General features: G+C 64.1%; 54 protein-coding genes and 2 pseudogenes (1 of these 56 only partly in view). 40 read left to right on the top strand and 16 right to left on the bottom strand.

What is annotated here, in order from left to right; translation table 11 throughout:
* From hyi to BRA1253DRAFT_RS09140, 3 genes are all read left to right on the top strand, one after another.
* On the top strand, positions 1 to 315 hold the final stretch of the coding sequence (gene hyi / locus BRA1253DRAFT_RS09150; RefSeq protein ID WP_007593299.1) for a hydroxypyruvate isomerase. 471 nt of this gene lie to the left of the window's left edge; only the last 315 of its 786 coding nucleotides appear in the window; the start codon falls outside the window, past its left edge; the stop codon is at positions 313 to 315.
* A gap of 13 nt (positions 316 to 328) precedes the next feature.
* On the top strand, positions 329 to 1,216 hold the full coding sequence (locus BRA1253DRAFT_RS09145) for a 2-hydroxy-3-oxopropionate reductase (protein ID WP_007593297.1): 888 nt from the start codon (positions 329 to 331) through the stop codon (positions 1,214 to 1,216).
* 115 nt (positions 1,217 to 1,331) lie between these two features.
* Positions 1,332 to 1,715, top strand: a complete 384-nt coding sequence (locus tag BRA1253DRAFT_RS09140) for a DUF1236 domain-containing protein (protein ID WP_007593296.1) — start codon at positions 1,332 to 1,334, stop codon at positions 1,713 to 1,715.
* Positions 1,716 to 1,758: 43 nt separating this feature from the next.
* Here the strand turns inward: BRA1253DRAFT_RS09140 and BRA1253DRAFT_RS09135 are convergent, their stop codons facing one another.
* The 3 genes from BRA1253DRAFT_RS09135 to BRA1253DRAFT_RS09125 all read right to left on the bottom strand — a co-directional run bounded on the left by BRA1253DRAFT_RS09135 (position 1,759) and on the right by BRA1253DRAFT_RS09125 (position 3,392).
* Positions 1,759 to 2,136, bottom strand: coding sequence for an antibiotic resistance protein VanZ (locus BRA1253DRAFT_RS09135; protein WP_007593295.1), 378 nt, complete (start codon positions 2,134 to 2,136; stop codon positions 1,759 to 1,761).
* Positions 2,137 to 2,212: 76 nt separating this feature from the next.
* A complete protein-coding gene (locus tag BRA1253DRAFT_RS09130) occupies positions 2,213 to 2,815 on the bottom strand; it encodes a thiamine pyrophosphate-dependent enzyme (protein WP_007593294.1) in 603 nt (200 codons plus the stop codon).
* A 10-nt stretch (positions 2,816 to 2,825) separates the two neighbouring features.
* A complete protein-coding gene (locus BRA1253DRAFT_RS09125; RefSeq protein WP_007593293.1) occupies positions 2,826 to 3,392 on the bottom strand; it encodes a thiamine pyrophosphate-binding protein in 567 nt (188 codons plus the stop codon).
* Positions 3,393 to 3,659: 267 nt separating this feature from the next.
* Between BRA1253DRAFT_RS09125 and BRA1253DRAFT_RS09120 the strand changes: the two genes are divergently transcribed.
* The 3 genes from BRA1253DRAFT_RS09120 (at position 3,660) to BRA1253DRAFT_RS44380 (ending at position 5,681) form a co-directional block, all read left to right on the top strand.
* Positions 3,660 to 4,709 (top strand): hydroxyacid dehydrogenase, encoded by a 1,050-nt coding sequence (locus BRA1253DRAFT_RS09120; protein ID WP_007593292.1) that lies wholly within the window; start codon positions 3,660 to 3,662, stop codon positions 4,707 to 4,709.
* A 116-nt stretch (positions 4,710 to 4,825) separates the two neighbouring features.
* Positions 4,826 to 5,275, top strand: coding sequence for a flagellar basal body rod protein FlgC (locus BRA1253DRAFT_RS09115; protein WP_007593291.1), 450 nt, complete (start codon positions 4,826 to 4,828; stop codon positions 5,273 to 5,275).
* A gap of 193 nt (positions 5,276 to 5,468) precedes the next feature.
* Positions 5,469 to 5,681 (top strand): hypothetical protein, encoded by a 213-nt coding sequence (locus tag BRA1253DRAFT_RS44380; RefSeq protein ID WP_007593289.1) that lies wholly within the window; start codon positions 5,469 to 5,471, stop codon positions 5,679 to 5,681.
* A 4-nt stretch (positions 5,682 to 5,685) separates the two neighbouring features.
* Here BRA1253DRAFT_RS44380 and BRA1253DRAFT_RS09105 read toward each other — a convergent pair whose 3' ends face one another.
* From BRA1253DRAFT_RS09105 to BRA1253DRAFT_RS09080, 6 genes and pseudogenes are all read right to left on the bottom strand, one after another.
* Positions 5,686 to 6,264, bottom strand: coding sequence for a GNAT family N-acetyltransferase (locus BRA1253DRAFT_RS09105; protein WP_007593282.1), 579 nt, complete (start codon positions 6,262 to 6,264; stop codon positions 5,686 to 5,688).
* Between the two features lie 6 nt (positions 6,265 to 6,270).
* Positions 6,271 to 8,628 carry an Orn/Lys/Arg decarboxylase N-terminal domain-containing protein gene (locus BRA1253DRAFT_RS09100; protein WP_007593280.1) on the bottom strand — a complete coding sequence of 786 codons (2,358 nt, stop codon included), beginning with the start codon at positions 8,626 to 8,628 and terminating at the stop codon, positions 6,271 to 6,273.
* Positions 8,629 to 8,731: 103 nt separating this feature from the next.
* A pseudogene (locus BRA1253DRAFT_RS09095) lies at positions 8,732 to 10,935 on the bottom strand (xanthine dehydrogenase family protein molybdopterin-binding subunit).
* Between the two features lie 7 nt (positions 10,936 to 10,942).
* On the bottom strand, positions 10,943 to 11,959 hold the full coding sequence (locus BRA1253DRAFT_RS09090; protein WP_007593279.1) for a xanthine dehydrogenase family protein subunit M: 1,017 nt from the start codon (positions 11,957 to 11,959) through the stop codon (positions 10,943 to 10,945).
* Positions 11,956 to 12,447: a (2Fe-2S)-binding protein gene (locus BRA1253DRAFT_RS09085; RefSeq protein WP_007593272.1), complete on the bottom strand. Its 492-nt coding sequence runs from the start codon at positions 12,445 to 12,447 to the stop codon at positions 11,956 to 11,958. Before BRA1253DRAFT_RS09085 ends, BRA1253DRAFT_RS09090 begins: the two co-directional genes overlap by 4 nt.
* 150 nt (positions 12,448 to 12,597) lie before the next feature.
* Positions 12,598 to 13,077, bottom strand: coding sequence for an Lrp/AsnC family transcriptional regulator (locus BRA1253DRAFT_RS09080; RefSeq protein ID WP_007593271.1), 480 nt, complete (start codon positions 13,075 to 13,077; stop codon positions 12,598 to 12,600).
* Positions 13,078 to 13,211: 134 nt separating this feature from the next.
* Between BRA1253DRAFT_RS09080 and ald the strand changes: the two genes are divergently transcribed.
* The 3 genes from ald to BRA1253DRAFT_RS09065 all read left to right on the top strand — a co-directional run bounded on the left by ald (position 13,212) and on the right by BRA1253DRAFT_RS09065 (position 15,928).
* On the top strand, positions 13,212 to 14,327 hold the full coding sequence (gene ald, locus BRA1253DRAFT_RS09075; protein WP_007593269.1) for an alanine dehydrogenase: 1,116 nt from the start codon (positions 13,212 to 13,214) through the stop codon (positions 14,325 to 14,327).
* A 175-nt stretch (positions 14,328 to 14,502) separates the two neighbouring features.
* Positions 14,503 to 14,721, top strand: coding sequence for a hypothetical protein (locus tag BRA1253DRAFT_RS09070; protein ID WP_007593267.1), 219 nt, complete (start codon positions 14,503 to 14,505; stop codon positions 14,719 to 14,721).
* Positions 14,722 to 14,869: 148 nt separating this feature from the next.
* Positions 14,870 to 15,928 (top strand): YeiH family protein, encoded by a 1,059-nt coding sequence (locus tag BRA1253DRAFT_RS09065; protein ID WP_007593265.1) that lies wholly within the window; start codon positions 14,870 to 14,872, stop codon positions 15,926 to 15,928.
* A 138-nt stretch (positions 15,929 to 16,066) separates the two neighbouring features.
* Here BRA1253DRAFT_RS09065 and BRA1253DRAFT_RS09060 read toward each other — a convergent pair whose 3' ends face one another.
* The 5 genes from BRA1253DRAFT_RS09060 to BRA1253DRAFT_RS09040 all read right to left on the bottom strand — a co-directional run bounded on the left by BRA1253DRAFT_RS09060 (position 16,067) and on the right by BRA1253DRAFT_RS09040 (position 20,697).
* Positions 16,067 to 16,939, bottom strand: coding sequence for an ABC transporter ATP-binding protein (locus BRA1253DRAFT_RS09060; RefSeq protein ID WP_007593264.1), 873 nt, complete (start codon positions 16,937 to 16,939; stop codon positions 16,067 to 16,069).
* Positions 16,936 to 17,844: an ABC transporter permease gene (locus tag BRA1253DRAFT_RS09055; RefSeq protein WP_088940900.1), complete on the bottom strand. Its 909-nt coding sequence runs from the start codon at positions 17,842 to 17,844 to the stop codon at positions 16,936 to 16,938. The genes BRA1253DRAFT_RS09060 and BRA1253DRAFT_RS09055 overlap by 4 nt, the downstream gene beginning before the upstream one ends.
* On the bottom strand, positions 17,841 to 19,262 hold the full coding sequence (locus tag BRA1253DRAFT_RS09050; protein ID WP_007593262.1) for an ABC transporter substrate-binding protein: 1,422 nt from the start codon (positions 19,260 to 19,262) through the stop codon (positions 17,841 to 17,843). The genes BRA1253DRAFT_RS09055 and BRA1253DRAFT_RS09050 overlap by 4 nt, the downstream gene beginning before the upstream one ends.
* Positions 19,263 to 19,427: 165 nt before the next feature.
* Complete coding sequence (locus tag BRA1253DRAFT_RS09045; protein ID WP_007593261.1) at positions 19,428 to 20,204, bottom strand: Crp/Fnr family transcriptional regulator; 777 nt, start codon at positions 20,202 to 20,204, stop codon at positions 19,428 to 19,430.
* A 196-nt stretch (positions 20,205 to 20,400) separates the two neighbouring features.
* Positions 20,401 to 20,697 (bottom strand): gamma-butyrobetaine hydroxylase-like domain-containing protein, encoded by a 297-nt coding sequence (locus BRA1253DRAFT_RS09040; protein WP_007593255.1) that lies wholly within the window; start codon positions 20,695 to 20,697, stop codon positions 20,401 to 20,403.
* A gap of 208 nt (positions 20,698 to 20,905) precedes the next feature.
* On the opposite strand from BRA1253DRAFT_RS09040, the gene BRA1253DRAFT_RS09035 reads away from it, so the two are divergent.
* From BRA1253DRAFT_RS09035 to BRA1253DRAFT_RS09015, 5 genes are all read left to right on the top strand, one after another.
* Positions 20,906 to 21,679: a ferredoxin--NADP reductase gene (locus tag BRA1253DRAFT_RS09035; RefSeq protein WP_007593254.1), complete on the top strand. Its 774-nt coding sequence runs from the start codon at positions 20,906 to 20,908 to the stop codon at positions 21,677 to 21,679.
* Between the two features lie 104 nt (positions 21,680 to 21,783).
* Entirely contained in the window at positions 21,784 to 23,526 is a 1,743-nt protein-coding gene (locus BRA1253DRAFT_RS09030; protein ID WP_007593253.1) for a fumarate reductase/succinate dehydrogenase flavoprotein subunit, read from the top strand.
* 26 nt (positions 23,527 to 23,552) lie between these two features.
* The gene (locus tag BRA1253DRAFT_RS09025) at positions 23,553 to 23,786 is read left to right on the top strand and encodes a ferredoxin family protein (RefSeq protein WP_007593252.1); all 234 of its coding nucleotides are present in this window, start codon (positions 23,553 to 23,555) and stop codon (positions 23,784 to 23,786) included.
* A 2-nt stretch (positions 23,787 to 23,788) separates the two neighbouring features.
* A complete protein-coding gene (locus tag BRA1253DRAFT_RS09020; protein WP_007593251.1) occupies positions 23,789 to 24,766 on the top strand; it encodes a HEAT repeat domain-containing protein in 978 nt (325 codons plus the stop codon).
* A 111-nt stretch (positions 24,767 to 24,877) separates the two neighbouring features.
* On the top strand, positions 24,878 to 26,050 hold the full coding sequence (locus BRA1253DRAFT_RS09015) for a fumarylacetoacetate hydrolase family protein (protein WP_007593250.1): 1,173 nt from the start codon (positions 24,878 to 24,880) through the stop codon (positions 26,048 to 26,050).
* A 59-nt stretch (positions 26,051 to 26,109) separates the two neighbouring features.
* Here BRA1253DRAFT_RS09015 and BRA1253DRAFT_RS43450 read toward each other — a convergent pair whose 3' ends face one another.
* Entirely contained in the window at positions 26,110 to 26,277 is a 168-nt protein-coding gene (locus BRA1253DRAFT_RS43450) for a hypothetical protein (RefSeq protein ID WP_157158567.1), read from the bottom strand.
* 161 nt (positions 26,278 to 26,438) lie between these two features.
* Here BRA1253DRAFT_RS43450 and ytfQ point away from each other — a divergent pair, with 161 nt between their 5' ends.
* The 11 genes from ytfQ to mmsB all read left to right on the top strand — a co-directional run bounded on the left by ytfQ (position 26,439) and on the right by mmsB (position 38,792).
* Positions 26,439 to 27,404 (top strand): galactofuranose ABC transporter, galactofuranose-binding protein YtfQ, encoded by a 966-nt coding sequence (gene ytfQ, locus BRA1253DRAFT_RS09010; RefSeq protein ID WP_007593249.1) that lies wholly within the window; start codon positions 26,439 to 26,441, stop codon positions 27,402 to 27,404.
* Positions 27,405 to 27,525: 121 nt separating this feature from the next.
* On the top strand, positions 27,526 to 29,070 hold the full coding sequence (locus BRA1253DRAFT_RS09005) for a sugar ABC transporter ATP-binding protein (protein ID WP_007593248.1): 1,545 nt from the start codon (positions 27,526 to 27,528) through the stop codon (positions 29,068 to 29,070).
* A complete protein-coding gene (locus BRA1253DRAFT_RS09000; RefSeq protein ID WP_007593247.1) occupies positions 29,067 to 30,059 on the top strand; it encodes an ABC transporter permease in 993 nt (330 codons plus the stop codon). Before BRA1253DRAFT_RS09005 ends, BRA1253DRAFT_RS09000 begins: the two co-directional genes overlap by 4 nt.
* On the top strand, positions 30,056 to 31,036 hold the full coding sequence (yjfF, locus tag BRA1253DRAFT_RS08995; protein ID WP_007593246.1) for a galactofuranose ABC transporter, permease protein YjfF: 981 nt from the start codon (positions 30,056 to 30,058) through the stop codon (positions 31,034 to 31,036). The genes BRA1253DRAFT_RS09000 and yjfF overlap by 4 nt, the downstream gene beginning before the upstream one ends.
* Positions 31,033 to 31,812: a FadR/GntR family transcriptional regulator gene (locus BRA1253DRAFT_RS08990; protein WP_007593245.1), complete on the top strand. Its 780-nt coding sequence runs from the start codon at positions 31,033 to 31,035 to the stop codon at positions 31,810 to 31,812. Before yjfF ends, BRA1253DRAFT_RS08990 begins: the two co-directional genes overlap by 4 nt.
* A complete protein-coding gene (locus tag BRA1253DRAFT_RS08985; protein WP_007593244.1) occupies positions 31,809 to 32,735 on the top strand; it encodes a Gfo/Idh/MocA family protein in 927 nt (308 codons plus the stop codon). Before BRA1253DRAFT_RS08990 ends, BRA1253DRAFT_RS08985 begins: the two co-directional genes overlap by 4 nt.
* A 2-nt stretch (positions 32,736 to 32,737) precedes the next feature.
* Positions 32,738 to 33,814 (top strand): aldose epimerase family protein, encoded by a 1,077-nt coding sequence (locus BRA1253DRAFT_RS08980; RefSeq protein ID WP_007593243.1) that lies wholly within the window; start codon positions 32,738 to 32,740, stop codon positions 33,812 to 33,814.
* Positions 33,814 to 34,692, top strand: a complete 879-nt coding sequence (locus BRA1253DRAFT_RS08975) for an SMP-30/gluconolactonase/LRE family protein (protein WP_007593239.1) — start codon at positions 33,814 to 33,816, stop codon at positions 34,690 to 34,692. The genes BRA1253DRAFT_RS08980 and BRA1253DRAFT_RS08975 overlap by 1 nt, the downstream gene beginning before the upstream one ends.
* Positions 34,693 to 34,765: 73 nt before the next feature.
* Positions 34,766 to 35,839 carry a multiple monosaccharide ABC transporter substrate-binding protein gene (gene chvE / locus BRA1253DRAFT_RS08970; RefSeq protein ID WP_007593237.1) on the top strand — a complete coding sequence of 358 codons (1,074 nt, stop codon included), beginning with the start codon at positions 34,766 to 34,768 and terminating at the stop codon, positions 35,837 to 35,839.
* A gap of 188 nt (positions 35,840 to 36,027) precedes the next feature.
* The gene (gene mmsA / locus BRA1253DRAFT_RS08965; protein WP_007593235.1) at positions 36,028 to 37,605 is read left to right on the top strand and encodes a multiple monosaccharide ABC transporter ATP-binding protein; all 1,578 of its coding nucleotides are present in this window, start codon (positions 36,028 to 36,030) and stop codon (positions 37,603 to 37,605) included.
* Entirely contained in the window at positions 37,602 to 38,792 is a 1,191-nt protein-coding gene (mmsB, locus tag BRA1253DRAFT_RS08960; RefSeq protein ID WP_007593232.1) for a multiple monosaccharide ABC transporter permease, read from the top strand. Before mmsA ends, mmsB begins: the two co-directional genes overlap by 4 nt.
* Before the next feature lie 84 nt (positions 38,793 to 38,876).
* Here the strand turns inward: mmsB and BRA1253DRAFT_RS44375 are convergent, their stop codons facing one another.
* Positions 38,877 to 39,032: a hypothetical protein gene (locus BRA1253DRAFT_RS44375; protein WP_007593230.1), complete on the bottom strand. Its 156-nt coding sequence runs from the start codon at positions 39,030 to 39,032 to the stop codon at positions 38,877 to 38,879.
* Positions 39,033 to 39,204: 172 nt separating this feature from the next.
* Here BRA1253DRAFT_RS44375 and BRA1253DRAFT_RS08955 point away from each other — a divergent pair, with 172 nt between their 5' ends.
* The 15 genes and pseudogenes from BRA1253DRAFT_RS08955 (at position 39,205) to BRA1253DRAFT_RS08885 (ending at position 54,325) form a co-directional block, all read left to right on the top strand.
* Entirely contained in the window at positions 39,205 to 39,780 is a 576-nt protein-coding gene (locus BRA1253DRAFT_RS08955; protein WP_007593229.1) for a cytochrome c oxidase subunit 3 family protein, read from the top strand.
* A 2-nt stretch (positions 39,781 to 39,782) separates the two neighbouring features.
* Positions 39,783 to 40,043: a cytochrome C oxidase subunit IV family protein gene (locus BRA1253DRAFT_RS08950; protein WP_007593227.1), complete on the top strand. Its 261-nt coding sequence runs from the start codon at positions 39,783 to 39,785 to the stop codon at positions 40,041 to 40,043.
* 96 nt (positions 40,044 to 40,139) lie between these two features.
* Positions 40,140 to 40,592, top strand: coding sequence for a cytochrome c (locus BRA1253DRAFT_RS08945; protein ID WP_007593225.1), 453 nt, complete (start codon positions 40,140 to 40,142; stop codon positions 40,590 to 40,592).
* Positions 40,593 to 40,631: 39 nt separating this feature from the next.
* Positions 40,632 to 41,978: a cbb3-type cytochrome c oxidase subunit I gene (locus BRA1253DRAFT_RS08940; protein ID WP_007593223.1), complete on the top strand. Its 1,347-nt coding sequence runs from the start codon at positions 40,632 to 40,634 to the stop codon at positions 41,976 to 41,978.
* Between the two features lie 59 nt (positions 41,979 to 42,037).
* Positions 42,038 to 42,850 carry a CbbQ/NirQ/NorQ/GpvN family protein gene (locus BRA1253DRAFT_RS08935; RefSeq protein ID WP_007593221.1) on the top strand — a complete coding sequence of 271 codons (813 nt, stop codon included), beginning with the start codon at positions 42,038 to 42,040 and terminating at the stop codon, positions 42,848 to 42,850.
* 10 nt (positions 42,851 to 42,860) lie between these two features.
* The gene (locus BRA1253DRAFT_RS08930) at positions 42,861 to 44,777 is read left to right on the top strand and encodes a nitric oxide reductase activation protein NorD (RefSeq protein ID WP_007593214.1); all 1,917 of its coding nucleotides are present in this window, start codon (positions 42,861 to 42,863) and stop codon (positions 44,775 to 44,777) included.
* Between the two features lie 74 nt (positions 44,778 to 44,851).
* A pseudogene (locus BRA1253DRAFT_RS08925) lies at positions 44,852 to 45,516 on the top strand (HAD family hydrolase).
* An 8-nt stretch (positions 45,517 to 45,524) separates the two neighbouring features.
* Positions 45,525 to 46,475: a sugar-binding transcriptional regulator gene (locus tag BRA1253DRAFT_RS08920; protein WP_007593213.1), complete on the top strand. Its 951-nt coding sequence runs from the start codon at positions 45,525 to 45,527 to the stop codon at positions 46,473 to 46,475.
* 288 nt (positions 46,476 to 46,763) lie between these two features.
* The gene (locus BRA1253DRAFT_RS08915) at positions 46,764 to 48,077 is read left to right on the top strand and encodes a sugar ABC transporter substrate-binding protein (RefSeq protein WP_007593212.1); all 1,314 of its coding nucleotides are present in this window, start codon (positions 46,764 to 46,766) and stop codon (positions 48,075 to 48,077) included.
* A gap of 90 nt (positions 48,078 to 48,167) precedes the next feature.
* Entirely contained in the window at positions 48,168 to 49,040 is an 873-nt protein-coding gene (locus tag BRA1253DRAFT_RS08910; protein ID WP_007593211.1) for a carbohydrate ABC transporter permease, read from the top strand.
* A 3-nt stretch (positions 49,041 to 49,043) separates the two neighbouring features.
* Positions 49,044 to 49,874 carry a carbohydrate ABC transporter permease gene (locus BRA1253DRAFT_RS08905; RefSeq protein WP_007593210.1) on the top strand — a complete coding sequence of 277 codons (831 nt, stop codon included), beginning with the start codon at positions 49,044 to 49,046 and terminating at the stop codon, positions 49,872 to 49,874.
* A 16-nt stretch (positions 49,875 to 49,890) separates the two neighbouring features.
* Positions 49,891 to 50,898 (top strand): ABC transporter ATP-binding protein, encoded by a 1,008-nt coding sequence (locus tag BRA1253DRAFT_RS08900; protein ID WP_007593209.1) that lies wholly within the window; start codon positions 49,891 to 49,893, stop codon positions 50,896 to 50,898.
* Between the two features lie 32 nt (positions 50,899 to 50,930).
* Positions 50,931 to 51,704, top strand: coding sequence for an SDR family NAD(P)-dependent oxidoreductase (locus BRA1253DRAFT_RS08895; protein ID WP_007593208.1), 774 nt, complete (start codon positions 50,931 to 50,933; stop codon positions 51,702 to 51,704).
* Between the two features lie 38 nt (positions 51,705 to 51,742).
* The gene (locus tag BRA1253DRAFT_RS08890; protein ID WP_007593205.1) at positions 51,743 to 53,383 is read left to right on the top strand and encodes an FGGY-family carbohydrate kinase; all 1,641 of its coding nucleotides are present in this window, start codon (positions 51,743 to 51,745) and stop codon (positions 53,381 to 53,383) included.
* Between the two features lie 6 nt (positions 53,384 to 53,389).
* Positions 53,390 to 54,325 carry a carbohydrate kinase gene (locus BRA1253DRAFT_RS08885; RefSeq protein ID WP_007593204.1) on the top strand — a complete coding sequence of 312 codons (936 nt, stop codon included), beginning with the start codon at positions 53,390 to 53,392 and terminating at the stop codon, positions 54,323 to 54,325.
* Positions 54,326 to 54,512: the final 187 nt, after the last annotated feature.

Genomic DNA, 54,512 nt, shown 5'->3' with positions numbered 1-54,512 from the left:
ACCGAGCAGGCCGTGCAGCTGGTCTCCGAGGTGCGCTCAAACAATCTGTTTGTCCAATACGACATCTATCACATGCAGATCATGGAGGGCGATCTCGCCCGTACCATGCAGGAATATCTGCCGCAGATCGCGCACATCCAGCTCGCCGACAATCCAGGTCGTCACGAGCCCGGCACCGGCGAGATCAACTTTCCCTTCCTGTTCCGCCATCTCGACGCGATCGGCTATCGCGGCTGGATCGGTTGCGAATACAAGCCGCGCACTACGACGCTGGAAGGCCTGTCCTGGCACGCCGCGCAGACTTTCGAGACCTGAGGAAACCGTAGACATGATCGACATCGGCTTTATCGGACTTGGCACCATGGGACGGCCGATGGCCGGTCATCTTCTGGCCGCAGGCCATCGCGTTCTCCTGCACGATGTCGGGCCGGTCGCACCCGAGCTGATCGCGGCCGGCGGCGTTGACTGCAAGTCAAGCAAGGAGGTCGCGGAGGAGGCGGATGCGGTCATCATCATGGTGCCGGATACCCCGCATGTGGAGGCCGTGCTGTTCGGCAAGGACGGCGTCGCGGGCGGCGTTTCCAAGGGCAAGATCGTGGTCGACATGAGCTCGATCTCGCCGCTGGCGACCAAGGAATTTGCGAAGAAGATCGAGGCGCTCGGCGCGGATTATCTCGATGCACCGGTGTCAGGCGGGGAGGTCGGTGCCAAGGCGGCAAGCCTCACCATCATGGTCGGTGGCCCCGAGCGCGCCTTCAACACCATGAAGCCGATCTTCGACCGGATGGGAAAGAACGTCACCCGCGTCGGCGCCAATGGCGACGGCCAGACGACGAAGGTCGCCAACCAGATCATCGTCGCGTTGACGATCGAGGCGGTCAGCGAAGCGCTACTGTTCGCGTCGAAAGCCGGTGCGGATCCGGCGCTGGTGCGGCAGGCCCTGATGGGCGGCTTTGCGTCGTCCCGGATTCTCGAAGTGCATGGCGAGCGCATGGTGAAGCGCAATTTCGATCCCGGCTTCCGCATCGAGCTGCACCAGAAGGATCTCAACCTCGCGCTTGAAGGCGCCCGCGCGCTCGGCCTGTCGCTGCCGAGCACGGCAGTGGCGCAGCAACTATTCTCGTCCTGCGCCGCGCATGGCGGCAAGGACTGGGATCACTCGGCGATGGTGCGCGCGCTGGAACTGATGGCGGGCCACGAGATCGCGGCGGCCTGAACTGTTACCGGGTAACAGTCTCCGGTTTTGGTGCCGTCTAGATCGGGCGGGGAACCGGAACAATGATCCGGCCCCGCGGTTGAAGGCGCACAACAATCACTGGAGACATAAGCACATGAAAACCCGTCTTGCGATTTCGTTGGCTGCCGCGTCGCTGCTGGCGTCGAGTGCGGCCTTTGCTCAGTCGACGACCGAAGAGGGCGCCAGGAACGGCGCACGCGCGGGCGGCGACATCGGCGGCCCGGTCGGAGCGATGGTCGGTGGTACCGTCGGGGCGGCGGTCGGCGCTGGTCTGGAAATCCCGAATGCGATCCTCGGCGGAATTCCGCGTGATGATTCGGTCGTGGTCCACGAGCGCGTCGTGGTCGGCGAGCCGCTGCCGCCGACCGTGGTGCTGCGGCCCGTGCCGAACTACACCGAATATCGCTATGCGGTCGTGAACGATCGCCGCGTGATCGTGGAGCCGCGCACGCGCCGCGTCGTCAAGATCATCGACTGATCGATCAGAGCGTGAGCTTTGAAGAGACGGGCCCTGCGGAGCGTCACTCCGCGGGGCCTTGACTCGAGAGGGCCGAATTTGCGCGAAACCGCATCATGGCCCAATCGGCGATGGCCGCCAGCGCGAAGCCGATGCAGGTGGTGCCGGCATCGACCAGAAAGTCCTCCAGCCGCGGATGTCGTCCCGGTGCCCAGAATTGCATCAGTTCGAGCAGGCCGATCAGCACCACGGCGATGGCTGTCGCCGACAGGCGGCGGCGCGGATAGGCGAAGCCGAAGGCTAGTCCCACCAGGACGAAGGCAAGGGCATGCTCGCCGTCCTGGCCAAGGTCGGAATGGGGCCGCAGGCCGGGCGGACCGAGGGTTGCAAAGGCGACGGCGGCGGCAAGCAGCCAGGCAGAGGAGCGAACCAAAATGGACATCCGCACCGCTTAGCACGGATTGCAGCAGCTTGCCGAGGCGCCGGGATCAGATCGCCGTGTAGTTAATGACGAAACGTTAAAGCGGCTCGCGCACGCCCAGGCCGTGCATGAAGCGTTCCCGGATTTGTACGGGATCGCGTCGGGTGGCGCCGACGCCGGGCTTGTCATCGATACGAACGGCGATCAGGCTGGGCTCGCCAGCCGACATGGCTTCCTCAACCAGACGCTCGAAATCCTCCTCGTCCGCGGCCCAGGCGCTGTTGGCAAGCCCGGAGCCGGTCGCGATGGCGACGATGTCAGCTACGTTCGCGGCCGGTGTCGGCTGCGCGCCGGTGATCTGGTAGATGCCGTTGTCCATCACGATCATGACGAGATTCTTCGGCTTCAACGCCGCGATCGTCGAGAGCGCGCCGAGCTGCATCAGGAGCGAACCATCGCCTTCGAGCGCAAAGACGCGCCGGTCCGGTTGCGCCAGCGCCACGCCCAGCGCGATCGGGAAGGCGAGGCCCATGCTGCCGAGCATGTAGAAATTCTGCGGACGGTGGCCGGCGGCCCAGAGGTCGAAATTGGTGTTGCCGATGCCGCCGATCACGGCTTCCTCGTGCTCGAGTTTCGCGATCAGGCGCGAGGTAACGTCGAAGCGGCTCATCACTTTGGTGTTGCGCGCGTCTGTCTTCATTTGGCCGTCCTCACTTGTCGAACACCTTGCCGCCCGTGAGCAGCGGGTTGAGGATCAGCGCGACTGGCGCCTGCGTCGTGATGGCCTGCTTGATCGAACGGTCGGCAATGAATTCGAGCTCGTCGAGCCGGGTGATGGTGTGATGCTCCAGCGCCAGCGAATCCAGCACCGGACGCATGGTGCGGCAGACCAGTGACTGGCCGTAATTGAATTCGCCGAGCGTGCCGCGCTCAGACACGAACATGATCAGCGGAATCTGGTAGGGCACCGCAAGCGAGGCCAGCACGTTGGCGAGCGTCGCAAACCCCGAGGTCTGCATCAACACCGCGCCCCGTCGTCCGCCCATCCAGGCGCCCGAGACGATGCCGACGGCCTCCTCCTCGCGGGCGGTGGCAAAGGTGGTGAAGAACGGATCGGCGTGCAGGTTCTTGATCAGCGGCGTCAGCACGCGGTCGGGCACGTAAGGGACGAGGCTGATCTCGTTCCGCTTCAGCGTTTGCAGGACGATGCCGTGCCAGCTCTTGTCGCTGGAGGTCTGCGCCGCCTCGGACGAGGTCTGTTGCTCCGCAATCGGCATTGCGTTCTCCCTTCGGCCGCACATGCTTCTTGGTTTTTTGCCTTTGTCGTGGCCATCGTCTTGGCCGTCGCGGCGGTCTGCCGAACTTGACGCAGGCAGCGGGATTGTCAACATGTCCGGGCTGCACCGTGATCTGCGCCAGACGGCCTGCCGCGGCCGGTGCCGCCGTGTCATAAGCGGCAATAACAAGAGAACGGAGGAACGTATGAAAGGATCGCGCGCCGCGCTGGCCCTGCGGATCTCCTGGAGAAAGCCGGAAGGGTCCTGATGTCCGTCAACAGCAAGCGCGTCTTCTACGTTAAATATCTGGCCAATCCGATCTATATCGACATTCTGAAGGCGCGGCCCGACGTCCGGCTCGATCGCATCGAGAACGAGAGCCCCGAGGAATATTTCGCGCCGATCATCGAAGCGGCTCATGTCTACCAGATCGGCGCCGCCCGTGACGAACTGGCCCCGCATTTCCATGTCGATGCTGCCTTCCTGAAGCGCGCGCCGAACCTGCTGCTCGTCTCCAGCAACGGCGCTGGATTCGATCCTGTTGACGTCGAGGCCTGCACCGATGCCGGCGTGCTGGTCGTCAACCAGTCCGGCGGCAACGCCCATTCCGTCGCCGAGCATGCGCTGGCGATGATGCTGACGCTGTCCAAGCGCATCATCCAGTCCGACCGCAAGCTCCGCAGGGAGTCCAACGTCAACCGCAACGAACTCGTCGGCAACGAGATCGAGCACAAGACCGTCGGCATCATCGGCCTCGGCAATGTCGGTCGCCGCATCGCCGCGCTTTGCAAGGGCCTGTTCGGCATGAAGGTGCTGGCCTACGATCCGTACCTGACGGCCGAAATGATGGCCGAGCGGGGCGGCGAGAAGGTCGAGCTCGACGAGCTCTTGCGCCGCGCCGACTTCGTCTCGATCTCCTGTCCGCTCGACAAGGGCAGCCGCAATATGATCAGCGTGCGCGAGTTTGGGTTGATGCAGCCGCATGCGTACTTTATCACCACGGCGCGTGGCTTCATCCACGATGAGGATGCGCTGCTCCAGGCGTTGCGTGACAAGCGCATTGCGGGCGCCGGTCTCGACGTCTGGTCGAAGGAGCCGCCGCCGCCGGAGCATCCGCTGCTCCAGCTCGACAACGTGCTGGCGAGCCCGCATACGGCCGGCGTCACGATCGAGGCGCGCCAGAACATGGGCCGCATCGCCGCCGAGCAGGTGCTGCAGACGCTCGACGGTAAGCGCCCGCCGCGCATCATCAATCCCGAGGTCTGGCCGCGCTATGCCGAGCGGTTCAAGCAGGCGTTTGGTGTGATGCCGGCGTAGGGCGCGCGAAGTCTGATCGTGCTCCGATCGCTGGTTACGAGGATGAAAACAGAAAGCGGCGGATTTTACTGATGGCGTGAGTGAACACGTATGACTTGTCCTGTAGATCAGGGTTCATGAGCATATTTTCGATTGCGACATCCGGACTTTCCGCGGCGAGTTTGCGTGTGAACGTGGCCGCGAGCAATATCGCCAACATTCGCACGACAGGCCCGCTACCTGCGTCAGGCGGATCGAGCACATCGGCCAGTGCGGTCAGTTCGAGCATTAGTCCGACGTTTCCCGCGGCGTATGTGCCGTTGCGAGTCGATCAGGTCGACCAATCGAGCGGCTCGACGCCGGGCGGTACGTTCACGACCGTGTCGGCGGTTTCGCCGAGCTTTACCGCACAATCCGACCCAAGCGCCCCCTTCGCAAACCAGGACGGCCTGGTCGCCGCGCCGAATGTCGATCTCGCCAGCGAATTCGTTCAACTGGCGACCGCGAAGTACAGCTTCATTGCCAATGCGAAGGTCATTCAGGCCTATTCAGAAACGACAGAGTCGCTACTCGACATCACGACGTGATGTCGGCGCGGGCGCTCGTGTCGCGCGCGCCTTCCGCAGGCCCCTAGGCAGGGCGAGGGTGGTTGACGGATTGAGCCGACGACTGTCGGCGGGCGGGAACCGCGCCCCGACCTTGATCCGCATCAAAATCTCCCTCCCGCAATCCGGCTAAATGGGATTAGAGTGAGCGCCGCCGGGGCAGGCAGGAGGTCCCATGTCAACTTATGTGGTCAGGTTCATGAAGGACGTGCTCGGCCAGTACGGCCGGCAGATCGAGGTGTGCCAGGGCACGCTCGAGATCGACGCTTCCGACGAGAACGAAGCCAGAGAGCGGGCGAAGGCGAGGTTTTGCGAGGACCAGGCACTGCACCACTGGTCCTTGCATGCCGACCGCATCCAGGTCAGACCGGCTGACTTTCCGTCGTGAGGGCCTAGCGGCCGGGCGCCGTGACGGGCGGCGGCGCGGTGACGCCCGCACCGAGCGAGCGCTGTACCATGACGGTGTCGGACCAGTGACCGTTGCGATAGGCGACACCGCAGAGCAGGCCGGCGCGCGCGAAACCGAACTTCTCGTGCAGCGCCAGCGAGGGGGCATTGTCGGCATCGATATAGCCGATCATCTGGCGGAAGCCGGCCGCCGCACACGCGTCGATCAACTCCTGCAGCAATAGCCGTCCGACTCCGCGGCCGAGATGGTCGTGGTGCACATAGATCGAATGCTTGGCGGCGTAGCGATAAGCTGGACGCTTGCGGAACAGTACCGCATAGGCATATCCCACGACTTCACCACGAAAGGTCGCGACCAGATGCGGCAGGCGGGTCTGCTTCAGGTTCTTGCGCCGATCGCGCAGATCGTCCGGCTCGGGCGCACCGGTTCCCTCGACATCGCGCGGCACGCCGTTGCGGACGTGATGGCGGTAGATCGCCAGCATCGCATCGACGTCGCTCTCGCGTGAGGGCCGGACCACGACTGGCCCGTCATCCGGGCGCGCAATCGCAGTTTCGTTCATCGGCACCTACCCGGCAACGACGTAAGTATAGAGCCCGATGCGCCCCTGCGCATCGATCTCCTTGTAGACGCCCTGGATTTCCACATCGAAGCCCGGGAACGTGTTGAAGCAGGTCTCGAACATCTTGAGATAATCCAGCATGGGCTTGGCCCGTTCCGTCAGCCGCTCGCCGGGCACGATGGTTGCGATGCCGGGCGGATAGACCACGAAGGGCGTGGTGGCGATGCGGCCCGTGATCGCCTCGATCGGCAGATAGTCGACATCGTTGCGGAACAGGTAGCGCGCGGCATCGCGGGGCGACATCGCGATGTCAGGCATGTGCTCGGGCATGAACTGCCGGGCCTGGAGTGCGCTGACGTCGGCGGCACGGAAGAAACGGTGCATATCGCCGCAGAGATCGCGCAGCCGCACGCCGGCATAGCGCGCCTGCCGTCGCTGGCAGAACTCCGGGATGGCGTCGGCCAGCAGCGCATTGTCGTCGTGCAGCCGCTTGAATGCGACGAGACCGGAGATCAGCGTGCCCGCCTTGCTTGCTTCGACGCCCGGAGTGAGCAGGAAGAGCAGGGAGTTGAGGTCGTTCTTCTCGGGGACGATGCGGTTCTCGCGCAAATATTGCGCGACGACCGGCGCGGGGATGCCGTGCTCGACATAGGCGCCGGTGATGCGATCGAAGCCGGGCGTGAGCAGCGTCAGCTTGTTCGGATCGGTCATGGCAAAGCCCTCGCTGAGGCCAGGGAAGCCATGCCAGGCGCTGTCGGGGGAGAGCTGCCACAGCGCAGGGTTGGTGGCGAGTTCGTCGGTGGAGAGTGTTTCCCAGGCGACGTTGTGGGCGGCGCCGGCGCGGCTGACGTCGGGAATTGCGACGCGGTCGGGGACGAAGGGTTCGAAGAACCAGCGGCGGTCCCGAGTCTGCTCCTTCTCCTCGAACTCCCGGCGCATCGCGCGGATTTTCTTGCGCAACTCGATGCCGAGCCGGATCGTGTCGTCCCACAACACTTCGCCGGAGCGGCCCTTCATCATCTGTGCGCCGACGTCGAGCGAGGCGAACAGCGGGTAGAATGGCGACGTGGAAGCGTGCTGCATGAAACTTTCGTTGAAGCGGCGGTGCTCGACGCGCCGTTTCTGGCCGCGGATGTGACGATCCTTGATGTGGATCTGGGATGCCTGCGAGAAGCTCGCGAGCTGCTTGTGGGTCGACTGCGTCGCGATGATGCCGGGAGCCTCGGGGGGAAGGTTGGTCAGCCCCATGGCGAAGCGGCCGGCATAGAGCGGGTGGAATTTCATGAAGCCGGCCCAAGCCTCGTCGAACAGGATGTGCTCGCAGAGATGGCCGATGCGCTTCAAGATCATCTCGGCGCTGTGAATGGTGCCGTCATAGGTGCACTGCTCGACCACGGCGACGCGGAACGGCCGCTCCTTGCGCCAGGCGTCCTTGTCCGTCACCAAGGGATGATTGCGGATCGTCTCGCGCAAGGTTTTCTCGTCGAGCATGTCCCAGCGCATCGGGCCAATCAGGCCCCAGGCGTTGCGGATGGTCGGCACGTAGACCGGAACGCCGCCATTGATCATCAGCGCGCCATGATGAGCGGCTTTGTGATTGTTGCGGTCGAACAGCACGAGATCGCCGTCGGTGACGAGAGCGCCGAGCGCGATCTTGTTCGATGTCGAGGTTCCGTTGAGCACGAAATAGGTCTTTTCCGCGCCAAAAATCTGGGCGGCTTCCTTCTGCGCCCTTAGCGCGGGACCTTCGTGGGTGAGGAGGTCGCCGAGGTCGAGCACGGAATTGTCGAGGTCGTCGCGGAACACGGACTCGCCGAGATGTTCGACGAACACCCGCCCGATCGGGCTGCGGTTGTAGAACACGCCGCCATTGTGGCCTGGACAGGTCCAGAGCTGGTTGCCCTCTTCGGCATAATCGACCAGCGCGCCGAAGAAGGGCGTCTTCAGCGTCTCCGCATATTGCTTCAGACGGCTGATCAGGTTCTTGGCGATGAAGGTCGGTGTCTCCTCGGACAGGAAGACATAACCGTCGATGAAGTCGAGCACCTCGACCGGCAGATCCTCGAACCGCTTGCGCCGGATCAGGAGGATGATCGGGAAATCGAGGCCGCGCCGCCGCATCAAATTGATCAGCGCCGAGGTCTTGCCCTCCAGGCCCTTCTTGCCCCAGTCCACCACCATGCAGCCGATTGCGGCATCGGTCTGCACCGCCATCTCCGCGTCCTCCAGCTTGCGGGCGCGAACGACCTCGAAGCCGGAACGCTGGATCTCCTCGATGATCTGGTTGAAGCGGACACCTTCGAGGTCGTCGGCGTCGAACACAGGTGCGGCGAACAGGAAGTTGAAGCGCTTGAAATAGTCCATGTCATGTCCCGAATGTGCGAGACCGACAGGTCTCGACACATTTGATGACAGCTGGATGACAGGGAGCGCGATCCCGAGCGGGCCGGGTCGGATGACCATCGGCTCAGTCCAGCAGCTTGTCCAATGTGATCGGGAAGCGGCGGATGCGTTTGCCGGTGGCGTGATAGACGGCGTTTGCGATCGCCGCCGGGACGCCGACGATGCCGATCTCGCCAATGCCCTTGATGCCGAGCCCGTTGATGTGCGCGTCCGGCTCGTCGACGAAGATCACGTCGATGTCGTGAACATCCGCATTCACGGGAATGTGGTACTCGGCGATGTTCGCGTTCATGATCCGACCGAAGCGATGATCCATCACCGTCTCCTCATGGAGCGCCATCCCGATCCCCCAGACCACGCCGCCCATGATCTGGCTGCGGCCGGTCTTGGTGTTCAGAATCCGCCCGGCCGCAACGCGCTCACGACCCGCGTCACGCGAATGACGTTTAGCTCTTCGTCCACCTTGACCTCGGCGAAGACGGCCGAATGGGTGTTGCGCGCGTGTTTCTTGTCCTCACCGAACTGGTTGAGCTTCTCCTTCTCGATGCGCTCGACGCCGCCATGGCGCATCGCGTCGGCGATCGAGACTGCGCGGCTGTTGTCGCTGGCGCTGGCAATGCTGCCGTCGGTCAGCACCGTATCGACAAGCTCGGCGCCGGCGACCGGCGAGCCTGGCATCTTCCCGGCCAGAGCTAACAGCTCCTTGCGCACTTCCTCGGCGGCTGCGAGCACCGCATGTGCGCTCGAGGCGGCCATCCAGGAGCCGCCCTCGACAGGCGCCTGCGGCAGACTGGAATCTGCGAGCCTGACGCTGATGTTCTCGATTGGCAGGCCGAGTGCGTCGGCTGCGACCTGAGCGACAATGGTGTAGGTGCCGGTGCCGATGTCCGATGCGGCACATGACACCTCGGCATGTCCGTTCGACGTCAGCGCGATACGGACGGCGACCGGCATCTGCAGTGCTTCCCACACACCCGTCGCCATGCCCCAGCCGACCAGCTCCTTGCCGTCGCGCATCGAGCGCGGCACAGGATTGCGTCTGCTCCAGCCGAAGGCGTCCGCGCCGCGCGCGTAGCATTCGCGCAACTGCTTGCTGGTGTAGGGCAGGTTTTCGCTCTGGTCGCGATCCGAGTAGCACTTCAGCCGCAGTTCGACCGGGTCGAGCTTGAGCGCGACGGCGAGCTCGTCCATGGCGCATTCGAGCGCGCAGACGCCCGACGCCGCGCCCGGTGCGCGCATATCGCAAGGCGTGGAGACGTCAAGGTGAACCAGCTTGTGCGCGAAGCGGCTGTTCGGACTCTTGTAGAGCTGTTCGGCCCAGCCGGTATCGTTGCGCGCAAAATCCTCGTAGCGCGAGGTGACGGCAATGGCCTCGTGCGTAACGGCGTCGAGCGTACCATCCGATTTTGCGCCGAGCGCGACGCGCTCGATGGTCATCGGCCGGTATCCGAGCCCGTACATCTGCTGCCGCGTCAGCACGACGCGAATGGACCGCTTCAGCGCGAGCGCGCCGAGCGTTGCCAACACCACCTGATATTGCGGCCGCAAGCCGGAGCCGAAGGCGCCGCCGACGTATGGCGAGACCACGCGAATGTCATCCGGTTTCTTGTCGAACACCCCGCAGAGAAATTTGTGGACGTTCTGGACGCCTTGAGTCTTGTCGTAGATCGTGAGCTTGCCATTGCTGTCCCAGACCGCCGTAGTCGCATAGAGCTCCATCGGATTGTGATGCTCGGTCGGTATCACGTAGTCCGCCTCGTGGCGCACATAAGCTCCCGCAAGAGCCGCTACGGCGTCGCCCCGCGGCTTGTGCGGCTTGTCCTTCTCGGCAGCGTTGCTGCGCTCGCCTTCGAGGTCGGTCGCAAAACCATGCTGCTCATATTCGACCCGCACGAGAGTCGCGGCAAATTTCGCGGTTTCCCAGTCCTCCGCCACGACCAACGCAATCGGCTGGCCATTGAACTTGATCGTGTCATCATAAAGCGGACGGAAAGGCGAGCCTTCCTCGGGCGCTACTTCGTCCTTCCACGAATCGTCCTTGTCGGCCAGTGGCGGACGGTTCGCATGCGTGAGCACGTCGAGTACGCCTTCGACCTGGAGTGCCGTACTGGTGTCGAGGCGGGCAATGCGCCCGCATGGAATGGTGGCCTCGACCACGAAGCCATGGAGGAGCCCGTCCGCCGGAAATTCGCCGGCGTATTTGGCGGCCCCGGTGACCTTGGCTCGGCCGTCGACACGCGACGTTGGCGTTCCGACATAAGCGTTCATAGGGTCCTCACGCGATCTTCTTGTGAGCCTGGGATTGCGGTGTGGCGTTCGCCGCCTGTGTCAGCGTCCGCACGATGGCGCGGCGTGCGAGCTCGACCTTAAAGCCGTTATGTGAGCGGGCCGTTGCTCCCTGGAGCAAGAGATCCGCGGCGTGCGAGAAGTGATCGGGCGTCGCGGCCTGACCGCGCAACGCAGCTTCGGCTTCGAGGCTGCGCCAGGGCTTGTGAGCCACGCCGCCGAGCGCCACGCGTGCCCCGCTGATTGCGTTGCCCTCCAATTCGAGCGCGGCGGCAACCGAGACCAGAGCAAAGGCATAGGACATGCGGTCGCGAATTTTGAGGTAGCTGTAGTTTTGAGCAAAGCCGAGCGGCGGCAGTTCGATCGCCGTGATGATCTCGCCGGTGCCGAGGTTGGTATCGACGTGAGGCTTGTCGCCGGGCACCCGGTGGAAATCAGTTAGCGCGATGGTGCGTTCGCCGGAGGGGCCCGCGATGTGCACGAGCGCATCGAGCGCGGCCAGCGCCACGCTCATATCGGACGGATTGGTCGCGATGCAGGCGGCGCTCGTACCCAGGATCGCATGGTTGCGGTTCAGCCCGTCCATCGCCGAGCAGCCGCTGCCGGGATGTCGCTTGTTGCAGGGCGTGGCCGTGTCATAGAAATAGGCGCAGCGCGTTCGCTGCATCAGATTGCCGCCAACGGAGGCCATGTTGCGCAATTGCGCCGAGGCGCCGGCCAGAATGGCGCTGGCGAGCAGGGGATAGCGCTGCTCGATCAATGGATGATAGGCGAGGTCCGAGTTCGGCACCAGGGCGCCGATGCGCAAGGACCCGTCGGCCGTCCCCTCGACCTTGCGGAGCGGCAGGCGGGAAATGTCGATCAGCCGGGTGGGGCGCTCGACATTCTCTTTCATCAGGTCGATCAGATTTGTGCCGCCGGCAATGAGTTTTGCGCCGGGATCGGCGGCGAGCAGGCGAATCGCGTCGGCGACATCATTGGCTCGGGCGTATAGGAAGTTGTTCATGGCTGGCCCATTGCCTGCTGGATGGCGGCGACGATGTTCGGATAGGCGCCGCAGCGGCAGAGGTTTCCGCTCATCGACTCCCGGATCTCGTCGGTATCTTTGGCACGGCCTTCGACGAGCAGTCCGGCCGCCGAACATATCTGTCCCGGCGTGCAATAGCCGCACTGGAAGGCGTCATGGTCGATAAACGCCTGTTGCAGTGGATGCAGCGCGCCGTCGTTGGCAAGGCCTTCGATGGTCGTGATCTTCGCGCCGTCGTTCATGACGGCGAGCGTGAGGCAGGAATTGATTCGCCGGCCGTCCACCAGCACCGTGCAGGCGCCGCACTGACCATGGTCGCAGCCCTTCTTGGTGCCGCTCAGCGCAAGATGGTCGCGCAAGGCATCGAGCAGCGTGGTCCATGGCACGAGATCGAGCGTGTGACTGACGCCGTTGACGACAAGATGGATCGGAATGCGTTCGGAAATTTGATGCGTGACATCGCCCATGTCCTGCTCCCTGCGACGGCGACCGTGCCGGACGTCAGCCGTGTTGACGCGGGGGCACGCCTCCGCCGGCCAATAGCGCCCAACGGACCACCGACCGGTTGGTTCCTTTTGATTCTCTTGCCGGCAGTTCGCCCTTCCGAGAGGTTGCGATCAGCGCTTCGCTTCGCCGAACACCACATTCGGCACGGCGCGGTTGACGACCTCGCGCAGCGCGAAGCTCGATTGTACCCGCGCGACGCGCGGCAGGCGCGACAGCTCCATGCGGTGGATGCGCTCAAAATCCTGGATGTCGCGGGCGAGCACGATCAGGATGTAGTCGTCGGTCCCCGACATCAGGAAGCAGCGCACGACGGACGGGCATTTCACCACTTCCGCCTCGAACGCCTTCAACGCCTCGTCGCTTTGGCTTTCCAACGCGATGCGGACCAGCACCGTGGTGGTAAGGCCGAACTGCGCGAGGTCGAGCGTGGCCTGATAGTCCTGGATATAGCCGTCGTCTTCCAGCGCCTTCTGGCGCCGCGCGAGCGCGGTGCTTGATAGCCCAACCTTGTTGGCGAGCTCGGTGTGGCTGGCCCGCGCATTGGTCGTGAGTTCCGCGAGGATTGCGAGATCTTTCCGGTCGAGGGCCAAAGTTTCGTTTCCAGCGTGAAAGGGCGTTTGCGCGCCGGAAACCGGCGCAGGGATGTCAAAGCTAGCGGATATTTGCACGAAACCAAACCGGGCAGGTCGCTACGATCATGAGGTGAATCAAAAGGAGGCCAGGGATGCGCGTCGGTGTGCCCAAGGAAATCAAAGTGCAGGAATATCGCGTCGGGCTCACCCCGGGCGCAGTCCGCGAATATGTCGCGGCCGGGCACGAGGTGACCGTCGAGAGCGGCGCGGGTGGCGGCATCGGCGCATCCGACGAAGTCTATAGGCGGGCAGGGGCCACCATTGCCGACAGCGCGCGCGACATCTTCGCGAAGTCCGACATGATCGTGAAGGTGAAGGAGCCCCAGAAAAGCGAGTGGGCCCAGCTCCGCGAAGGCCAGATCCTGTTTACTTACCTTCATCTTGCGCCGGATCCCGAACAGGCCAGGGGTTTGCTCGCCTCCGGCTGTACTGCGATAGCCTATGAAACCGTCACCGACGCGGCCGGTCACCTCCCCCTGCTTGCGCCGATGAGCGAAGTCGCCGGCCGCCTCACCATCGAGGCCGCCGGCGCCGCGCTCAAGCGTTCGGCCGGCGGCCGCGGGCTGCTGCTGGGCGGCGTTCCCGGCGTGCAGCCGGCGCGGGTCGTCGTGCTCGGCGGCGGCGTGGTGGGAACGCAAGCAGCGCGCATGGCCGCGGGCCTTGGCGCCGAGGTCACCGTGATCGACCGCTCCATTCTAAGGTTGCGGGAGCTTGATGACCTCTTTGCAGGGCGCGTGCGCACCCGCTTCTCCACCATCGAGTCAGTCGAGGAGGAGGTGTTCGCTGCCGACGTCGTGATCGGCGCGGTGCTGGTGCCGGGCGCGAGTGCGCCCAAGCTCGTCACGCGTGCGATGCTGGCATCGATGCGACCGGGCGGCGTGCTGGTCGACGTCGCGATCGATCAGGGCGGCTGCTTCGAGACCTCGCACCCGACCACGCATGCAGAACCAACTTATGTGGTCGACGGCATCGTGCATTATTGCGTCGCCAACATGCCCGGCGCAGTGCCGGTGACGTCGAGCCAGGCGCTGAACAACGCGACGCTACCGTTCGGCTTGATGCTCGCGGACAAGGGTTTTGCCGCGGTGCTGGAAAATCCACATCTGCGCAGCGGGCTGAATGTGCATCGCGGCCGCATCACCAACAAGGCGGTGGCGGAGAGCCTCGGGCTGGAATTTGCTCCGGTGGGGAGCGGGCTGGCGGCATAGAGCATGATCCGGAAAAGTGCGCAGCGGTTTTCCAGGCCGGAAGAAGAAAACTATTGTCCCGTGCCCGTCCTGCGGAAGGAGCTTCCCCGCCGGGAGGCAAAAAAGCCAATCGCTTCCATTGCTGTTTGGGGCCGAAACGACGACATTTCCATCAGAAATTGATGGATTGACTGCTATGGAACGCACCAGGTTTGAGCCTTTCGGCGAGCAATTGGTGTCCGCAACGGACACCCAACCGCGCTCGCGCGGGTCGAAGCTGCTGCTGCGGGTTGGTACCGGCCTGTTCTGGTCGCTGGTTGCCGGCATCGTGCTGGCGCGTGCGGCCTTCTTCGAGCCCGGCGTCTACGATGGCTTCAGCCGCGTCGCCTCGCTGGCCAAGAGCCTGATCTTCTAAGGCGCGCCTGATCTTCTAAAGGGCGCCTGACCTTCAGAGCCAGATTATTCCGGGCTGAGGATAGAACTTCCCTGAGCCCTGATATGTCGAAAACTTATTTCCCAATCGGATGGCGCTGCGTATAAATCCTTCTCCTTGGGAGAGATTTGTGTCGCAGAATCAAGCATCCAGCCCGGCCGACGCCAAGCCGACCACGGCCACTGGCCGCATCGTCGCGCTGATTCCCGGGATCCTCCTCTGCATCGCCGTGGCCGGCGTTTCGGCCCTGCTCGAACGGGCGGAATTGGGCGTCTTCGAACATCCCTATGTCGAGGCGCTGGTGATGGCGATCTTGCTCGGCATGGCCGTGCGCAGCTTCTGGAAGCCCGCGCCGCGCTGGCAGTCCGGCATCGCCTTCAGCGCCAAGCAACTGCTCGAAGTCGCCGTCATGCTGCTGGGGGCCTCGATCAGCTTTGCTGCTATCGCGGCGTCCGGGGTCGCGCTGTTGGCCTCGATCGCAGCGGTCGTCGTGATCGCGCTCTGCGTCTCCTTCGGCATCAGCCGCCTGCTTGGTCTCTCGACGCGGCTCTCGATCCTGATCGCCTGCGGCAACTCGATCTGCGGCAATTCGGCGATCGCCGCGGTGGCGCCGATCATCGGCGCCAACAATGACGAGATCGCATCCTCGATCTCCTTCACCGCGATTCTCGGCGTGATGATGGTGCTCGGCCTGCCGCTGCTGATTCCGCTGCTGCAGCTATCGGCCACGCAATACGGTATCCTCGCAGGCCTCACCGTCTATGCCGTGCCGCAGGTGCTGGCCGCGACGGTGCCGGCGGGACTCGTCTCGACGCAGATCGGCACGCTCGTCAAGCTGATGCGCGTGCTGATGCTCGGGCCGGTGGTCGTCGGCCTCTCGCTGACCGCCTCGCGCTGGCAGAGCGACGCCAAGAAGAGCAATGTCGGCTTTTTCCGCCTGGTCCCGTGGTTCATCCTCGGCTTCCTTGCGCTGGCGACCCTGCGATCCCTGGAGATCGTGCCGTCCACGGTGGTTGCCCCGATCACGCGGATCACGGGTTTTCTCACGGTGGTGTCGATGGCTGCACTTGGCCTGGGCGTCGACGTGAAGGTGCTTGCGAATGTCGGGGGCAGGGTGACGGCCGCTGTGACGCTGTCGCTGATGCTGCTGCTCGGCATCAGCATCGCGCTGGTGCACTGGTTCAAGTGAGCGGCGCGACACTGCCGTAGGGTGGGCAAAGGCGCGAAAGCGCCGTGCCCACCATTTCTCTCATGGAGAACGATGGTGGGCACGCTTCGCTTTGCCCACCCTACGAAACTGGCTTCCCGCAAGCGGGGCGAGGTAAGATCAAATCACGTCCGCGAGCGAATGCCCGTGCAGCTCGATGTTCAGCCCCTGCATGCCCATGTCGTTGAGCTCGCCGCCCATCGCTTTGATGCTCTCCTCGCGGATCAGCGACATCAGTCCGCGGCGCAATGCCAGGAATTCCGACGACATCATCATCGACTGCTGCCGCGGCCGCTCCAGCGGGATCGGAATCTCCGCCTTGATCGAGCCGGGGCGCGCGGTCATGCAGTAGACGCGGTCGGACAGGAAGATCGCCTCGTCGATGTCGTGGGTGACGAACAGCACCGAGATCTTCAGCCGCTGCCACATGTTGGTGAGGATCTGCTGCATGATGACGCGGGTCTGCGCATCGAGCGCGCCGAAGGGCTCGTCCAGCAACAGCACTTTGGGTCCTGTCGCGAGCGCGCGGACGATGCCGACGCGCTGTTTCATGCCACCTGAGAGTTTCTCGGGGTAATGCTTTTCGAAGGCTTCGAGGCCCGCGAGGCCCAGCAGCGTGCGCGCGGCGCGCTCGCGCTGCGAGCGCGGCATGCCGCGCATCTTCAGGCCGAACTCGACATTCTCTCGCACCGTCTTCCAGGGAAACAGCGAATATTGCTGGAACACCATGCCACGCTCGGCGCTCGGACCGTTCACCCTCTCGCCGTCGACGGTGACGATGCCCGTGGTCGGCTTGAGGAAGCCGGCGACCGCGTTAAGCAGCGTCGACTTTCCGCAGCCGGAGGGCCCGACGATCGAGACGAACTCGCCAGGCTTCACATGAATCTGCGTATCGGTGACGGCCTGTACCGGTCCTTCGATGCTGTCGTAGCTGAGGGAGAAATTCCTGACCTCGATATGCCCCTGCGGTGCCTTGACGACGATCTCACTCATCTTGACCTCCACGGCATCACCAATTGTCCGGCCCCCCGGATCAGCATGCTCGATCCGAGGCCGAGCACGCCGATCGCGATCATGCCGAGCGCGATGTCGGCATACTGGACCAGCGAATAGGCCTCCCAGGTGAAATAGCCGATGCCGTACTGCCCCGAGATCATCTCGGCGGCGATCAGCGACACCCAGGCCACCCCCATGCCGACGGTGAGGCCGGTGAAGATGTGCGGGAGCGAGGCCGGGAAATACACGTCGCGGAAGATCGAGCGTTCCCGCGCGCCGAGACATTGCGCGGCGCGCACCAGCACGGGGTCGACCAGCGACATGCCGTGCAGCGTGTTGACCAGGATCGGGAAGAACGAGCCGAGGAAGGTGATGTAGACGATGCTCTGCTCGTTGGTAGGCCACAGCATGATCGCCATCGGCACCCAGGCGATCGCCGGGATCGGCCGCAGCACCTCCGCCACGGGGAAGATAATCTCGTGGACCAGCTTGAAGCGGCCCATGATCAGGCCGAGCGGCACCGCGACGATGGCCGCGAGCGAGAAGCCGAAGAAGATGCGCCGGCAGCTCAAGAGAACGTGCAGCAGGAATTTCGGATCGTGGATCGCCTTGGTGAAGCTCGCATAGACCGCGAGTGGCGAGGGCACGTTGGTGAAGCGCACGAAGAACACGACGCGGTAGGTCGTCAGCAGGTGCCAGACCAGCAGGAAGGCGAGCAGCGAGATGATGCCGATCGCGGTCGCGCGCAGCCCGCCCCGGTTGAGCCGGTACCAGCGCAACGCGAGCGTGCCGAAGGAAGGCGGTGATGCGGGTGGAGTGGAGGCGGGCATGGCGCTTGCCTCCGCGATGGCACTTGCCGGCATGCTGTCCTCGGGATGTCTGAGGAGGGCGGGACTGCTCACGTCTTGCCCCCGCCGACCGCCGCCTTCACGGCCTCGTCGAAGCCGAGCACCTTGCCGCTGATCTTGGCGGCATAGGCTTCGGCGTCCTTCTTCAACAGGAACGGCACAACCTCGCCATTGCCGACCGCGAAGAAAGCCTGGTCGGCGAACAGCTTGATGCCGCGGGTGGTATCGAAGACGTAAGCGACGTTGATCTTCTTGCCCTTTGCCTTGTAGTCGGCATAGGCGGCGAGCGTGCAGCCGGTTGACGAGAAAGGCATGATGCCGGCTTCGTCGACCCAGACCTCGCCGGCTTTGCGCGGATCGGAGATCGGTTTCTTGCAGAAGGAATCTTCGCCGGAGATCTCGTAATTTCTGGTGCTGGCGAGCCGCGCGTCGTAGTCGAGCTTCATCTCGGAATAGGCTTTGCGGATGTAGCTGTCGTCGACCCATTTCTTCGGGTCGAACTCCTTCATCCGGCCGAGGTTCTGCAGCACCTTGACGTCGGCCGTCGCGGCGTCGATCAGCGCCGGCTTGATCGAGGGATCAGTGGTCATGTTGCCGCTGGGGCCGAGGAAGATGTAGACGACCTCCTTGTTGATGCCGGTCCATTCCTGGATTTTCTCGGCGGCGAGCTTGGGATCGTCGCGCAGCCACTGATTGGCGGCGATCAGCGCCTTGAAATATGCGACGACGACCTCGGGATATTTCTCGGCGAAATCGGTGCGGACCACGATGCCGTGGAAGGTCGGCAGATTAGTCTCGACGCCGTCAAAGATCTTTCGCGCGAAACCGCGGAACGGCAGCAACTCGGCGAACGGAACGAAGTCGGCATGCGCGTCGATCTTCTTCTCCTGGAGATTGGTCGAGCCGACCTCCGGGCTTTGGCTGACCAGCTGGAAGAAATCCGACGCGTAGCCGCGGTCCTGCATCGCCTTCAGCACCATGCCGTGCGCGGCGGAGCCGAACGGCACGCTCACGAGCTTCCCCTTGAGGTCTGCGAGATCGTAGTAGGGCGAATCCTTGTGAACGACGATGCCGTTGCCGGAGCCCGACAGGCTGTAGGCGGCGATGCCGATCAGTCGGCTCTTGCTCTCCGGATTGCTGTCGAAAGTGAAGCCGTTCACGATCAGCGGATAGTCGCCCATCATGCCGATCTGCAGCTTGTTCGCCATCATCGCATTGGTGACGGGCGGACCGGACGTGAAGTTCTGCCACTCCAGCTCGAACTTGATGTTGGCGTATTTGCCGTCCTTCGGCAGATATTTTTCGAGGAGATGGAGCTGGCGGATGACGACGCCGGCGGTCACCGTGTTGGTCGTGGTGTCCTGCGTTCCGATGCCGAGCGTAACGGTTTCCGCCGCGGCCGGCTGCGCGAGGAGAAGCGCCAGCGACGTCACCGACATCGCGATCGAGAGCGTGGGAAGATGGCGGACCATTCTCATCCTCATTCGGTTGGATGTGCTGTGGTTGCCATGATTGGGTGAGGGCGTGGGCAGGGCAAATCCGGAATGAGCGCCACAGTCGATTAGTTGCCGGGAAAAGTTGATTGCATAGTCCTTGGGCAGTCCTGCACTATAAAGCCGCTTGGGTGGGCACCGGCCCTAGTCCGACGCTTGCCCTCGCATCTCTTCCAGCACGTCGGGCCGGCAGACCACGATCTGGGAGCGCTTGGTCAGCACGATTCCCTTCTCCTGCATGCGCTTCAGGCTGATCGTGACCCATTGCCTGGTGGCGCCGACCATGTGGGCGATATCGGCATGGGTGAAGGCGGCCGCGATCACCCGGCCGTCGGCGTCATCGACGCCATAGAGGTCGACGAGATGCAGCAACAGATGCGCAAGGCGCTGTGTGATCGAGCGCGTTCCCAGCATCTGGGCCAGCGCCGAATAGCACTTGCCCTTGAAGGTCAGGCCTTCGATCAGGCCGATCGCGAGGTTCGGAATCTCGACCGCAAGCGATCGCAACTCCTTTCCGGGCAGATGCACCACGCTGCAATTGCTGGATGCAACGCCGGACCATTGATGCACGGTGCCTTCGAACACTTCCGGCCCGCCGACGAAATTGCCGACATGCCAATAGGCCAGCGTGATCTCGCGGCCGAGCGGCGAGGTGTAGAAGACCCGGATACGGCCGCTTTCGATCAGCCAGATACCGTCATGCTTGCCACCCTGGCTGAACAGCGTCTGGCCACGGTTGAGCACTTTTCGGCGGCCCTGCTTCAGCACCAGCTCCCGCTCGCGCTGGCTGAGCTTGTCCATCAACGGCGGCGGTCCGCCGATCCATTGCTGGTTCTCGGTGAGCAGCAGCGAGGAACCGCCGGCAGGCCGGACTGCCGGGGGACCGGCCCCCCGAACCGCATTCGCCGCCGCCTGCAACATTATCTGCCTCCGGAACGTTCAAACCGTTCTAAAGAGGAGCAATGTCCGTGCCAGATTCACTCCGCTGTCATCGCCCGGCTTGACCGGGCGATCCAGTATTCCAGAGACGTCAATGGGTTATCGAGAAGCCGCGGCGTACTGGATTCCCCGCCTTCGCGGGGAATGACAGCGGAGTTTGGAGGACGACCTGTTGCGTCTACCGTCCCGCCAGGCTCAGCAAATACGGCTTCGGGTAAATCCCCCGATTATGCCCATCCGAAAACGAGATGTTCAGCCCGTAACCGAGATCGCCGATTTCGGTGATCGCGATGCCCGGAAAACGCTCGGGGAAGCGGCCGTCGAAGCGGGCGCGGGTGCAGTGGGCGCATTTGCAGGAGAGGCGGAGCGTTTCCGCCGGCAAGTCCAGCGTGTCGTCCTGAGCGGTGCGAACGCGGAGCGTCGCGAGGTCGGCGCTTGCTTCGTAATCTGCCACGATCGGTGCCACCAAGGTCATGACGTGTCTCCGACCCTTCTCTACGTTGCCGCAGCGCTGCTGCGATAGCAACTAATTGCCAGGCTCAGGTGCGAGGCGCTGATCTTCGCTGCCTGCTGTTCGATCATCGCCCACGAAATGTGAAACTAATCGACCGGGAATTTCAGTTCGGCGTTGCCGGATTCCCGTCTCTCCGAAACCTTGTGCGCAATCGAGGTCAGGAGAGACAATGAGCGCATTTCAGAAGGAAACGGTCCTGTCGGTCAGGCACTGGACCGATAGCCTGTTCAGCTTCACCGCGACGCGCGATCCGGGCTTCCGCTTCCAGAACGGCCAGTTCGCGATGATCGGGCTGGAAGTCGAGGGCAAGCCGTTGCTGCGGGCCTACAGCATGGCGAGCGCCAATCACGAGGAGGCGCTCGAGTTCTTCTCGATCAAGGTGCAGGACGGTCCGCTGACCTCGCGCCTTCAGAAGATCAGGGAGGGAGACGTCATCCTGGTCGGCCGCAAGGCCACGGGCACGCTGATCACCGGCAACCTCCTTCCCGGCAAGCGCCTGTTGCTGCTCTCGACCGGCACGGGGCTCGCGCCGTTCGCCAGCCTGATCAAGGACCCCGACGTCTACGAGAATTACGAGACCATCGTGCTCGCCCATGGCTGCCGCCAGGTCTCCGAGCTCTCCTATGGCGAGCACCTGGTAGAAGGCCTGCGCGATCACGAGTTCTTCGGGCCGCTGATCCGGGACAAGCTCGTCTACTACCCGACCGTTACCCGCGAGCCGTTCAGGAATCGCGGCCGCATCTCCGACCTGATCGCGTCGAACCAGCTCTTCGACGACATCGGTCTATCAGGCCTCGATATCGAGACCGACCGCATCATGCTGTGCGGCAGCCCGGCGATGCTGGAGGAACTTCCCGCGATGTTGTCCGCACGCGACTTTGTCGAGGGCAATCACAGCCGGCCCGGTCATTTCGTGATCGAAAAGGCCTTTGTCGAGCGCTGAGGCGCAAATCGCAGCCCGGCGACAACTAATTGCTATCGCCGGGACGCCTGCTGAACAAATCTGATGCAAAGGCGCCGGACCTGCCGGCGAACCAGGAGCAAGCGATGTCACTAGATCAGATCGTCGATGGACTTTCGGAGGTTTCCTGCGACGTGCTGGTGATCGGCGGCGGCACGGCCGGCCCGATGGCGGCACTGAAGGCGAAGCTGAAGAATCCGAAGGCCAATGTCGTCCTGCTCGAAAAGGCCAACGTCAAGCGCTCCGGAGCGATCTCGATGGGCATGGACGGCTTGAACAACGCCGTCATTCCCGGATACGCAACGCCGGAGCAGTACACCAAGGAAATCACCATCGCCAATGACGGCATCGTCGATCAGAAGGCGGTCTACAAATACGCGCAGAACTGCTACTCGATCATCGAGGAACTCGACAGTTTCGGCATCCGCTTTCTGAAGAACGAGAACGGCGACTACGCCGTCAAGAAGGTGCACCACATCGGCACCTACGTGCTGCCGATGCCGAACGGCGAGACCGTGAAGAAGGCGCTGTATCGCCAGCTCCGTCGCGCCCGCATCCTGATCTCCAACCGCTACATGGCGACGCGGCTGCTCAAATCCGCCGACGGGCGCATTGCCGGCGCGATCAGCGTTAATACTCGTACCGCCGAGATGCTGGTGATCAAGGCCAAGGCCGTCATCCTGTGCATGGGCGCCGCCGGCCGGCTCGGTCTGCCGACCTCCGGCTACATGTTTGGTACCTACGAGAACGCAGCCAATTCCGGCGACGGCTATTCCATGGCCTATCATGCCGGTGCGGCTCTGGCGAACCTCGAATGCTATCAGATCAATCCGCTGATCAAGGACTATAACGGCCCGGCCTGCGCCTACGTCGCCGGTCCCTTCGGCGCCTTCACCGCCAACAACGAGGGATCGCGCTTCATCGAATGCGATTACTGGTCGGGTCAGATGATGCTGGAATTCTACAACGAGCTGCTGTCCGGCAAGGGCCCGGTGTTTCTCCAGCTCAAGCATCTTCACCCCGACACCATCTCGGAGATCGAATCGACGCTGCACAAGGTCGAGCGTCCCACACGCGGCCTGTTCCAGCAGGGGCGCGGGGTCGACTACCGCAGCGAGTCGATCGAGATGCATATCTCCGAGATCGGCTTCTGCTCCGGTCACAGTGCGTCGGGCGTGTTCGTCGACGACAACGCGCGCACCACCGTCCCGGGCCTCTATGCCGCCGGCGACATGGCCAGCGTGCCGCACAATTACATGCTCGGCGCCTTCACCAACGGTTCGGTCGCCGGCCTCGACGCGATGGAATTCGCTGACAATCACGACTTCGCGGAATTCGACGCGGCCGATGTCGCCAGCGAACGTGACCGCGTCATGGCGCCGACCAAACGCGAGGACGGCATTCCGCCGAACCAGATCGAGTACAAGACCCGGCGTCTCGTCAATGACTATCTCCAGCCGCCGAAAGTTACGCGCAAATACGAACTCGGCATGCGCCGGCTCGCCGAAGCGAGGGAAGACATGCAGGAGCGCATGATCGCGCGCAATGCGCACGAACTGCTCCGCGCGCTCGAAGTACAGTCGATCATGGACTGCGCGGACATGGCTGTGCATGCCTCGCTCTACCGCGAGGAAAGCCGCTGGGGTCTCTATCACTGGCGCACGGATTTCCCGGAGAAGGACAATGAGAACTGGTTCTGCCACACGCTGCTCAGCAAGCAGGACGGCAAGATGACCAGCGAGAAGCGTGCCGTGGAGCCCTATATCGTGCCGATCGCCGACGATGAGAAGGATCTCTACGACAAGCAGCGCATCCGCGCGACAGCCTGACCCGCCAAAGTAACAGGAGACATACGATGCCTCTCGCTTCCTATCAGACATCGGTTCCGGTGGTCGTCGACGACGCCAAATGCATCGCGGACAAGGGCTGCACGGTGTGCGTCGACGTCTGTCCGCTGGACGTGCTGCGTATCAGCGATATGACCAACAAGGCCTATATGGCCTATGACGAATGCTGGTACTGCATGCCCTGCGAGGCGGATTGCCCGACCGGCGCTGTCACCGTCAACATTCCCTATCTGCTGAGGTAGTCATGTCGAGCCCGTTCGAATCCTACGACGATCTCGAAGATGCCGACGAGCGGCTCCAGGCCGCCGATCCAGGGGAGCGCCGCGTCGCCATCATCGCGCTCGGCCATTCCGGCGATCCCGCAGCAGTCGGCCATCTCGCCAAAATGGTCGCCGATCCCGATGCCGGCGTCCGCCAGCAGGTCGCGATGGCGCTTGGCGAGTTCGACGGGCCGGAGGCTGCCAGCGCGCTGGTGAAGCTGCTGGTCGATCCTGAGAGAATCGTTGCGTCCGCCGCGGCCGACAGCATGGCCGAGTTCAAGGATCCTGCCTGCGCCGAAATCATCCTGCCGCTGGTCAAGCACGCCCACGCCTTCGTCCGCATGGGCGCGTTGCGCGCGCTGAAGGAGCTGCGCTGCAAGGATACGCTGAAGCCGGCGCTGGAAGCGCTCCAGGATTCCGACGCCGCCGTGCGGGTGCAAGCGATCGGCGTGATCGGGTTCCTCAAGCTGGAGGAATCAATCCCGGCGCTGACCGCGCTGATCAACGATCCCGACGCGCATGTGCGCCGTGCCGCCGTCAGCGCGCTCGCCTTCTCGCAGATGAAGCCCGCGGCTGAGATGATCACGCGCGCGTTGAAGGATTCGGACTGGATGGTGCGGGAGATGGCCGCAGAAACGCTGGGCCTCAACGTCAACGGCTCGATCGCCGCCGACCAGCTCATCGCTTCGCTCAGTGACGAGTTCTGGCAGGTGCGGCTGAAGGCAATCCGCAGCCTTGGCCGGATGAAGATCGAGCACGCGGTTCGCCCGATCGGCAATTGCGTCAACCATGAGCAGGCGAATTTGCGGAAGGAAGCCGCTGCTGCGCTCGGCGAAATCGCCCACCACGACGGCGAGGCGTTCCTTGCCGTCATCGCCAACGATCCAGATCCCGAGGTGCGCAAGAACGCGCGCTGGGCGCTTCAGCAGATCGCGGCCCGGAAAGCGCGCGCGGGGGCATAGGAGCGCGGCGGGCTGCCGCGCTGGACTTCCCGTCCCAGACGTTTATTGGTCTTCGCCAATGTGATCGGCCTCCGCGAGCGCGGCCGATCCGAAAAGAGCGAGGATACGCCCATGACGACATTGACGGTAAAGGACCTTCTTCCCGAGGACGGCACGCGGGGAACGCTTGTCGGCCGCGTCTGGCTGCCGCAGGCGAATGGCCCGGCCGTGGTCGCCGTGCGCGGCGATGGTGTGTTCGACGTCACCGCAACGTTCCCGACCGTCAGCACGCTCTGCGAGGAGGACGATCCGGCGAAGGCGCTTGCCACGACCAAGGGTGAGCGCATCGGCGATATCGAGGCCATCGTCCGCAACACGCCGCCCGATCAGCGCGATCCGAAAAAGCCGTGGCTGCTCGCGCCGGTCGATCTCCAGACGCTGAAGGCGGCCGGTGTGACCTTCGCCATCTCGATGCTGGAGCGCGTGATCGAGGAGCGGGCGAAAGGCAATCCGGCCTCGGCCGAAGCGATCCGGCAAGAGGTGACGCGGCTGATCGGCGACGATCTGTCGAAGCTCAAGCCGGGTTCGGACCAGGCGATGCACCTGAAGCAGGTGCTGATCGACCAGAACGCCTGGAGCCAGTATCTCGAGGTCGGCATTGGCCCCGATGCCGAGGTCTTCACCAAGGCGCCGACCTTGTCGTCGGTCGGCACCGGCATGGATGCGGGGCTGCATCCGAAATCGACCTGGAACAACCCCGAGCCGGAGCTGGTGCTGTTCGTCTCGAGCCGCGGCAAGATCGTCGGCGGCGCGCTCGGCAACGACGTCAATCTGCGCGACTTTGAGGGCCGTTCGGCGCTGTTGTTGTCGAAAGCCAAAGACAACAACGCGTCGTGTTCGATCGGTCCGCTGCTGCGCCTGTTCGACGACAGCTTTACCCTCGATGACGCCCGCAAGCTCGACATCAGCCTGAACGTGAAGGGGCAGGACGGTTTCGTCCTCGACGGCCATTCCTCGATCAGCATGATCAGCCGCGATCCGACCGATCTGGTCGAGCAGACCATCGGCAAGGTGCATCAATATCCTGATGGCTTCGTGCTATTCCTCGGGACCATGTTCGCACCGGTTAAGGATCGCGACGCGCCGGGGCAGGGGTTCACCCACAAGCGCGACGACATCGTCACGATCTCGGCGCCCCAGCTCGGCAAACTCGTCAACCGCATGCGGACCAGCGACGAGTGCGAGCCCTGGACCTTCGGCATCGGCGCGCTGATGAAGAATCTGGCGCAGCGGAAGCTGATCTAGCGGTCGGCATGTTGCCCGGCCGACAGCGGGCGATTGCACATCGAAATCAGAGAAGGTCGTCATGCCCGGGCTTGTTCCGGGCATCCACGTTCTTTGTCCCGCATGGCAAGAACGTGGATAGCCGCGACAAGCCCGCCCATGACGATGTGGCGCTGGCCAAGCTGCATCATTTCTTTCATCTTCCCGTTGCATCTGCGGAACAAAATCGCGCTGGGCGTGTCGTACAATGACTCTCCTGCCGAATGTCACCCCCGACCAAATAGTCAGATAATATGACTAGTCGGAACCAAGCTTCCGTGAAATAGTCCCTCCCGCCGCCTCAAAGGTCGGCCTGTGGGTGCGATGCTACCAATCGGCGCCCCGGATAACATTTTGGGAGATACGCCTGATGATCCTCAAAGCCCTCTTTGCGGCCAGCGCCACTGCCGCGTTGCTGCTCGCGCTGCCGGCGAATGCCGCCGAGCTCACCATCGGCTTCTCGCAGATCGGATCGGAATCCGGCTGGCGCGCGGCCGAGACCTCGGTCTCCAAGCAGGAAGCCACCAAGCGCAAGGTCAATCTCAAGATCGCCGACGCGCAGCAGAAGCAGGAGAACCAGATCAAGGCGATCCGCTCCTTCATCGCGCAGAATGTCGATGCGATCTTCCTCGCGCCCGTCGTCTCGACCGGCTGGGACTCGGTGCTGAAGGAAGCCAAGGAGGCCAAGATCCCGGTCGTGCTGCTCGACCGCGACATCGATCCCTCCGGCAAGGAGCTCTATCTCACCGCCGTGACCTCAGACAGCGTGCATGAAGGCGAGGTCGCCGGCGACTGGCTGGCCAAGACCGTCGGGGCCAAAGCCTGCAACATCGTCGAATTGCAGGGAACGGTCGGCGCGAGCGTCGCCGCCAACCGCAAGAAGGGTTTTGACACCGCCATCGCCAAACACGCGAACCTGAAGGTGGTGCGCAGCCAGACCGGCGACTTCACCCGCGCCAAGGGCAAGGAAGTGATGGAAAGCTTCATCAAGGCCGAAGGCGGCGGCAAGTCGATCTGCGCGGTCTACGCGCATAATGACGACATGATGGTCGGCGCGATCCAGGCGATGAAGGAAGCTGGCCTCAAGCCGGGCAAGGAGATCCTCACTGTCTCGATCGATGCGGTCCCCGACATCTTCAAGGCCATGGCCGCCGGCGAAGCCAATGCCACGGTCGAGCTGACGCCGAACATGGCGGGCCCCGCGCTCGATGCCATCGCGGCCTTCAAGGGCAAGGGCACGGTGCCGCCGAAATGGATCCAGACGGAGTCGAAGCTTTATACGGCCGCCGATGATCCGCAGAAGATCTACGACAGCAAGAAGGGCCTCGGTTACTGAGGCGAGGACGTCGCCGGACGGCCGTGTTTCGGCAGTCCGGCGATCCCGCTCGAAACCGCTGCGCGAACGAACAGGCTCCGTGTCCGCATCGTCGGCGGGCGCCGCTGGGAGTGAATTTGTGATGGAGAACAGCCCGCATTCCGCGGCTTCCCTGCTGGAGGCGCGCGGGATCAGCAAGAGTTTTGGTGCGGTACGCGCGTTGCAGCAAGTCGACTTCACGCTGCGCGCTGGCGAGATTCATGCGTTGCTTGGCGAGAACGGCGCCGGCAAGTCCACGTTGATCAAGGTGATCACCGGCGTGTTCCCGCGCGATGCTGGCATCGTCAGGCTCGGCGGCGAAGAGGTCGCGCCGCGCTCGGCCAAGGCGGCGCTTCAGGCCGGCATCGCCACCGTCTACCAGGAGGTCAATCTGCTGCCGAACCTCTCGGTGGCGCAGAACCTGTTCCTCGACCGGCAGCCGATGCGTTTCGGCATGGTGCGCGAAGGCGAGATGCGCCGCCGCGCCAAGGCGCTGCTCGCGGATTTCGGCCTCGACATCGACGTATCAGCGCCGCTTGGCAATTATTCGGTGGCGATCCAGCATGTCACCGCAATCGCGCGCGCTGTCGATCTCTCGGCGCGTGTGCTGATCCTGGACGAGCCGACCGCGAGCCTCGACCGCCATGAGGTCGAGATCCTCTTTCGCATCATGCGTCAGCTTGCCAAGCGCGGCATTGGCATCGTCTTCGTCAGCCATTTCCTCGACCAGGTCTACGAGATCTCCGATCGCATCACGGTTTTGCGAAATGGTCGCCTGGTCGGCGAGCGCGAGACCGCGTCGCTGTCGCGACTCGAGCTGATCCGGATGATGCTCGGCCGCGAGCTGGCCGAGACCACCAGCGCGCGGGCCGCGACGCGCGAGCATCAGGCCCGCGAAGTCTGCGCGAGCTTCGAGAGCTATGGCAAATCAGGCTATGTCGCGCCGTTCAATCTCGAGCTGCGCCATGGCGAGGTGGTCGGTCTCGCCGGCCTGCTCGGCTCGGGCCGGACCGAGACGGCGCGGCTGGTGTTCGGCGCCGAGCGCGCCGATCGCGGGCAGGCGAGGGTGGAAGGCGCGCCTGTCCGGCTTCACTCGCCGCGCGACGGCGTGCGCCACGGCTTTGGCTATTGCCCTGAGGAGCGCAAGACTGACGGCATCGTCGCCGAGCTCACCGTGCGCGAGAACATCGTGCTCGCGCTCCAGGCCAAGCGCGGTCTGCATCGGCCGCTGTCGCGACGCGAGCAGGACGAGATCGCAAGCCGTTACGTCAAGATGCTCGACATTCGCCCGCCCGATCCGGAGCGTCCCGTCGGCCTGCTGTCCGGCGGCAATCAGCAGAAGGTCCTGCTGGCACGGTGGCTTGCGACCTCCCCGCGGCTCCTCGTGCTGGACGAGCCGACCCGCGGCATCGACGTCGGCGCGCATGCCGAGATCATCCGCCTGATACGCGAGCTCTGCGACGACGGGCTTGCGCTGCTCGTGATTTCCTCCGAGCTCGACGAGATCGTGACCTATTCCGATCGCGTGGTGGTGCTGCGCGACCGCGCTCATGTCGAGGAACTCGCGGGCGAGGCGATCGACGTCGGCAACATTCTCGCGGCCATTGCCGCCGATAGCGTCGCCGTTGCGCTTGAGGCTCACACATGACAGCGCTGCTGCCGCGCCGCGGCCTTGCCCAGATCCTCGCATTGATCGTCATCCTCGCGGTCGATCGTGTGGTGTCGCCGCAATTCTTCGATCTGCGCCTCCAGGATGGACGTCTGTTCGGCAGCCTGATCGACGTGCTCAATCGCGGCACGCCGGTGGCGCTGCTCTCGCTCGGCATGGTCCTGGTGATCGCGACGCGCGGCATCGATCTGTCGGTCGGCGCGGTCATGGCGATCTCGGGCGCGATCGCGGCGAGCCTCGCCGACAACCACAGTCTGGCCGTGGTGCTGGCGGCTGCGCTCGGCGCGGGCCTGATCTGCGGATTGTGGAACGGATTTCTCGTCGCGGTGCTCGGCATGCAGCCGATCGTGGCGACCCTGATCCTGATGGTGGCGGGACGCGGCATCGCTCAGCTCATTACCGAAGGCCGCATCGTGACCTTCTCCTCGCCCGATTTGGTCTGGCTCGGCAACGGCTCCATCCTCGGCGTGCCGGTGCCAGTCGCGATTGCGCTTGGCATGTTGATGCTCACCGGCGCGGTGGTGCGAGGCTCGGCACTTGGGTTACTGATCGAAGCAACCGGCGGCAATGCGCGGGCGAGCGAGCTTGCCGGCGTCGGCACGCGCGCGATGATTTTGGCGGTCTATGTCTGGTGCGGCGTTTGCGCTGCGCTTGCCGGTGTCATCGCGGCGGCCGACATTATGGGCGCGGATGCCAACAATGCCGGCCTCTGGCTCGAGCTCGACGCCATCCTCGCGGTGGTGATCGGCGGCACCTCGCTGTTCGGCGGCCGCTTCAGTCTCGTGCTGGCCGTACTCGGCGCGCTGATCATCCAGACCATGAACACCGGCATTCTGCTGTCGGGCTATCCGCCGGAGTTCAATTTGCTGGTCAAGGCGATGGTGGTGCTCGCCGTGCTGCTGCTGCAATCGCCGAAGCTGTCCGGCTTTGCCGGAATCGTGACGCGGCTGCGGGGGACCAAGGCATGAAAGGCCTGCCGCCCGTCCTCATCACGGCGATCGTGCTCGTCGCGGGATTCGCGCTTTGCGCGATGCAGTTTCCCAACATCGCCTCCACCCGCGTTGTCGGCAATCTCCTGACCGACAACGCCTTCCTCGGCATCGTCGCGACGGGCATGACCTTCGTCATCATTTCCGGCGGCATCGATCTCTCGGTCGGCTCGGTGATCGGCTTCACCACGGTGTTCGTCGCGCTGGCGATCGAGCGCTGGGGAATGCCGCCCCTGGTCGCCTTCGTCGCCATCCTCGCGCTCTCGGCCGCCTTCGGAGCGGCGATGGGCGCGGTGATCCATGTCTTCGATTTGCCGCCTTTCATCGTGACGCTCGCCGGCATGTTCTTGGCCCGGGGTGCCAGCTTCCTGCTCTCGACGGAATCGGTGCCGATCACAGCACCGGTCTATTCCACTGTGTCGGACTTCGCACTGCGAGTACCCGGCGGTGGACGGCTGACGGCGGTCGCGATCATCATGCTTACGATCGTGATCGGCGGCGCATTGCTGCTGCAGCTCACCCGGTTCGGCGCCAATGTTTATGCGCTCGGCGGCAGCCGGGCGACCGCGAGCCTGATGGGTGTCGCCGTCGGCAGGATGACGGTGAAGATCTACATGCTGTCGAGCCTGCTCGCCGGCATCGCCGGCATCGTCTTCTCCTTCTACACCAGCGCCGGCTACTCGTTGTCCGCGGTTGGCGTCGAGCTCGACAGCATCGCGGCCGTCGTGATCGGCGGCACGCTGCTCACGGGCGGGCAGGGCTCGGTGATCGGCACCTTCCTCGGGGTGCTGATCCAGGGCATGATCCAGACCTACATTAATTTCGACGGGACGCTGTCGAGCTGGTGGACCAAGATCGCGACCGGGGTGCTGCTGTTCGCCTTCATCGCCTTGCAGCAGGGGTTGGTCGCGCTCGCGCGCCGGCCCGTGGCAAAGCGCGCGGGAGCAGTCTCATGACCACCTCGCGCATCCTTGTCATCCCGACGCGCCGGGCGCACTCCAATCACGCGGAGGTGGCCCGCTCGATCGGCGTCGACATCATTGCCGGCCGCTACGCGGAGGGAACGCGCCTGCCTGGCGATGCCGAAATGATCGCGATGTTCGGGGTGTCGCGACCGGTGCTGCGCGAGAGCGTGAAGACGCTGGTGGCCAAGGGCCTGCTCACAACCAAGGCGCGGGTCGGCACCGTCGTGCGCGAGCGCGTCGCCTGGAACATGTTCGACGCCGACGTGCTGGCCTGGCACCTGGATGCCGGGATCGACAAGCGCTTCCTCAATGACCTCGCCGAAATCCGCCTCGCGGTCGAGCCGCGCGCGGCCGCGCTGGCGGCGGCGCGGCGGTCGGAGCAGGATCTCTCCGAGCTCCGTCGCTGCATGGAGCGGATGCGGCTTGAAGCCTCCGACTCCGTTGGCTTCGCCGATGCCGACCTCGCGCTCCATGTCGGTGTGGCGCGCGCCTCCGGAAATCTGTTCATGCGCTCGATCGGGCACGTCATCGAGGCTGCGTTGCGCGCCTCATTCCTGCTCAGCGCACCGGTCGAACCGGAGGACCGCGACACTGTTCTGCTCTGGCATCAGAAGATCGTCGATGCCATCGCGGACGGTGATGCCACGACTGCGTCGGAGGCGATGGTCTACGTCATTCACAACGGCATGCGCCGCCACGAGGGTACAGTGATCGAGACTGTACCGGCCGAAGCGCTGCCGTCCGCGGAAGCTGGAGAAAGATCGTGACTGAACTTCGCATCGCCATCGTCGGATTCGGCAAGATCGCGCGGGACCAGCACGTCGGCGCCATCGCAGCGGTTCCCGGCGCGACGCTGGCGGCCGTCGCCAGCCGCAATGCCTCGTTGCCGGATCTGCCGCATTTCGCGACCATCGAGGAGCTGCTGGAAAAAGGCCCGCCGATCGACGCGGTGTCGCTCTGCACGCCGCCTCAAGTGCGCCGCGCCCAGGCCGTCGCAGCGCTCAGGGCCGGCAAGCATGTCATGCTGGAGAAGCCGCCCGGCGCCGGCGTTGCCGAGCTCGATCCGCTGATCGCGATGGCCGGTGAGGCCAAGCGAACGCTGTTTGCGACCTGGCATTCGCGCCATGCGCCGGCAGTCGAGCCGGCGCGCGAGTGGCTCGCCGCGCGCCGCATCCATTCCGTGCACATCAACTGGAAAGAGGACGTCCGCGTCTGGCATCCCGGGCAGGCGTGGATCTGGGAGCCGGGCGGGCTCGGGGTGTTCGATCCCGGCATCAATGCGCTGTCGATCCTGACCAGGATCCTGCCGAAACCTGTGTTCGTCACCGCGGCCGAGCTCGCCTTCCCTGCCAATTGCCAGGCGCCGATCGCCGCGAAGCTGACGCTGACCGACATCGACGGCCTGCCTGTGGCCGCCGAGTTTGATTTCCGCCAGACCGGGCCGCAGAGCTGGGATATCCTCGTCGAAACCGACCAGGGCCGGATGACGCTATCCCGCGGCGGCAGGATCATGGCGATCGACGGCAAGACCGTTGCCGAGGCGCCCGATGAGGAATATCGGGAGCTTTACCGGCGCTTCGTCGCGCTCGCCGCTACAGGCGCGAGCGACGTCGATTTGGCGCCGCTTCGTCTCGTCGCGGACGCCTTCCTGCTCGGCAGGCGCACGATCGTCGAACCGTTTGTGGATTGATCATGGCTGGATCGAAAACAGAAAGAGACGTCTTCGGAACGCTGCCGGACGGCCGCAAGGTGGACCGCATCGTGCTGCGCGGAGAGGGCGGGTTCGAGGCGCGCATCATCACCCATGGTGCAGTCTTGCAGGCCTTGAGCGCGCCGGACGCCAAGGGCGGCTACGACGACGTCGTGCTCGGCCATGACGCATTCGCCGGCTATCTCGCCGAGCGAAAGTTTTTCGGCGCCACCGTCGGCCGCTACGCCAATCGCATCGCCAACGGACAATTTTCGCTGGACGGCGAGACGGTGCAGCTTCCCGTCAACAACGGTCCGAATGCGCTGCATGGCGGCCTCGACGGCTTCGACCGCAAGCTCTGGGACATTGCGGAGATCGACGATGGCGCCAAGCCCGCAGTCACGCTGACCTACACGAGCCCGCATGGCGAGGAAAACTTTCCCGGTCGGCTCGATGTGCGCCTGACCTATCGCGTCACCGGCCCGGCCGAGCTATCCCTGACCATGGAGGCGCGGACCGACCGGCCGACCATCGTCAACCTGACCAACCACAGCTTCTTCAATCTGGAAGGCGCGACATCAGGCACGCCCATTCTCGATCACAAGCTGACGGTCGCCGCCGGGCATTTCCTCGCGATCGATCCCACCGCCATTCCGTTGCCGGAGCCGCCGCGCAGCGTTGCCGGCACGCCGTTCGACTTCCGCGAGCCGCGGGCCGTCGGCGAGCGCATCCGCGAGAGCGACCAGCAATTGCGCAACGGCAGGGGCTACGATCACACCTACAGTCTCGCGCGTGATGGCAAACTTGCGCTCGCGGCGCGGCTGGAGGGACCGCGCTCGGGGCGCATCATGGAGCTGCTCACCAATCAGCCCGGTCTGCAGGTCTATTCGGGTAATTATCTCGACGGCACGATCTCGGGCAAGGGCGGCAAGCTCTACCGGCAGTCCGACGCGATGTGCCTGGAGCCGCATATCTGGCCGGACGCACCGAACCGGCCGGATTTCCCGAGCCCGCGCCTAGCGCCGGGCGAGGTCTACCGCCATCACACGGTCTATCGCTTTGCGGTGAGGAGGTCATGATGGAACAGGTGCCCACCTCGGTTCTTTCGGACGATCCTTGCCATCTCGGCGAGGGGCCGACCTATGACGTGACCACGGACACGGCCTGGTGGTTCGATATCCGCGAGGGGCGACTGTTCGAGGCGCAGCTCGCCAGCAGCAGCATTCGCGTTCATGCGCTGGGCCGGATGGCGAGCGCACTTGGGCGGATCGACGCCGAACGGCAGTTGATCGTCGCGGAAGACGGGCTCTATGTCCGCAAAATCGCCGATGGCGCGATGACGCTGATCTGTCCGCTCGAAGCCGATAATCCCGCGACCCGTTCCAACGATGCCCGCGTGCATCCCTCCGGCACGTTCTGGATCGGCACCATGGGCCGCAAGGCGGAAGCAGGGGCAGGCGCGATCTACGCGTTCCATCACGGCGAGATCTCGATGCTGTTTCCGCGCGTCAGCATTCCCAACTCGATCTGCTTCTCGCCCGACGGCACCACCGGCTACTTCGCCGATACTGCGCGCGCGGTGCTCTACGCGGTGCCGCTCAATCCCACGACCGGCCTGCCGCGCGGCGAGCCGGAAGTGCTGCTGCGCCACACCGGCATCGGCGGTCTCGATGGTTCGGTGTGCGACGCCGACGGAAACATCTGGAACGCGTGCTGGGGCGCTGGCCGTATCGACGTCTACTCTCCGCAAGGCGAGCGGCTGCGCTCGATGAGCGTGCCGGCAAAGCAGGCGAGCTGCCCCGCTTTTGTAGGCCCTGATCTGTCGCGTCTCCTCGTCACCTCGGCCTGGCAGGACATGGATGCGGCGGCGCGTGCCGCCGATCCGCAAGCCGGCTACACCTTTCTGTTGGAGGCATCCGCGCGCGGTCGCGCGGAGCCTGACGTCAAGCTCGCATAGGAGGCTCGAAGCCGCACACCACCAAAGTTCTCGGCGACACGAAAAAACAGTCTGACACCAAAGGGAGTGAAACATGCTGAAACTGAAGACGACCTTCCTCGCGCTGGCGCTGGCCGGCGCTGCGACGATGGCCGCGGGCGTCACCGCCTCGGCCCAGGACAAAGCAACAGTCGGCATCGCCATGCCGACCAAATCGTCGGCGCGCTGGATCGACGATGGCAACAACATGGTCAAGGTGCTGAAGGAGCGCGGCTACAACACCGACCTGCAATATGCCGAGGACGACATTCCGAACCAGCTCTCGCAGGTCGAGAACATGGTGACCAAGGGCGCGAAAGCGCTGGTGATCGCCGCGATCGACGGCACTACGCTGTCCGACGTGCTCAAGCAGGCGAAAGCGAAAGGCATCACCGTGATCGCCTATGACCGCCTGATCCGCGGCACGCCGAACGTCGACTATTACGCGACGTTCGACAATTTCCAGGTCGGCGTGCTCCAGGCCGAGTCGATCGTGCAGGGCCTCGGCCTCAAGGATGGCAAGGGTCCGTTCAACATCGAGCTGTTCGGCGGCTCGCCCGACGACAACAACGCCTACTTCTTCTACAACGGCGCGATGAGTGTGCTGAAGCCGTACATCGACAGCGGCAAGCTCGTCGTCGTCTCCGGCCAGATGGGCATGGACAAGGTCGCGACCTTGCGCTGGGATGGCGCCACCGCGCAGGCCCGCATGGACAATCTGCTCAGTGCCTACTACGGCAACAAGAAGGTCAACGCGGTGTTGTCGCCGTATGACGGCCTATCGATCGGCATCATCTCCTCGCTGAAGGGCGTTGGTTATGGCAGCGCCGGCCAGCCGATGCCCATCATCTCGGGCCAGGATGCCGAGGTGCCCTCGATCAAGGCGATGCTGCGCGGCGACCAGTATTCGACCATCTTCAAGGACACCCGCGACCTCGCCAAGGTGACCGCCGACATGGTCGACGCTGCGCTGGCCGGCAAGCAGGTCACCGTCAACGACACCAAGACCTACGAGAACGGCGCCAAGACCGTGCCGTCCTATCTGCTCAAGCCGGTCGTGGTCTACAAGGACAATTGGGAGAAGGTCCTGGTCGACAGCGGCTACTACAAGAAGTCGCAGTTCCAGTAAGAGGTCTACTCCCTCTCCCGACCTGCGGAGAGGGAGTTCTTTAGGGTTAGGGCGAAGCGCATGTTTATCAACTCGTCATGCCCGGGCTTGTCCCGGGCATCCACGTCCCTCTTCGCAAGCGGCTGCACGTGGATGGCCGGGACAAGCCCGGCCATGACGATTGTGGAAGCCCCCGGGAGAATGATCCAATGACTGCAATGCTGGAGATGCGTAACGTCAGCAAGAGCTTTTCCGGCGTGCAGGCGCTGCGCGATGTCAACTTCTTGGTTGAAGCCGGGCAGATCCACGCCCTCGTCGGCGAGAACGGTGCCGGCAAGTCCACGCTAATGAAGGTGCTCAGCGGCGTCTATCCGGCCGGCAGCTACGAGGGCACCATCATCTTTGATGGCGAGGAGCGCCGCTTCCGCGACATCAACGATTCCGAGGCGCTCGGTATCATCATCATCCATCAGGAGCTGGCGCTGATCCCGCTGATGTCGATTGCCGAAAACATCTTCCTGTCGCATCCGCCGTCCAAGCTCGGCGTCATCGATCGCGACGAGGTCTATAGACGCACGCGGGAACTCCTGGCGCAGGTCGGCCTCAAGGAATCGCCGGATACGCTGATCACCGATCTCGGCGTCGGCAAGCAGCAGCTTGTCGAGATCGCCAAGGCGCTGTCCAAGCGGGTGCGGATGCTGATCCTGGACGAGCCGACCGCGAGCCTCAACGAGGCTGACAGCGCCGCGCTGCTCGAACGCCTCATGGCGTTCCGCGCGCAGGGCATCGGCTCGATCCTGATCTCGCACAAGCTGAACGAGGTCGCCAAGGTCGCCGACCACATCACCGTGCTGCGTGACGGCCGCACCGTCGACGGCATCGACTGCCGCGCCGAGCCGATCCAGGAAGACCGCATCATACGCAGCATGGTCAACCGCGATCTCGCCCATCGCTTTCCGGAGCGGAGCGCAAAAATCGCCGAGCCCGTTCTCACCGTCGAGAACTGGTCGGTCTACCATCCCATCCATCCCGAGCGGCAGGTGATCAAGAACGTCGATTTCAGCGTGAAACGCGGCGAGGTCGTCGGCATCGCCGGGTTGATGGGGGCGGGGCGCACCGAGTTCGCCATGAGCCTGTTCGGCCGCTCCTGGGGCACCACGATCAGCGGTCGCATCCGGCTCGAGGGCCGTGAGATCGTGCTGCCCAACGTGGCCGCCGCGATCGACGCCGGCCTTGCCTATGTCACCGAAGACCGCAAGCAGCTCGGACTGATCCTCGCCGACGACGTCCGCAAGAACATCACACTGGCAAGCCTCGACCAGGTCGCCCCCAACCGGGTGATCGACGACATCGCCGAGCTGAAGGTCGCCAGCGATTACCGCAACCGGATGCGCATCCGCTGCTCCGACGTCTATCAGGAGACCGGCCAGCTCTCCGGCGGCAACCAGCAAAAGGTCGTGCTGTCGAAATGGCTGATGACCGACCCCAAGGTCTTGATCCTGGACGAGCCGACCCGGGGCATCGACGTCGGTGCCAAATACGAGATCTACTGTATCATCAACGAGCTTGCGGAAGCCGGCCGCGGCGTGGTGGTGATCTCCTCGGAGATGCCCGAGCTACTCGGCATCTGCGACCGCATCTGTGTCATGAACGACGGCGCCTTCGTCGGCGAGTTCCCCGGCGCCGAAGCGACGCAGGAAAAGATCATGCGCGCCATCATGCGCAACGACAGAAATTATGGAAGCAGCGCCCTCGCGGGTGCGGAGATGGGAGGATCGCAGCTATGACCGACAAGGCGGTTTCGCTGCCCGAGGAGGGCCGGCACGGCAGCTTCATCAAGAACAATTTGCGCAATTACGGCATGCTGATGTCGCTGATCGCGATCATGCTGTTCTTCCAGGTCATGACCGGCGGCACGCTGCTGCAGCCGCTCAACCTGACCAATCTGGTACTGCAGAACAGCTACATCGTCATCATGGCACTGGGCATGCTGCTCGTCATTGTCACCGGCCATATCGACCTCTCGGTCGGCTCGGTCGCGGGCTTCGTCGGCGCGGTGGCCGCCGTGCTGATGGTGACATACAAGGTCGACTACACGCTCGCCTTCATCGCCTGCCTGCTGCTGGGCGCGGCAATCGGCGCCGCGCAGGGCTATTGGGTGGCCTATTTCAAGATTCCGTCCTTCATCGTGACGCTGGCCGGCATGCTGGTGTTCAAAGGACTTGCGCTCGCGGTGTTGCAGGGCCAGTCGCTCGGGCCGTTCCCGGCGACCTTCCAGAAATTGTCGTCGGGCTTCATTCCGGAGATGCTGCCCGAGGCCGGCACGCTGCATCCGACGTCGATGCTGGTCGGTGCGGTGCTCGCGCTCGGCCTCGTCTACGCCAGCGCCAAGGGGCGCTCGCGCGAGCAGTTGCACGGCATCGAGGTCGAGCCTTACGCGTTCTTCCTCGGCAAGAGCATTCTCCTGGCCTGCGCCGTGCTCTATTTCACCTATCTGATCGCCTCGCATCGCGGTCTGCCGAACGTGCTGGTCATCATGACCGCGCTGATCGCGCTCTACGGCTTCGTCACCCGCCGCACCGTCATCGGTCGGCAGGTCTACGCGGTCGGCGGCAATGCGAAAGCGGCAAGCCTGTCGGGCATCAAGACGGAACGGTTGACCTTCCTCACCTTCGTCAACATGGGCGTGCTCGCCGCGCTCGCCGGCCTCGTCTTCGCCGCGCGCCTCAACACCGCAACGCCGAAGGCGGGTCTCGGCTTCGAGCTCGACGTCATCGCCGCCTGCTTCATCGGCGGCGCCTCGGCCTATGGCGGTGTCGGCCGCGTCGGCGGCGCCGTGGTCGGTGCCATGATCATGGGTGTGATGAACAACGGCATGTCCATCCTCGGCATCGGCATCGACTATCAGCAGGTCATCAAGGGTCTGGTCCTGCTCGGGGCGGTGTGCATCGACGTATATAATCAGCGGAGATGAGGCTGCGTAGCCTGGATGGAGCGAAGCGCAATCCGGGGCTACTGACCCGCATTCCGCTCTGCTCCATGCGGGCTACGGCAGTCATTACTGCGTCGTGATCAGCACCCCGGCGATCGCGACGGAGAGGCTCACCGCCGAGACGGTGGCCACGGTCGATAGCACGCCCATTCGCCGGAGCGCGATGGCGAAGACGATGATGATGGGCGTTGCGGTCATCAGCCCGATTTGTGCATCGCTCATGTTATCGCTCGCAGCTCCACGGAACCCTGGGGCGTTTGGTACCGCGACCCGGCCGGCCGGACGTTGCGACGGCGCAAACAAATTGATCGGCATTCCCCAAGTTTGTCCGGCAACAAACTCGGATCGGCACGGCTGAGCTAAGTCTGGCTGGTGTCCTGATCCGGAAGAGCAGATGTCGGCAGCCGATTGCGAACCACGGGGAGCCGGCTGGGGAATTCTGGACGATCTTCCCGGCGATCCCATGATCTGGGTGCTGATCTTCAGCGAGCTCGCCGCCTTCGGTCTGTTTCTCGGTGCATTCGCGGTCGCCCGCGCGATCCATCCGGCCGTGTTCGCGGTGGGGCAGGCGGCGCTTGATCCGGGTCTCGCCGGATTGAACACTGTCGTGCTGGTGACGAGCGGTTGGGCCGCAGCCCGGGCTGCGAAGACCGCGCGGGCCAGCGAGAGCCGGGCGACACAATCCTGGCTCCTCACAGCCATGGGGCTTGGCGGCCTGTTCGTGGCGATCAAGCTCGGCGAATATGCCGAAGAGATCGGACGCGGCATCGGACTCGAGACCAGTCCGTTCTTCACACTCTACTTCCTCCTGACCGGCTTCCATCTTCTGCACGTCTGCCTCGGCATCATCATCCTCGCATTGGTCTGCCGCCGCGCTGAAGCGTTCGGCGTCGAGACGGGAACGGCCTTCTGGCACATGGTCGATCTGGTCTGGATCGTGATGTTCCCGATTCTTTATCTGGTGCGGTGACGATGCCGGATCGCCTGGACATCACATGGATCGCGCTGATCGGCCTCGCGCTCGCGACCATCCTGGTGCCACCGCTGGTGCCGCGGCCGCTGCTCGGCAACGCCCTGCTGCTGGCCTTGGCCGCCGTCAAGGGCCGCCGGATTGCGCTCGATTTCCTCGATCTTCGCGCGGCGCCTGCGCTCTGGCGCGGCCTCGTCAGCGCCTGGATCCTCATGGTGGTGCTGTTTGCCTGGCTCACATCTGCCGTCAGCGCCCTGATCTGACTCACTCCTTGCGCCCTGACAAAGAACAGGCCGTGCCGATCAGCGATAAATCGCATCACCGATTTTCTCGGCGGGACTCAATTGAAAGGATTGGCAATGGCTGAACGCCTGACCAAGTCGGCCGCTCGAAACGTCTTCTACGGCGGCTCGGCCTTTTTCTTCGCCATCTTCATCGGGCTGACGGCGCACAGCCACTACTACATGGTCACGACCTCGACGGACGCAGTGACGCTGACGTCGTCGGTCGCCCGCGGCAAGCATGTCTGGGAGAAGAACTCCTGCATCAATTGCCACACGTTGCTCGGCGAAGGCGCCTATTTCGCGCCCGAAGTCGGCAACGTCTGGGATCGATGGGGCGGCAAGGAGGATCCGGCCGGCGCGCGAGAGACGTTGAAGGCCTGGATGCAGTCGCAGCCTTCAGGCGCGGAGGGCAGGCGGCAGATGCCGCAATTCAACCTCACCGACCAGGAGCTCAACGATCTCGCCGATTTCCTGCAATGGGTGAGCACGATCAAGCGCCAGGATTGGCCGCCGAACAAGGCCGGTTGAGCCCGCCGCTTTCCTCTTTCAAGACAGAGAGAATCCGAGATGAAATATCAGACCCAAAAAGTCGCGATGCTGTATTTCTACGGCGCGCTGACCCTGTTCCTGGCTCAGGTCCTGTTCGGCCTCCTCGCCGGGACGATCTACGTCCTGCCCAACACGCTGTCGGTTCTGCTGCCGTTCAACATCGTCAGGATGATCCACACCAACGCGCTGATCGTGTGGTCGTTGATCGGCTTCATGGGCGCGACCTACTTCCTGCTGCCTGAGGAAACCGAGACCGAGCTGTACAGCCCGCTACTCGCAAAGATCCAGTTCTGGATGTTTTTTGGCGCAGCAGGCGTCGCGGTCGTGGGCTATCTCTTCCACTACCACGAGGGCCGCGAGTTCCTTGAGCAGCCCTTCATCATCAAGGTCGGTATCGTCGTCGTCTGCCTGATGTTCCTGTTCAATGTGACCATGACCGCGCTCAAGGGACGCAAGACCACGGTCACCAACATCCTGCTGTTCGGCCTGTGGGGCGTTGCGATCTTCTTCCTGTTCGCCTTCTACAATCCGGCGAACCTCGCCGTCGACAAGATGTACTGGTGGTACGTCGTCCATCTCTGGGTCGAGGGCGTCTGGGAGCTGATCATGGCCTCCGTGCTCGCCTATCTCATGATCAAGCTCAATGGCATCGATCGCGAGGTGGTCGAGAAGTGGCTCTACGTCATCATCGGCCTCGCGCTGTTCTCGGGGATTCTCGGCACCGGCCACCATTTCTACTGGATCGGCGCGCCCGGCTACTGGCAGTGGATCGGCTCGCTGTTCTCGACGCTCGAGGTCGCGCCGTTCTTCACGATGGTGATCTTCACGGTGCAGATGACCTGGAAGGCCGGCCGCAAGCATCCGAACCGCGCCGCGCTGCTGTGGTCGGTCGGCTGTTCGGTGATGGCGTTCCTGGGAGCCGGCGTCTGGGGTTTCCTGCACACGCTGTCCTCGGTGAACTACTACACCCATGGCACCCAGGTCACCGCTGCGCACGGCCATCTCGCCTTCTTTGGCGCCTATGTGATGCTCAACCTTGCCGTGATGGCTTACGCCATCCCGCAGATCAAGGGACGCGCGCCCTATAACCAGTGGCTCAGCATGACGAGCTTCTGGATCATGTGCACGGCCATGATGACCATGACGTTCGCGCTGACCTTTGCCGGCGTGGTCCAGGTCCATCTCCAGCGCGTGCTCGGCCAGGGCTACATGGACGTGCAGGACCAGCTCGCATTCTTCTACTGGGTGCGGCTCGGCTCCGGTGGGTTCGTCGCGATCTCCGCGCTGATGTTCGTCTGGGCGGTGCTGGTGCCCGGCCGCGAGAAGCTGGCGACCATTCCCGCCGTGCTGCAGCCGGCCGAGTAAGCGTGACGGCGGCCGCGTTTCGTCGCGGCCGCCGCTTCAGAAATCTACGGAGAAAGATCATGAAAGCAGCCCTTCACGCCTTGGCCGCTCCTGCACCCGCGCTACCGGCCTATGTCGCAAGCGGCAACGAATGCGCGCTGTTCGAGCATGCCTGGCGGCACCGGCTTCCGGTCCTGCTGAAGGGGCCGACCGGTTGCGGTAAGACGCGTTTCGTCGCGCATATGGCCGCGCGGCTGGGCTTGCCGCTCCACACCGTCGCCTGCCACGACGATCTCACCGCCGCCGATCTCACCGGCCGCTATCTGCTGAGAGGCGGCGACACTGTGTGGATCGACGGTCCGTTGACGCGCGCGGTCCGCGAGGGCGGCATCTGCTATCTCGACGAGGTAGTGGAAGCCCGCAAGGACGTCACCGTCGTGCTGCATCCGCTCACCGACGACCGCCGTATCCTGCCGCTGGAGCGAACCGGCGAGGAGCTCGTTGCTCCCGCGAGCTTCATGCTCGTCGTCTCCTACAATCCCGGTTACCAGACCCTGCTCAAGGCGTTGAAGCCGTCGACGCGGCAGCGCTTCGTCGCCATTGAGTTCGGCTTCCTGCCGACCGAGCAGGAGATTGCGGTGGTGTCGGCCGAGAGCGGGCTGCCGCCGGATCGCGTACGGCCGCTGGTCGCGCTTGCCGGACGTCTGCGGGCGCTGAAGGGGCATGATCTGGAGGAGGGCGTCTCGACCCGACTCGTGGTGTATTGCGCGACTTTGATTGCGGCGGGAGTCTCGATCGCCGATGCCGTGATCGCCGGCATGATCGAGCCGCTGACCGACGATTCCGACGTCAAGGCGGCGCTGCTGGATGTCGCGCGCGCCGTGATTGCGTGAGGCAGGTCCCATGCTCGACTTCCTCGAACTGGAGGAGACGGTCGGCCGCGCCTGGCACCGGATGGTCGGCGGCACCGCGAGCTATCCGGTTCACGATGATCACGCGGTCGCGCTTGCGGAGGTGAGAGGCCGGCTCGCGGTGATGTTCCGTGCGTTTGGCGGCGAGCCAGGCGTTCAGATCGCGAGCGCGGGTGCACGTAGCGCGGGCCATCGGCTCGGCTGGCGGCAGCGCATCGGCCTTGGAGACGAACGTCTCGAACAGCCGGGCCGCGACGCCGCGACCATCTTCCTCCCCGGTCGCATTGCGATATTTGCCGACCGCGACCTCAACGCATGCCTCTATCGCTGGCTTGCGGCGTGGTTCGCGGTCGCGCCGATCGAGACGATCACGGAGCATGATCCGCTGCGGCGGGACCTTCTGGTCTTGCGCCGGGCGAGCGAGACGGCGGTCTTCGTGCTCACGCAGTTTCCCGGGCTCGCCGCCGATTACGCGCGGCTCGCCGCAGCAATGGCCGAAGCCCGGCCGCAACGTCCGTTGCCGCGTCTTGAGCAGGAGATCGAGCGGATCGTGCTGGCCTTGCTCGGGACCGGAAAGGCGCCCGCAGGCCAGCTGTGGCCGGCGATGATGGGGACAGGTCCGCTGCCGGACAAGGTCCCGCCCGGCTATCGCTCGGTCCTGCCGTGTCCGCTCTGGGGCGATTGCTGGACGCGCGAGTTCTCGCCCGCGCATGCTGGCGACGACGCGTGCGCGCCGGGCGCGGGGGCCGCGACCCAGGACAATCGCAAGCGCTTTGCCGTGCGCGAGCGCGAGGACAACGCCAAACGCCGCGATCCCTTCGTGCTCAACCGCTTCGAAAAGATCCTCGCGATGGCCGAGATGGTCAATGTCGACCGTCCGGCCGATGACAACGAGGACGAGGACGCGCAGAAGGCCGCCGACGATCTCGAGGAGATGACGCTGAGCCGCCGCAGCGGCAAGCCGGCGAGCCGGCTCAAATTCGATCTCGACCTGCCGCCGGAAGCTCTCGATGCCTCGCCATTGAACGCAGATCTCACTTATCCCGAATGGGACTACCGCAGCAGCTCCTACCTGCCCGATCATTGCCGCGTGCTCGCGGGCGCCGCGTCCGAGACCGGCGAGATCTGGTCGCCCGACGAGACCATGCGCCGGCATATCCGTCAGGTGCGGCGGCGCTTCGAGATCTTGCGGCCGCGCCGCGAATTGATGCGCGCCCAGGCCGACGGGCACGATCTCGACCTCGACGCGCTCGTGCGCGCGCGGTGCGATCTTCGCGCCGGCAGCGGCGGCGGTCTCGATCGCATCCATGTCGCGATGCGCCCGCAGGGGCACGATCTCGCCGTCACGCTGCTCGTCGACGTCTCGCTCTCGACGGACGCCTGGGTCGAGGGCCATCGCGTGCTCGACGTCGAGAAGGAGGCGCTGCTCGTGCTCGCGCACGGCCTGTCGGCCTGCGGTGACCACCACAGCATCCTGACCTTCACGTCGCGCCGGCGGTCCTGGGTGCGGCTCGAAACGGTCAAAGCCTTCGGCGAGCCGATGAGCGCGGCAGTGGAGCGTCGTATCGGCGCGCTGAAGCCCGGCTATTACACGCGGATTGGCGCGGCGGTGCGCCACGCCTCGGCCGAGCTCGCCCGTCAGCCGCAGCGCAAGAAGCTGCTGCTCGTCCTCACCGACGGCAAGCCGAACGATGTCGATCATTACGAAGGCCGCTTCGCGGTCGAGGACACCCGCAAATCGGTGCAGGAGGCGCGCCGGCTCGGCATCGCCGCCTTCGGCGTCACGGTGGACGCAACCGCGCAGTCCTATTTCCCGACGCTGTTCGGGCGCGGCGGCTACGCCATCGTCGGTAATATCCGCCGACTGCCCGCGGCGCTGCCGGCGATCTACCGGCAGGTGGCGCACTGATCCAGAAAAGGGTGCGGCGTTCCGGCCTTGGGTGAGCTATTGCCCACCAATTGGGTATATGATCGAATGCTGGGATGGACCAGGGCCGGCCGAAACCCGATCTGATCATCTTCGACTGCGACGGCGTGCTGGTCGACAGTGAGCTGCTGAGCTGTCGGTGCCTGTCCGATGTGCTGGCCGAATGCGGCATCGCGCTGAGCCAGGAGCAAGCGCTCGAGCTCTTTCTCGGACGCAGCATCAAGGCGGTCGAGCAGCATTATCGGGATCTCGGGCAGGTCGTGCCGGACGGCTTTCTGCCGCGCTTGAGTCGCATGTGTTGAGCACGTTCGCCGGATCACTCCAGCCGATCGCGGGTGTGGCCGCCGTGATATCGGAATTGCGGGCACCATTCTGCGTGGCTTCGTCCAGCGACATCGACCGTGTCGCGCTCTCTCTTAACGTCACCGGCCTGCGGGCGCATTTCGGCGACCGGATCTACACGGCGCAGATGGTCAGGCACGGCAAGCCGGCGCCCGATCTCTTTCTCTACGCGGCCGAGCAGATGGGCGCGCAACCTGCGCGCACGCTGGTGATCGAGGACAGTGCGAGCGGCGTGCAGGCGGGCAAGGCGGCCGGCATGACGGTCTGGGGATTTGCCGGCGGCAGCCATTATCGCGGATGCGACGGGCAGGCTATACTGTCGGGTGCGGGGGCCGACCGGGTGTTCGCGCGCATGATCGATTTCTGGAAGGACGCCTGACGCCTGCCATGGCCGCCGAGAACGAAAAGTCCAGGCTCGATGACGCCGCGCGTGCCGGCTGGCTCTATTTCATTGCCGGTCACACCCAGGACGAGATCGCGAAGATGCTCCAGGTGTCGCGCGCGTCGGCGCAGCGGCTGGTGTCGCTGTGTCTCGCGGAACGGCTCATCACCTTCCGGCTCGAACATCCCATCGCCGCGTGCATGGAATTGGCGGCGCGTCTGAAGGAGCGTTTCGAGCTTACCCATTGCGAGGTGGTGCCGGCGGATTCCGCCGCGCCGCAGGCCACGGCGGGCATTGCCGAACGCTGTGCCAACCTGCTCGATTCCACCCTGCGTTCGGAAACCCCCGTCATCGTCGCGCTCGGGACGGGACGCGCCGTGCGCGCCGCGGTCGAGCGCGTCACGCCGATCGACCGGCCCAACCACCAGATCGTCTCGCTGGTCGGCAATATCTCCGCCGACGGTTCGGCGAGCTTCTACGACACCGTCGGCCGGCTCGCCGACCGCACCGGTGCGCGGCACTATCCGATGCCGCTACCGTTCCTGATGTCGTCCGAGGATGAGCGCAACAAGATGGTCCGGATCGAGCCGATCGCGAAGGTCAAGGCGGTCGCGGCCAAGGCGGATTTGCGCCTCGTCGGCATCGGCCAGATGGACCAGAAGGCGCAGGTCCATGTCGACGGCTTCGTGACCCGCGACGAATTGTTCGAGATGATGCGGCAGGGGGCGATCGGCGAGATCACCGGCTGGGCCTATGATTCCAAGGGTCGGCTGCTGAAGGCCGGAACCAACAAGCGCCTGACCAGCATCCCGCCGGAGGTCCCGGCGAAGACCACCACGATCGGCGCCGCCGTCGGCGCCGCCAAGGTGCCGGCGATCGCGGCGGCGCTGAATGGGCGGCTGATCAATGGCCTGATCACGGACGAGGCGACCGCAAGGGCGATTCTGGAGCGGTAGGGCGGCGATAGCGCCTCTCGCACTGCTGTCATCATCCGCGAAGGCGGATGATCCAGTACGCCGCGGCCTCGCTTAGGGCAAATCAACAGGCGGCACGGAGTACTGGATGCCCCGCTTTCGCGGGGCATGACAGCTGAGTGCGAGGCGGCAGCTCTCATCACTCCCGCATCGCAGCACTCATAAGTTGCGCGAACATCTTTGTGCCTGCTTGACAACGGCGCGCCCTCAGTCGAACATACGCCCAACGCGTGGGCATATGCTCAAAAGCGCGAGCTTAGGGAGGTCACCGTGAAACACGTCCTCGGCGCCGTCTGTGGCGCGTCTTGCCTGTTGTTGGCCGTCCCCGCGATGGCCGAAACCACCCTGACGATCGCCACCGTGAATAACGGCGACATGATCCGCATGCAGGGGCTGACGGGTGAATTCACCAAGAAGAACCCCGATATATCGGTCAAATGGGTGACGCTGGAAGAGAACGTGCTGCGCCAGCGCGTCACCACCGACATCGCCACCAAGGGCGGCCAGTTCGACGTTCTCACCATCGGCACCTACGAGGTGCCGATCTGGGCCAAGAAGGGCTGGCTGGTGCCGCTCGCCAATCTCGGCGCCGACTACGATGTCGCCGACCTCCTGCCCAAGATCAAGGATGCCGTCTCGGTCGACGGCAAGCTCTACGCCGCGCCGTTCTACGGCGAGAGCTCGATGGTGATGTACCGCACCGACCTGTTCGACAAGGCCGGCCTCAAGATGCCTGAAAATCCGACCTGGGATTTCGTCATCGACGCTGCCAAGAAGCTCACCGACAAGAGCGCCGGCGTCTACGGCATCTGTCTTCGCGGCAAGGCTGGCTGGGGCGAGAACATGGCGTTCCTCTCGGCCATGGCCAATTCCTACGGCGCACGCTGGTTCGACGAGAAGTGGCAGCCGCAGTTCAATACGCCGGAATGGAAGGCGACGCTCACGACCTATGTCGACCTGATGAAGCAGGCCGGCCCTCCCGGTGCGAGCTCGAACGGCTTCAACGAGAACCTCGCGCTGTTCAATGCCGGCAAGTGCGCAATGTGGATCGATGCCACGGTCGCGGCGTCGTTCGTCACCAATCCGAAGGACTCCAAGGTCGCCGACAAGGTCGGCTTCGCGCTGGCGCCCAACATGGGCCTGGGCAAGAACGCCAACTGGCTGTGGGCCTGGAGTCTCGCAATCCCCGCCGGCTCGAAGAAAGCGGAAGCCGCCGAGAAGTTCATCGCCTGGGCCACCAGCAAGGACTACACCAAGGTCGTCGCCGCGAAAGAGGGTTGGGCCAACGTGCCGCCGGGCACCCGAACCTCGCTCTACCAAAACCCTGAATATCTGAAGGTCGCCCCGTTCGCGAAGCTGACGCTCGCCTCGATCGACGCCGCCGATCCGAACAAGCCGACGGTGAAGCCGGTGCCCTACGTCGGCGTGCAATATGCGGCGATCCCCGAATTCCAGGGCATCGGCACGCAGGTGGGCCAGCAATTCTCGGCCGCGCTTGCGGGATCGATGACGGTCGATGCCGCGCTCACCGCGGCGCAATCTTCAACCGAGCGCGAGATGAAGCGCGCGGGTTACATCAAGTGAGCTCGATCTCTCCCTCCTGAGCTCAGACTTGCGGCCATCCACCGCTCCAGATGGATGGCCGCCTTCTTCCCGCAAGCGGAGAAGCCAAGAATGGCAACCCGGCAGACGCAGCTTCTCGCACGGACGCTCCTGACGCCGGCGGTCGGGCTGCTGTTCATCTGGATGATCGTCCCGCTCGCGCTGACGCTCTATTTCTCGACGCTGCACTACAGTCTGCTCGATCCCGGCTCGGAATCGTTCGTCGGGCTGGAAAATTTCCGCTACTTCCTCACCGATCCCGCCTTCCTCGCCTCGCTCCAGAACACGCTGGTGCTGGTCGGCTCGGTGCTGGCGCTGACCGTCCTGCTCGGAATTCCGCTGGCGCTGTTGCTCGACCAGCCCGTGATCGGCCTCAACATCGTGCGGCTGATGGTGATCGCGCCGTTCTTCGTGATGCCGACGGTGAGCGCGCTGGTCTGGAAGAACCTGCTGATGCATCCGGTGTCTGGGCTGTTTGCCTGGATCGCCTCGCTGTTCGGCTTGACGCCGATCGACTGGTTCACCGACGCGCCGCTGCTCGCCGTGATCCTGATCGTGTCATGGCAATGGCTGCCGTTCGCGACGCTGATTTTGCTCACCGCGATGCAGTCCCTCGACGAGGAGCAGAAGGAAGCCGCCGAAATGGACGGCGCCAGCGCGGTCTCGACCTTCATCTACATCACGCTGCCGCACCTCGCGCGCCCCATCACGGTGGTGATCCTGATCGAGACGATCTTCCTGCTCACCGTCTTTGCCGAGATCTACGTCACCACGGGTGGCGGCCCGGGACTGTCGACCACCAACATCGCCTTCCTGATCTATTCGCAGGCACTGATCCAGTACGATGTCGGCACCGCTTCGGCGGGCGGCCTCGTCGCTGTCGTGATCGCCAACATCGTTGCTTTTTTCCTCGTCCGTATCGTCGGTCGCAACCTGGAGGCATGAGACATGGCGCGGATGGCGACGAGGCAGCGGGTGGTGGTCTCGACCATCGGGGCATGGTTCTTCGGCTTCCTGATCTTCTTCCCGATCCTGTGGATGGTGCTGGCGAGCTTCAAGACCGAGCTCGAGGCTTTTGCGATCCCGCCGTCCTTCCTGTTCTTCCACTGGACCACGGAGAACTACGCGACCGTGCAGGAGCGCAGCGACTATTTCCTCCACGCGATGAACTCGATCATCATCGCCGGCGGCTCGACGCTCATTGCGCTTTTGATCGCGATCCCCGCCGCCTGGTCGATGGCGTTCTCGCCGACCAAGCGCACCAAGGACATCCTGCTCTGGATGCTCTCGACCAAGATGATGCCGCCGGTCGGCGTGCTGGTGCCGATCTATCTGATCTACAAGTCCTTCGGCCTGCTCGATTCCCGCATCGGCCTCGTCTTCATCCTGTGCCTCGGAAACTTGCCGATCGTGATCTGGATGCTGTTCACCTATTTCAAGGAGATCCCGCGCGACATCCTCGAAGCCGCGCGCATGGACGGCGCTACCATCGGTCGGGAACTGATTTACGTACTGACGCCGATGGCGATCCCGGGGCTCGCATCGACCATGCTGCTGAACCTGATCCTGGCCTGGAACGAGGCGTTCTGGACGCTCAATCTGTCGACCTCGAACGCTGCGCCGCTCACCACGTTCATCGCGTCCTATTCGAGTCCGGAAGGGCTGTTCTGGGCAAAGCTGTCGGCGGCTTCCACGTTGGCGATCGCGCCTATTCTCGTCCTCGGTTGGTTCAGCCAGAAGCAGCTCGTGCGCGGGCTCACCTTTGGCGCGGTAAAGTAGGAAGGGCTGCCGGATCATGGGTCAGATCACACTTCAGGATGTGCAGAAATCCTTTGGCCCCGTGCACATCATCAAGGGCGCGGACCTCGAGATTGCCGACGGCTCCTTCGTGGTGTTCGTAGGTCCCTCAGGCTGCGGCAAGACCACGCTCTTGCGGCTGATCGCGGGGCTCGAGGACGTCTCCGGCGGCAAGATCCTGATCGACGGCAAGAACGTGGTCGACACGCCGCCGGCCAAGCGCGGGCTCTCGATGGTGTTCCAGTCCTATGCGCTCTATCCGCATATGAGCGTGCGCGGCAATATCGGCTTCGGCCTGAAGATGGCGGGGCTGGCCAAGGACGAGATCAACCGCAAAGTCGAGGCCGCCGCGGCAACGCTGAACCTCACACCTTATCTCGACCGCAAGCCGCGCGAGCTCTCCGGCGGCCAGCGCCAGCGCGTCGCGATCGGGCGGGCCATCGTCCGCGAGCCCAAGGCGTTTTTGTTCGACGAGCCACTCTCCAATCTCGACGCGGCGCTGCGCGTGCAGATGCGGATCGAGGTGACGCGGCTTCAGAAGCAGCTCGGCACCACCGCGATCTATGTCACCCACGACCAGGTCGAGGCCATGACCATGGCCGACAAGATCGTGGTGCTCAACGGCGGCAAGATCGAGCAATACGGCTCGCCGCTGGATCTCTACGAGAAGCCGGCCAACCTCTTCGTCGCCGGCTTCATCGGTTCGCCCAAGATGAACTTCGTCACCGGCGAGCACGCCTTGCAGAAGGGCGCGGCAACGATCGGCGTACGGCCGGAGCATCTCAAGATCGAGCGCGACGGCGCCGGCGGCTGGCAGGGAACGATCGCGGTGGCCGAGCATCTCGGCAGCGACACCTTCCTTTATGTCGATGCCGGTCAGCTCGGCATGCTGACGGCGCGCTACATCGGTGAATTGAGCCTGCACGCCGGCGACCATGTATCGCTGGTGCCGGAGCCCGCGCGCATCCATCGCTTCGACGCGAGCGGTAACGCCATTCGGAACTGACAAGAAACGGCAAGAAAACCGGAAAGACCAAAATGTACCTGGAAAAATTCAAGCTGAACAGCAAGATCGCGTTCATCACCGGCGGCGGGCAGGGCATTGGGCTCGCCTGCGCCGAAGCGCTGGCTGAAGCCGGCGCCCGGGTCGTCATCGGCGATCGTGACAGCAAAGTCGCCGACAGTGCGAAAGCCGAGCTGAAGGCGAAAGGCTACGACATCGAGACGGCGATCATGGACGTCACCGACACCAGGCGCGTGGCGGAAGTGGCCAACGGCCTCGTTGCCCGCCACGGCAAGATCGACATCCTCGTCAACAATGCCGGCATCGCCCGCAGCGAGACACCGGCGGAGACCGTGACCGACGAGCACTGGCTCAACGTCATCGACGTCAATCTCAATGGCACCTTCTGGTGCTGCCGCGAGTTCGGCAAGCACATGCTCAACGCCAAGAGCGGCGCCATCGTCAATGTCGGATCGATGTCCGGATTCATCGTCAACAAGCCGCAGGAGCAGTGCTTCTACAACGCGTCCAAGGCCGGCGTGCACCATCTCACGAAATCGCTCGCCGCCGAATGGGGGGCGCGCGGCATCCGCGTGAACGCGGTCGCGCCGACCTATATCGAGACGCCGCTCAACGCCTTCGTGAAGAGCAATCCGAGAATGTACGATGCCTGGATCGGTGGAACCCCGATGGCACGGATGGGGCAGGTCGAGGAGATCGCCTCCGTCGTGCTGTTCCTGGCTTCTGAGGCCGCGAGCCTGATGACCGGCAGCATCGTGCTGGTGGATGGCGGCTACACTTGCTGGTAGGCTTGCGTCAAAATTGACGAGAGCTTCCGGGGGCGACAATGCCGCGAGCGTATATCGGCGTCGATGTAGGGACCAATAGCACGCGGGCAGGGGTGTTCGACGAGGCGGGCACCTTGCTGGCGACGGCCAAACATCCGATCAGGATCTGGCATGAGGCCGGCGATGTCGTCGAGCAGTCGTCCCAGGATATCTGGGACGCTTGCACGGCGTCGGTACGGGCCGCGATGGCGGAAGCTGCAATCGCGCCCGACAGCGTCGGCGGTATCGGTTTCGATGCCACCTGCTCCCTCGTGGTGCTCGACTGGCAAGGCGAGCCGCTCACCATCAGCGCCTCCGGCGACAGGCAGCGCAACGTCATCGTCTGGATGGATCACCGCGCAACGGCCGAGGCGCGACTGATCAACGAAACCGGTGATGCCGTGCTGCGCTATGTCGGCGGCTCGATCTCGCCCGAGATGGAGATGCCGAAACTGCTGTGGCTGAAGCGGCATATGCGCGTGAGCTTCGACACCGCAGGGCACTTCTTCGATCTTGCGGATTACCTGACCTGGCGCGCCACTGGCTCGTTGCAACGCTCGACCTGCACGGTCACTTGCAAATGGAACTATCTCGCCCATGACGGCGGCGGCTGGAGCGCGCCATTCTTCAAGCGCATCGGCCTGTCGGACTTCGTCAACGAGAAATACGCCCGCATCGGGACCGAGATTGTCGCGCCCGGCACGCGGCTCGGCGCCGGTCTAACCGGTACGGCAGCTGCCGATCTTGGCTTGTCACCGGGCACGCCGGTCGGAGCGTCCCTGATCGATGCCCATGCCGGCGGCATCGGCGCAATCGGCGGCCGAGATGAGTCGGACGGCGTCACAGATGTCTCCGACCGCCTTGCCTACATCATGGGAACGTCGGCCTGCATCATGGCGACGACCAAGGAGCCGTGCTTCGTGCCGGGCGTGTGGGGTCCTTATTACTCCGGCATGGTGCCGAATTTCTGGCTTAACGAGGGCGGGCAGTCCGCTGCGGGCGCTGCGATCGACCATCTTCTCAAATCGCATCCCGGCCACGCCGAAGCGAGCGCGGCGGCGCGCAGGGAGGGCCTAGACCTCATCGAGTTTCTCGAGCGCCGCATCATCGCACGCGCAGGCGGCGCCAGCCGCGCCGCGCTGCTGGCCCGCGACGTCCATGTTCTTCCTGAGTTCATCGGCAACCGCTCGCCCTACGCCGACCCTGACACGCGCGCGGTGATCGCAGGCCTCGATCTCGACACCGGCATCGCCTCGATGGAACGGCTGTTCGTCGCCGGTCTGTGCGGGCTCGCCTATGGGCTTGCCGAGGTGATCGAGGCCTTTGCCGCGCATGGCGTCCACTCCAGCATCATGATCATGGGCGGCGGCGCCAGCCGCAGCCCGCTGGTGCGGCAGATCATGGCCGATACGACTGGCCTTACCGTGGCGCTGCCGCAGACCACGGAGCCGGTGCTGCTCGGTGCCGCCATGCTTGGCGCCGTCGCCGGCGGCGCCTATGCCTCGATCGGGGAGACCATGGCAAAGATGTCGGCGCTGGGACGGAAGAGCGAGCCGACCACGCCCGACATCGCCGCCTTCCACGCCCGCAAACGCGGGGTCTACAGATTGCTGCGCGAGGTCGATCGCGGCGGCCGCGCCGCGATGCGAGTGGGAGTTTGAAAACGGATGCTGATTTCATGCGGCGATGCGCTGATCGATTTCGTCCCGACGCGAAACACCGACGGGCGCGAAGCGGTGATGCCGGCCGTCGGCGGCTCCTGCCTCAACGTCGCGATCGGCATGGCGCGCCTGGGCGCGCCGGCCGGCTTTGTCGGCGGCATCTCGACCGACCTGTTCGGGCGCATGATCGCCGACCACGCCGCTGCATCCAATGTCGAGCTCGCGCTCGCCACCCGCAGCGAACACCAGACCACGCTCGCCTTCGTTCGCATCGTCGCCGGCGAGTCGCATTACGCCTTCTACGACGCCGAGACCGCGACGCGGAACTGGACCTACCGGCGCGGCTCCATTCCGTTCGATACTGTTGAAGCCCTCCATGTCGGCTCGACCACACTGGTCAACGACCGGGGCGCGACCGAGACCAGGACCCTGATCGCGGACGCACGAGCGTCCTCGACAATCTCCTTTGATCCGAATTGCCGGCCCAACCTCGTGAAGGACAAACCGGCTTATCTCGCGCGCATGGCCGAGTTTGCGGCCAGCGCCGATCTCATCAAGATGTCGGACGTCGATTTTACCTATCTGTTCGCCGACGAGCTATATCACCAGCGTGCGAGCACGCTGCTCGCACGGGGCGCGGGCCTCGTCGTCATCACCCGTGGCGACAACGGTGCGATCGCGTGGCATGCGGGGGCAGGGCAGATCGAGGTCGCCGCCCCCAAGGTCGTGGTCGCCGACACCATCGGCGCGGGTGACAGTTTTCAGGCGGCGTTGTTGTTCGCCCTGCACAAGCAAGGACGTCTCGCCCGACAACAACTAAAGGATATCGGCGCGGACGAGCTGGGCCGCGCGCTGTCCTTTGCCGCCAATTGCGCTGGGCTGACCTGCACCCGTCCGGGCGCCGATCCGCCCTGGAGCCACGAGATCAGTTGGAGCTGGTAATTCGCTTTTTCCTTCTCCCCTTGTGGGAGAAGGTGGCGCGAAGCGCCGGATGAGGGGTTGCTTCCGCGAATTCACAAGCATGAGGTCACGCGCGGAGAGAACCCCTCACCCGTCGTCCGTGAAGAGCGGCTAAGCGATTGAGCTAGGATCGCATTTGACTTTGTGGACTGTTTTTGGAATGCAGGAT

Source organism: Bradyrhizobium sp. WSM1253, assembly GCF_000244935.1.
Lineage (GTDB): Bacteria > Pseudomonadota > Alphaproteobacteria > Rhizobiales > Xanthobacteraceae > Bradyrhizobium > Bradyrhizobium canariense.
This window is presented reverse-complemented; position numbering and strand designations above follow the sequence as displayed.

What these genes read in the sequence shown, in the direction of transcription:
- BRA1253DRAFT_RS09030 (WP_007593253.1), top strand. Translation starts at nt 21,784, where the DNA reads ATGTCACTAGATCAGATCGTCGATGGACTTTCGGAGGTTTCCTGCGAC.
- BRA1253DRAFT_RS08950 (WP_007593227.1), top strand. Translation starts at nt 39,783, where the DNA reads ATGCCGGATCGCCTGGACATCACATGGATCGCGCTGATCGGCCTCGCG.
- BRA1253DRAFT_RS09120 (WP_007593292.1), top strand. Translation starts at nt 3,660, where the DNA reads ATGTCCGTCAACAGCAAGCGCGTCTTCTACGTTAAATATCTGGCCAAT.
- BRA1253DRAFT_RS08930 (WP_007593214.1), top strand. Translation starts at nt 42,861, where the DNA reads ATGCTCGACTTCCTCGAACTGGAGGAGACGGTCGGCCGCGCCTGGCAC.
- BRA1253DRAFT_RS44375 (WP_007593230.1), bottom strand. Translation starts at nt 39,032, where the DNA reads ATGAGCGATGCACAAATCGGGCTGATGACCGCAACGCCCATCATCATC.
- BRA1253DRAFT_RS08885 (WP_007593204.1), top strand. Translation starts at nt 53,390, where the DNA reads ATGCTGATTTCATGCGGCGATGCGCTGATCGATTTCGTCCCGACGCGA.
- BRA1253DRAFT_RS09090 (WP_007593279.1), bottom strand. Translation starts at nt 11,959, where the DNA reads ATGAACAACTTCCTATACGCCCGAGCCAATGATGTCGCCGACGCGATT.
- mmsA (WP_007593235.1), top strand. Translation starts at nt 36,028, where the DNA reads ATGACTGCAATGCTGGAGATGCGTAACGTCAGCAAGAGCTTTTCCGGC.
- BRA1253DRAFT_RS09040 (WP_007593255.1), bottom strand. Translation starts at nt 20,697, where the DNA reads ATGACCTTGGTGGCACCGATCGTGGCAGATTACGAAGCAAGCGCCGAC.
- BRA1253DRAFT_RS08940 (WP_007593223.1), top strand. Translation starts at nt 40,632, where the DNA reads ATGAAATATCAGACCCAAAAAGTCGCGATGCTGTATTTCTACGGCGCG.
- BRA1253DRAFT_RS08990 (WP_007593245.1), top strand. Translation starts at nt 31,033, where the DNA reads ATGACCACCTCGCGCATCCTTGTCATCCCGACGCGCCGGGCGCACTCC.
- BRA1253DRAFT_RS09050 (WP_007593262.1), bottom strand. Translation starts at nt 19,262, where the DNA reads ATGGTCCGCCATCTTCCCACGCTCTCGATCGCGATGTCGGTGACGTCG.
- BRA1253DRAFT_RS09000 (WP_007593247.1), top strand. Translation starts at nt 29,067, where the DNA reads ATGACAGCGCTGCTGCCGCGCCGCGGCCTTGCCCAGATCCTCGCATTG.
- BRA1253DRAFT_RS09005 (WP_007593248.1), top strand. Translation starts at nt 27,526, where the DNA reads ATGGAGAACAGCCCGCATTCCGCGGCTTCCCTGCTGGAGGCGCGCGGG.
- ytfQ (WP_007593249.1), top strand. Translation starts at nt 26,439, where the DNA reads ATGATCCTCAAAGCCCTCTTTGCGGCCAGCGCCACTGCCGCGTTGCTG.
- BRA1253DRAFT_RS09115 (WP_007593291.1), top strand. Translation starts at nt 4,826, where the DNA reads ATGAGCATATTTTCGATTGCGACATCCGGACTTTCCGCGGCGAGTTTG.
- BRA1253DRAFT_RS08895 (WP_007593208.1), top strand. Translation starts at nt 50,931, where the DNA reads ATGTACCTGGAAAAATTCAAGCTGAACAGCAAGATCGCGTTCATCACC.
- BRA1253DRAFT_RS08890 (WP_007593205.1), top strand. Translation starts at nt 51,743, where the DNA reads ATGCCGCGAGCGTATATCGGCGTCGATGTAGGGACCAATAGCACGCGG.
- BRA1253DRAFT_RS09125 (WP_007593293.1), bottom strand. Translation starts at nt 3,392, where the DNA reads ATGCCGATTGCGGAGCAACAGACCTCGTCCGAGGCGGCGCAGACCTCC.
- BRA1253DRAFT_RS09105 (WP_007593282.1), bottom strand. Translation starts at nt 6,264, where the DNA reads ATGAACGAAACTGCGATTGCGCGCCCGGATGACGGGCCAGTCGTGGTC.
- BRA1253DRAFT_RS08935 (WP_007593221.1), top strand. Translation starts at nt 42,038, where the DNA reads ATGAAAGCAGCCCTTCACGCCTTGGCCGCTCCTGCACCCGCGCTACCG.
- BRA1253DRAFT_RS09135 (WP_007593295.1), bottom strand. Translation starts at nt 2,136, where the DNA reads ATGTCCATTTTGGTTCGCTCCTCTGCCTGGCTGCTTGCCGCCGCCGTC.
- BRA1253DRAFT_RS08920 (WP_007593213.1), top strand. Translation starts at nt 45,525, where the DNA reads ATGGCCGCCGAGAACGAAAAGTCCAGGCTCGATGACGCCGCGCGTGCC.
- BRA1253DRAFT_RS09085 (WP_007593272.1), bottom strand. Translation starts at nt 12,447, where the DNA reads ATGGGCGATGTCACGCATCAAATTTCCGAACGCATTCCGATCCATCTT.
- mmsB (WP_007593232.1), top strand. Translation starts at nt 37,602, where the DNA reads ATGACCGACAAGGCGGTTTCGCTGCCCGAGGAGGGCCGGCACGGCAGC.
- BRA1253DRAFT_RS09035 (WP_007593254.1), top strand. Translation starts at nt 20,906, where the DNA reads ATGAGCGCATTTCAGAAGGAAACGGTCCTGTCGGTCAGGCACTGGACC.
- chvE (WP_007593237.1), top strand. Translation starts at nt 34,766, where the DNA reads ATGCTGAAACTGAAGACGACCTTCCTCGCGCTGGCGCTGGCCGGCGCT.
- BRA1253DRAFT_RS09145 (WP_007593297.1), top strand. Translation starts at nt 329, where the DNA reads ATGATCGACATCGGCTTTATCGGACTTGGCACCATGGGACGGCCGATG.
- BRA1253DRAFT_RS09045 (WP_007593261.1), bottom strand. Translation starts at nt 20,204, where the DNA reads ATGTTGCAGGCGGCGGCGAATGCGGTTCGGGGGGCCGGTCCCCCGGCA.
- BRA1253DRAFT_RS09025 (WP_007593252.1), top strand. Translation starts at nt 23,553, where the DNA reads ATGCCTCTCGCTTCCTATCAGACATCGGTTCCGGTGGTCGTCGACGAC.
- BRA1253DRAFT_RS09100 (WP_007593280.1), bottom strand. Translation starts at nt 8,628, where the DNA reads ATGGACTATTTCAAGCGCTTCAACTTCCTGTTCGCCGCACCTGTGTTC.
- BRA1253DRAFT_RS08910 (WP_007593211.1), top strand. Translation starts at nt 48,168, where the DNA reads ATGGCAACCCGGCAGACGCAGCTTCTCGCACGGACGCTCCTGACGCCG.
- BRA1253DRAFT_RS08900 (WP_007593209.1), top strand. Translation starts at nt 49,891, where the DNA reads ATGGGTCAGATCACACTTCAGGATGTGCAGAAATCCTTTGGCCCCGTG.
- BRA1253DRAFT_RS08905 (WP_007593210.1), top strand. Translation starts at nt 49,044, where the DNA reads ATGGCGCGGATGGCGACGAGGCAGCGGGTGGTGGTCTCGACCATCGGG.
- BRA1253DRAFT_RS08955 (WP_007593229.1), top strand. Translation starts at nt 39,205, where the DNA reads ATGTCGGCAGCCGATTGCGAACCACGGGGAGCCGGCTGGGGAATTCTG.
- BRA1253DRAFT_RS09060 (WP_007593264.1), bottom strand. Translation starts at nt 16,939, where the DNA reads ATGAGTGAGATCGTCGTCAAGGCACCGCAGGGGCATATCGAGGTCAGG.
- BRA1253DRAFT_RS09020 (WP_007593251.1), top strand. Translation starts at nt 23,789, where the DNA reads ATGTCGAGCCCGTTCGAATCCTACGACGATCTCGAAGATGCCGACGAG.
- BRA1253DRAFT_RS08975 (WP_007593239.1), top strand. Translation starts at nt 33,814, where the DNA reads ATGGAACAGGTGCCCACCTCGGTTCTTTCGGACGATCCTTGCCATCTC.
- BRA1253DRAFT_RS44380 (WP_007593289.1), top strand. Translation starts at nt 5,469, where the DNA reads ATGTCAACTTATGTGGTCAGGTTCATGAAGGACGTGCTCGGCCAGTAC.
- BRA1253DRAFT_RS08945 (WP_007593225.1), top strand. Translation starts at nt 40,140, where the DNA reads ATGGCTGAACGCCTGACCAAGTCGGCCGCTCGAAACGTCTTCTACGGC.
- BRA1253DRAFT_RS09015 (WP_007593250.1), top strand. Translation starts at nt 24,878, where the DNA reads ATGACGACATTGACGGTAAAGGACCTTCTTCCCGAGGACGGCACGCGG.
- BRA1253DRAFT_RS08980 (WP_007593243.1), top strand. Translation starts at nt 32,738, where the DNA reads ATGGCTGGATCGAAAACAGAAAGAGACGTCTTCGGAACGCTGCCGGAC.
- BRA1253DRAFT_RS09140 (WP_007593296.1), top strand. Translation starts at nt 1,332, where the DNA reads ATGAAAACCCGTCTTGCGATTTCGTTGGCTGCCGCGTCGCTGCTGGCG.
- BRA1253DRAFT_RS09130 (WP_007593294.1), bottom strand. Translation starts at nt 2,815, where the DNA reads ATGAAGACAGACGCGCGCAACACCAAAGTGATGAGCCGCTTCGACGTT.
- ald (WP_007593269.1), top strand. Translation starts at nt 13,212, where the DNA reads ATGCGCGTCGGTGTGCCCAAGGAAATCAAAGTGCAGGAATATCGCGTC.
- yjfF (WP_007593246.1), top strand. Translation starts at nt 30,056, where the DNA reads ATGAAAGGCCTGCCGCCCGTCCTCATCACGGCGATCGTGCTCGTCGCG.
- BRA1253DRAFT_RS09070 (WP_007593267.1), top strand. Translation starts at nt 14,503, where the DNA reads ATGGAACGCACCAGGTTTGAGCCTTTCGGCGAGCAATTGGTGTCCGCA.